This window comes from Paenibacillus sp. WLX2291, assembly GCF_046603665.1.
Classification (GTDB): Bacteria; Bacillota; Bacilli; order Paenibacillales; family Paenibacillaceae; genus Saccharibacillus.
On sequence record NZ_CP176755.1, the window covers coordinates 57,672 to 115,342 of the forward strand.

Here is a 57,671-nt window from a genome sequence, read left to right on the forward strand (position 1 = left end):
GAAGATGATTATTTGGGAAGGCTACTGCAATACCCATGATATGCTGACCGTGAAGGATGTATTCGAAATGAAAGCCAAATACCCGAATGCGCAGTTTGTCGTGCATCCCGAATGCCGTCCAGAAGTCGTAGCATTGGGTGATTTTGTAGGCAGTACGACTGCGATTATTAAATATTGCCGCGAATCAGACGTACAGGAATTCATCGTTGGTACGGAAGATGGTACCGGGTATCAGCTGCGCAAGGACAGCCCAGATAAGCAATTTTATTTTGCTAGTAAATATCTCGTTTGTCCCAATATGAAGGTGAACAATCTGAAAAAGCTGGTCAATTGTCTGGAAACAATGAAGCCGCAAATTTACGTACCGCCTGCTATTGCAGATCGTGCCCGTGTATCGCTGGAGCGGATGCTGGAAGTCTCATCCTCGTAAATTACCATTGTCTATATACTATTTGCTGTTGGCTATGTATTTGCTGTTGGGTAAGCTTCATTGGTCGTATTGCTGCAAACAGCTGCATAGATGAGTAAGTGGATACAATGATAACATGATGACAGAACCAGAAAGGCAGGCAAATAGAATCATGCAGCAGTCAAGATTCACAGTCTCTATCAATGATGATTACGACGATACTGTGTATACCGATGTACTGGTGATCGGAACGGGCATTGCCGGGTTGTTTACTGCTCTGGCAGCAAGTGAACATAAGAACGTGCTATTAATCACAAAGGATATACTGCTGGAAAGCAATACACGTTATGCACAGGGTGGCATCGCTGCGGTGATGGCACAGGATGATTCGCCTCACTTTCATCTGGAAGATACACTGCTGGCAGGAGCGGGTTTGTGCGAGCAGCATGCGGTATATGTACTGGTACAGGAAGGACCAGAGCGAGTACAGGAGCTGATGATGCTTGGAACGGCATTTGATATGTTGGACGGCAAGCTGGAGCTAACACGCGAAGGAGCGCATAGCCACCGCCGCATTTTGCATGCGAATGGCGACTCGACTGGACATGAGATTGTGCGGGCATTGTCGCGGCAAGTACAGCAGCATGACAGGATTGATGTGTGGGAGCGGCATAGTACGGTGGAGCTGCTCATGCAGGATGAGCAGTGCATCGGGGCGGTTATTCGCAAGCCGGATGGTCATGTGCTGCATGTCATCTCACAAGCGACCGTATTGTGTACGGGCGGCAGCGGACAGCTATATGAGCATACGACCAATCCAGAAGTGGCTACTGCCGATGGCATCGCGATTGCGTATCGGGCAGGTGCGCAGCTGCGAGATATGGAATTTATCCAGTTTCATCCGACAGCGCTTTGTTATCCAGGTGCGCCGCGCTTTTTGATTTCGGAGGCGGTACGCGGGGAAGGGGCGATCTTGCGCAATACACAGGGTGAAGCGTTTATGCCGAATTATCATGCGCTGGGTGATTTGGCACCACGGGATATTGTATCCCGGGCGATTGTAAGTGAGATGGAGCGGGATGGTAGTGCTTTTGTATATCTGGACATTACGCACGAATCAGAGCAGCAGCTGCGACATCGCTTTCCGACCATTTATGAAACTTGTCTGCGGTATGGACTGAATCTGGCGCAAGATTGGATTCCGGTTTCTCCGGCAGCGCATTATATGATGGGTGGTATTCGTACCGATGATAACGGGGAGAGCAGCATTGCGCGCTTATTTGCCTGTGGGGAAGTGTCGTCTACGGGCATTCATGGAGCGAATCGGCTGGCAAGCAACTCACTGTCTGAAGCGGTTGTATACGGTCGCCGAATTGCACAGCGCATTATGGAATTGCCGCTGCTGGAGATGATGAGCGATCAGACTGTATTTTCTGACCCTTTCAATGTAAATAAATTCACAACCCCATCTTCGTTATTATCTGCGCCGTCATCTGTCATGCAATCGCAATTGTTGGATGTGCGGCTTGCACTGCGGCGATGCATGACGATGTATGCAGGTATTCGCCGTACAGCTACTGGTCTGCAACAGGGGCTAGAGCAGCTGCAACATATCCAGCGTCAATATGATACGCTACCAGGCTATACGTTTACGATGGATCGGGATCATGATGAGCTGGGCAATATGCTGCTTGTCGGACGCTTGATTATGCTCGCGGCGCTTCAGCGTGAGGAGAGTCGCGGTGGGCATTATCGGGACGATTTTCCAGAGCGAGACGATGTAAACTGGCATAAGCATACGATTCAGCACCGACAATATGGGCTAAGTGAGGAGAAGATCAGTCATGTTTAACGGATATCAGGAGCAGCTGGATACATGGATCAGACACTGGCTACAGGAGGATGTAGGTGCAGGCGATGTAACGACCGCTGTGACCGTTCCGCAGGGGCATATGAGCCGGGCGGTAATCCATGCCAAGCAGGATGGCACTCTGGCGGGATTGCCGATAGCGGAGCGCGTATTTGCCGTCGTTGATTGCAGTCTTCATTTTCAGGCAGTGGCAATTGAGGGGCAATTGCTGCAAAAAGGTGATATTATAGCAGAAGTGGAAGGCAGTACCCATTCGCTGTTAACGGGCGAGCGCTTGGCGCTGAATTTGCTGCAACGGATGTCTGGCATTGCGACTGGGACAGCAGAATATGTTCAGCGCATAGCAGGGCTGCCAGTACGGCTGGTTGATACACGCAAGACGACACCCGGTCACCGGATGCTGGAAAAGTATGCCGTGCGCATCGGTGGCGGAGCGAATCATCGCTTTGGATTGTATGATGCAGTGATGATCAAGGACAATCATATCAAAGCCGCTGGTGGCATTACGGCGGCTGTACAATCGGCACGCGCTGCCATTCCGCATACGATGACGATTGAAGTGGAGACGGAATTCATCGCTCAAGTACACGAAGCACTGGACAGCGGCGCTGATATTATTATGCTGGATAATATGGACAGTACCAATATGCGCGAAGCGGTACAGCTGATACGCAGCCATAGCCCACATGTGAAGATTGAAGCATCCGGCAATGTCTCGCTGGATACGATTCGCGGACTGGCAGAGACGGGGATCGATATTATATCGGTTGGACGGCTGACGTATTCATTTCATAATCTGGATATCAGCCTTGATCTTGGAGCCAAAAAGAAGGAGTGACCCTCATTGATACTGGTGATTGATATTGGGAATACGAATATCGTATTCGGCATTTATAAAGAAAAAACATTGCTGCATCATTTTCGTATCCATACCAATCGCCAGGCGACCCCGGACGAATACGGTGTAACGGTTCATCAGTTATTTCAGATGTCTGGTATTGCGACGCAGGCGCTAGAAGGCATTATCATTTCATCGGTCGTGCCGCCGATCATGCATACGCTGGAAGAGATGTGTGCGAAGTATTTGCATCATACGCCGGTAATTGTCGGGCCGGGTATTCGTACCGGCTTGAATCTGCGGTATGAGAATCCGCGTGAGGTAGGGGCTGATCGGATCGCCAATGCGGTAGCAGCGATTGCGATTTATGGCAGTCCAGTGATCGTAGTCGATTTTGGCACGGCGACGACGTTTGATTGCATTGATAGTCAGGGGAATTATTTGGGTGGGGCGATTGTGCCGGGAATCGGCATTTCGACCGAGGCGCTGTATCAGCGTGCTTCCAAGCTGCCGAATATTGAGCTAGAGAAGCCGCGCAAGGTGATCGGACGCAATACGATTCATGCGATGCAGTCGGGTATTATTTTCGGATACGCTGGTCAAGTCGATGGCATCGTCAAACGTATTCACGAGGAGCTGGGTGAACGCGCGCGTGTTGTCGCTACCGGTGGTCAAGCGGAGCTGATTGCGAGCGAAACAGACAGCATTGACGAGGTGAATCCACTGCTGACGCTGGAAGGACTGCGTTTGATCTATGAGCGTAATCGCATCTCTGGTAAAGCAGTTGCCCGCAATGATGGATCATCTATTTTATAATTGCATACATTTCCAAGCCGACAGGCAGCACAAAACTTTTGACGTGTACGCAGCGTCACTTTAGAATATAAAGTGCTGAACCTGTGCGGCTTTTTTTGCAGCCGCCTTGTAATGACGTTACAATAATAGGGTAATGTGCAATACAATCACTACCACATCCTTAATGAACAACAGGATCAAGCGACGCATAATTGAGAGGAGTTTTATATAGATGGAACAACAACACAAGTCGGATCGCCTGATCCGCGGTATCGCTTTGGGTGGCAAAATTCGTGCATTTGCCATTCGTTCGACTGAGCTAGTAGAGGAACTGCGCCGCAGACATGACACTTGGCCAACTGCCACAGCGGCACTTGGTCGCACACTGAGCACTGCTGCGATGATGGGCGCTATGCTCAAGGGCGAAGAGAAATTAACGCTTCAGGTCAAAGGAAACGGACCGCTCGGACAGATCGTAGCGGATGCTAATGCCAAAGGCGAGGTTCGCGGGTATGTGGACAATCCACATGTGCATCTGCCAAGCAATGCGATGGGCAAACTGGATGTTGCTGGTGCAGTAGGTACCGAAGGCTTTGTCTATGTGATCAAAGATCTCGGTCTCAAGGAGCCATATCGTGGCAGTGTGCCGATTATCTCCGGCGAGCTGGGTGAAGACTTTACGTACTATTTTGCTACATCCGAGCAGACGCCATCTGCGGTCGGTGTAGGCGTGCTAGTCAATACGGATAACTCCGTAATCGTAGCGGGTGGATTCATTATTCAATTGCTGCCGGGTCTGAACGATGCCGAGATTGATGCCATTGAGAAGGCGCTATCTACATTGCCGCCAGTAACGACACTGCTGGAGCAAGGGCTGGAACTGGAAGATATGCTGCGCAAGATTTTGCCGGACGTGGAAATTATGGATCAGATGGATATCGTGTTCAACTGCGCATGCTCGCGTGAACGCGTTGAGCAAACCTTGGTCAGTCTGGGCGAGTACGAATTGACGCAACTGATCGAGGAAGACGGTCAGGCGGAAGTCGTTTGCCATTTCTGTAACGAGAAGTACCAGTTTAACCGTCAGGATCTGGAACACATTCTGACTGAAGCCAAAAGCTAAAGGAAGACAAGACATATGACGAAGGGCAGATCACCGTTATGGACAGCCGTCATGGTCTTGGTCATAGTCATTATTATGCTGCTCGGAGCCTTTTGGGTCATCCGAGCAGTTCAGCATTCTGGCGGTGACGGCGCAGCAGTAGCAGTCGTGAACAATCAGGAGATCAGCGAGGATCAGTGGGTTGCGGAGCTGAAGAAACGCTACGGTCAGGAGATTCTGACCCAGATGATGAATCGCAAGGCAGTTCAGCTGGAAGCACAGACGCTGCATATTGAGGTCAGTCAGCAAGAGATCGACGATAGCTTGCAGGAGCAGATTAGCGGCTATGATTCACCAGCTGCCTTTTACAAGGAAATGAGCAGTCAGTTCGGATTAAGTCAGCAGGATTTGCAGAACGAGGCGACGTATCAGATTCAATTGGAAAAGATCGCTACAGCCAGCATCAACGTGACCGACGCGCAGATCGATAGCTATTTGCAGCAGCATGAACAGCAGAATAGTCAGCAGCGACAGTACGAACTGGCATGGATCAAAACGGATAGCGAAGATCAGGCGAATGAAGCGGTGCAGCGGATTGAGAACGGTGAGGAATTTGGCGATGTTGCCAAGCAGCTATCCATCGATTCGTTTTCAGCTTCCAACGGTGGCGAATTGGGCTGGATCGACGATGATGATCCATTTCAACCAGCTGAGATGATGAAGGTTGTCAAAACGATGAACAAAGGCGATATCGTTGGTCCAATCAAGCTAGATGATAGCGGATACGCCGTTGTGCAGATGCTGGATATTCGGTTGCCGCAAACGTCCAAGCTAGAAATTAGCCGCGACACCGCTCGCCGCAAAATCGCGCTGGAACGCGCTCGTCCGCTGACTGAAGTCGAGCAGCAGCTACGGAAAAAGTACAATGCGTATATTTTATCCGCGAATCCGCAGGAATAAGGAACAGAACATTGACAACGATGTTCCATATTGGTACTATTAAGTCATATTAATACCTACCATTTTACTCGGATTAGCGTAGTTCACACATACAGGGTGTAACACCCATTGCTACGTTCCATTATTTGAAGGAGGGCAACACGCATGGCAAAAGTCGTAAATAACGTGACAGAATTGATTGGAGGAACTCCACTCGTTCGTTTGAACCGTTTAGTTCCGGAAGATAGCGCAGAAATCTATCTGAAGCTGGAATACCAGAACCCGGGTTCCAGTGTCAAAGACCGCATTGCGATCAGCATTGTGGAAGAAGCGGAAAAACAAGGACTGCTGAAACCGGGCGGTACGATCGTTGAAGCAACCAGCGGTAACACGGGTATCGGTCTGGCTATGGTCGCAGCAGCCAAAGGCTACAAATGCGTGATCGTGATGCCGGAAACGATGAGCTTGGAGCGTCGTAACCTGCTGCGTGCCTACGGTGCTGAACTGGTGCTGACTCCGGGATCGGAAGGTATGAACGGTGCGGTCAAAAAAGCGGAAAGTATCCTCAAAGAAAACCCGGACTACTTTATCGCAGAACAATTTAAAAACAAAGCCAATGTGAAAATTCACCGCGAAACAACCGGTCCAGAGATCGTGGAAGCGATCGACTCCATCGGCGGTTCGCTGGATGCCTTTATCGCTGGTATCGGTACAGGCGGTACGATCACAGGCGCAGGCGAAATCCTCAAAGAGCGTTTCCCTGAAGTGAAAATCTATGCAGTCGAGCCAGCGGCATCGCCGATTCTGGCAGGCGGACAACCCGGTCCTCACAAAATTCAAGGGATCGGTGCCAACTTCGTTCCAGAAATTCTCAACCGTGACATCTACGATGAGATTATCCACGTAGAGAACGAAGAAGCATTCGAAACGGCACGCCGTGTAGCCAAAGAAGAAGGCGTACTGTCTGGTATTTCTTCCGGTGCAGCTGTACATGCCGCACTGAAAGTAGCCAAAGAACTCGGCAAAGGCAAACGCATCGTCGTAATTATCCCAAGTAACGGCGAACGCTACCTGAGTACACCGCTGTACAACTTCGAATCGTAATTTTATATTGCATCCTATACTGCGGATCAGTAGGAAGGTAGTATCTTCTCTGAACGACAGTTTACAAAAGTCCTCCATCTCCGGTATCACTTGACGCGGAATGGAGGACTTTTTATATCTTCCTATGACTTCATCCGTTCTTTACCCGTCTTGCCCTTCTCAAGTCCGCCACGCTTTAGTATACTAACGACTAACTACAGATGATCAGCTTGGAGGAACTACGTTTGACCAGAGGATGTATATCGTTACAGCAATGGCAGGCATGGAGCGAAGAAGGCTACAACCAGCTGCCCTATATTTTGCGTGTTCCATTGTCGGAGCAGCTGCTGCCAGAGAGCTGGGAAGTGCTATGGAGTGAGCAGTTTCCTCATTCCGTCTTGCTGGAAAATGGCAAAAGCGGACGTTACAGCTATATTGGTGTACAGCCAGTAGAATATCTGAGCGGCGATCTGACGAAAGGGCAATCGGTGATATTGCAACAGGGCGACCAGGAAGAACGACAACGCAGTATATCTACAGCACTTGTAGAACCAGATAACGATGCAGCCTATACGCCAGCGCCAGATCAATTGACTGACGAAGGCAGTGAATATGCAGGCAAACCACTAGATGTTCTGCGACAATGGATGTCTCGTTATCACGCACCACGGGTGAAGGACGTGCCGCCGTTTACTGGTGGCATTGCCGGATTTCTCAGCTACGATGTAGCGCGCTCACTGGAACGTTTGCCCAATCGGTTATCCAATGAATTGGAATTGCCGGAATATGTATGGCTTCGCTTTGATCAAGTATGGGTCGTCGATCATCAGGAGCGGTTATTGTATTGCTGTGTGCATACTCCATTGTTACAAAAAGAAGATGCGCGTGCTGAATCTACTTCAGCGGTTGGCATGAACATCTCCGGTTCCACACATTCCAGCTCAACGGATACTACAGATTCAGAAGGGCAGCAGGATCAAACTCATGCTGCACATAACAGCAATGATGCCAGCTACACGTCAATCCATTTGGAACATGCGTATACAGAGGCAGCATCAGCCGCAGAGCAAATGGCAGCGCAGTGGCAACAATGGCTGGAGCAAGCGGCACATATTCAATCAGCGGCGTCTCGTCAATTCTTTCTGGAGCAGCATCCACCAGCAACAGCTGATTCGCGCACGGATGCGTACGGATTTACGACTGATTTTCAACAAGCGGAGTTTGAGCAGGCAGTTCGTGCCGTGCAGCATTATATCCGTCAGGGCGATGTATTTCAGGTGAATCTATCACTACGCAGCCAGCGCCAGATCAAGAGCACACCGGAAAGGATCTACGAATGGCTGCGTCTGACCAATCCGTCGCCATATATGGGCTTGCTTCGACTGCCGGGTTTCCAGCTCGTATCAGCTTCACCCGAGCTACTCGTGTCTGTGATCGACGGTTCTGTGTCTGCTCGTCCTATCGCCGGAACACGCCGCCGTGGCACAACAGAGCAGGAAGACCACGACATGGAGCAGGAGCTACTGCATACCGAAAAGGAACGCGCCGAGCATATTATGCTAGTCGATTTGCAGCGTAACGATCTGGGACGCATTGCTCGCTACGGCACCGTACGTGTACCAGAGCTGATGACGATTGAGCGCTATTCTCATGTGATGCATCTCGTCTCCGGTGTACAAGCAGAGCTGGCGGACAACAAAGATGTGTATGACGTGATCGCCGCTACATTTCCGGGTGGTACGATTACCGGCGCGCCCAAGATTCGCACGATGGAGATTATCGAAGAATTGGAACATACCCGTCGTGGCGCGTATACTGGCTCCATGGGCTGGATTGACTATAACGGCAATATGGAATTAAATATTATTATCCGAACATTAACCGTCCAAGATCGAATGACGTATATGCAAGCAGGAGCCGGAATCGTCATTGATTCGGAGCCTTATCGCGAATACCGTGAATGCTTTAATAAATCAAGAGCGCTGGCACGAGCGGTCATGCTGAGTGAACAGTATGATCAAGCCAAGCAACAAGAGGAGGATATATCATGATACTTGTAATTGATAACTATGATTCCTTTACGTACAATCTGGTGCAATATCTGGGCGAGCTAGGCGAAGAGGTTGTCGTTCGCCGTAACGATGAGATCGACATGGAAGGCATTCGTGCACTGGCACCGGATCATATACTGCTGTCGCCGGGACCGTGTACACCGAATGAAGCGGGCGTCACGATTGATGTCATCCAAACGTTCAAAGGCGAGATTCCCATCTTTGGCGTCTGTCTCGGTCATCAGGCAATTGGTCAGGCATTTGGCGGTAATGTGATCCGTGCAGAGCGTCTGATGCATGGCAAGACGTCTCCTATTTTGCATGAATCCCATTCTGTTTTCGAGAATCTGCCGTCCCCGTTCACCGCTACTCGTTACCACTCCCTGATCGTTGAGCGCGAAAGTCTGCCAGATTGTCTGGAGATTACCGCCGAGACAGCGGAAGGCGAGATCATGGGTCTGCGTCATAAGGAATATCAGGTGGAGGGCGTACAATTCCATCCAGAATCCATCGTAACCGATCATGGTCATACCATTCTGCGCAACTTCCTCAGCCGCAAAGTGGACAAGCCTGCCAGCGTATGAATAACGTCAGTATAAATGGTGTGATTACACCGACAGAGCAAGCCGTGGTTTCCGTCATGGATCACGGCTTCTTGTATGGAATGGGGCTGTTTGAGACGTTCCGTACGTATCGCGGACGTCCTTTTTTATTGGACAAGCATATGCGGCGTCTGCAAGCAGGTTGTCAGTCGTTAGGCATTCAGTGGAATGAGACAGCTGACCAGGTGTGCCAGCAGATTGCTGAGTTGATGCAGGCAAATCAGCTAGCAGAAGCGTATATCCGCTACACTGTCTCCGCAGGCGAGGACATTCTCGGTTTGCCATCCGGTCCTTATACACAGCCGACTATCGTCATCTACGCCAAGCCACTGCCGCCAGCTCTACAGGGCAATACACAAGAACGATTATCCGGCAAAAGCAAAGCATTGCGTCGCTTGCACACCGTTCGCAACACACCCGAAGGCGATATTCGGTTCAAATCGCTGCATTACATGAACAGCATTCTCGGCAAACGTGAACTATCGCTGTACAACGACCAACCCTCTACCTCCGTCGAAGGCTTGATGCTAACCGCAGAGGGACATCTGGCAGAAGGCATCGTCAGCAATTTGTTTTTCGTACAGGATGATTGTCTGTACACCCCTTCGGTCGATACTGGCATTTTGCCCGGCATTACGCGCAGCTATATTATGAAGCTGGCAGAGAAACTGGAATTGCCAGTGGAAAAGGGGCTGTATAACTGGCAGCAATTGCAGCGCGCCGACGAGATTTTTATGACCAATTCTATTCAAGAGCTGGTGCCAATCAACGTGCTGCTAGACGATGATCATGAGATCCCTGTATCCGGCGGACAACCGGGACGGTGGACGACAGCTTTATATGAAGCTTATGAAAAGGAGGCTTGCCAACCGTGAAGCAGCCTGTACGATATACCCGCCAATACGATTTTGGCGCTGCCAGTCTTACACTGGATCAGACGACCAAGATTATGGGCATTTTGAATATTACACCGGATTCCTTTTCCGATGGTGGCAGTTATACATTAGTCGACACTGCCCTGCGTCATGCTATGCAGATGGCAGAAGAAGGAGCAGATATAATCGACATCGGCGGCGAATCAACTCGTCCCGGTCACGATCCGGTATCGGCTCAAGAGGAGCTGGATCGCGTACTGCCTGTTATTGCCGCACTGCATCGTGAATTACCGCAGCTCACCTTATCAATCGATACGTACAAAGCTGAAGTCGCGCGTCAGTCACTGCAAGCCGGCGCCCATATCGTCAATGACGTCTGGGGCGGCCTGGCGGATGAGCAGATGTTTGCCGTTGTCGCAGAAGCGGGTTGCCCGTATATTCTTATGCATAATCGGTACGATATGGATTATACCGATGTAGCAGCTGACGTTTATCGTGATTTGCAGCAGCGGATTGATCTGGCGCTGCAAGCAGGTATTGACGCTAACCATATCATTCTTGATCCCGGCATCGGTTTTGCCAAACATGCACAACATAATTTGGAGCTGATGCGCCGTTTGGATGAGCTGCATGTGCTGAAGTATCCTCTGTTGTTAGGCACATCTCGTAAACGATTTATCCGTTCCGTGCTGGACGCACCTGCGAACGATGTAGTTGAAGGCACAACAGCCACAACTGCTTTTGGCATTGCGCAGGGCTGCCAGGTTATTCGCGTGCACGATGTACGCGCCAACAAGAAAATGGCAATGATGTGTGATGCCATGCTGCAATCCTGATTTCTCCCTACTATCTTCAAGGAGCTGAGCGTTATGGACAAAATGATACTGACCCGAATGGAATACTACGGCTACCACGGCGTATTTGAAGAAGAACGCAAGCTCGGTCAACGCTTCTATGTCGATCTCGAACTAGAGCTTGATCTGTCCCGCGCCGGTCAAACCGATGATCTGAACACAACGATCAATTACGCCGAGATTCATGAAAAGGTCAAAGACGTTGTCGAACAACAATCATTCCAACTGATCGAAGCACTCGCAGAATGTATTGCATCCACTTTGCTGGATGCTTATACTGGTGTACATGCACTGACCGTTGGAGTGACCAAGCCGCACCCGCCGTTTGATATTCATTTTCAGGGCGTGACCGTACAGCTGCGGCGTACACGAAAGTGAGCGTATGCAAGTGAGTAACCCATCATCTTCCTCTGATCACTCAGAGGCTTATATTGCTTTAGGCGCCAATCTTGGCGAACGTGAGCAGACATTGCATGAAGCGATTCAACGATTGCATCAGCATGATCATATCGACGTGCTGCGCTGTTCCGGTATTTACGAAACTGCGCCAGTTGGCTATGTGGATCAGCCTGCTTTTTACAATATGGTGATCGCCGTCCGCACTACTCTACAGCCGGAACAACTGCTGGATATCATGCTGGACATCGAGAACATACTCGGTCGTGTACGCGATATCCGCTGGGGTCCACGTACCGTTGATCTGGATTTGCTATGGATGAAAAACGTATCGCTGAATACGGAACGATTGCAATTGCCGCATCCACGTATGTATGAGCGAGCTTTTGTACTGGTGCCGTTGCAAGAGATTGTACAGTCAGAGCAGACACCGCAACTAGCAGAAGATATTGCCTCTGCGCTGCACCTTATTCAAGAGCAGCAGCAGGATATCCGCTACGTGCACGCCTATAACGCTGCCCTTTAGTTCAAATTTGTAATATATAATGTAGAAAATAGCAGCGAATACTTGTTTAGATCTACCACAAGCGTCGCTTCCGTCGCTTAGTCTATACACCGTGTCGTCCCGTTTAGCGCTGCCAGTAAAAGGAGTGACTCATCCGATGCTAACAATCGGTGATATTCAATTAAAAAATCGCGTCGTCCTTGCCCCGATGGCAGGCGTCTGCAACCCGGCGTTTCGTCTGATCGCCAAAGAGTTCGGCACCGGTCTCGTATGTGCCGAGATGGTCAGCGACAAAGCCATCCTACACGGCAACAAACGTACCCACGACATGCTATTCGTCGACGAGCGCGAGAAGCCGATGAGCTTGCAAATTTTCGGTGGTGACCGTCATTCCCTCGTCGAAGCCGCCAAAGTCGTCGATCAGGATAGCAATGCCGACATTATCGACATCAACATGGGCTGCCCAGCACCCAAAATCAACAAAATCGACGCTGGTGCACGCTGGCTACTTGATCCGAACAAGATCAACGAAATGGTGGCCGCTGTCGTCGCCAACGTCAGCAAGCCCGTCACTGTCAAAATGCGCATCGGCTGGGATCACGATCATATTTACGTAATCGACAACGCCAAAGCCGTTGAAGCCGCAGGTGGCAAAGCGATCAGTTTGCACGCTCGTACCCGCCAGCAGCTATACACCGGTCAGGCAGACTGGTCCTACATCAAGCAGGCAAAAGAAGCTGTGTCCATTCCCGTCATTGGTAACGGCGATGTCATGACACCCGAAGACGCCAAGCGCATGTTGGATACAACCGGCTGCGACGGCGTGATGATCGGTCGCGGTGCACTCGGCAACCCATGGATGCTGTATCGTACCGTTGAATATCTCAAAACCGGTGAACTGCTACCCGACCCAACAGCGGATGAGAAGGTTCGTATTGCCATCCTGCATATGGATCGTCTCATCAATCTCAAAGGTGAACAGGTAGCGATGAGAGAGATGCGCAAGCATCTGTCCTGGTATTTAAAAGGGCTGAAAGGCTCTGCCAAAATCAAAGATTCCATCATGGAAGAAACAAAGCGCGATGAGATGGTACGCATCCTGCACAACTTCCTTGAGAATCAGCCCAGTCTGGCAGGCTCTGCTGCTGACTACGAAGCCGTTCCGTTTGTACAGGTACAATGCGCAACCCCAGCTTCAGTCTGAGTAGTAGCAACGATTATATATGTATCACCCAAAGCGGACTTTGTTATACGACGAAGTCTGCTTTTTCATGTATCATGTGAATGAATCCATATGGAGTCCATCAGATCAAGAGAACAGGAGGCATTCAGAGCTTACGCTGCGTATAACTACACATTTTCTACTATCAAGTTCAACTGTCATCATACTTGCCAATTCAAATAAGTACATGCACAACAATAGACATCGAATCATACCGTTTATTTGCTTTACAGAAGGCAGTTTTTTGTCGGTTTTTGGGTTCTTCCGGCGGGGTCTGCCTTTTTGTTGACATTTCATTTTCATTCCAATATACTTTTGCAGTATAAATTTGCCTGAGTTAATGGTTGGATTTGATATAGCGAGTGGTTGAAAATTATTCACACGACAGGAGAATTGGTTAAGATGAGCGATAAAGAAGTCATTTTGACACAGGACGGTCTAAAGAAGCTGGAAGACGAACTCGAAAACCTCAAATCGGTCAAACGCCGTGAGGTAGCGGAACGGATCAAGATCGCCATCGGATACGGCGATATCAGTGAGAACTCCGAATATGAAGATGCCAAGAACGAACAGGCATTCATCGAAGGACGTATCATTACACTGGAGAAAATGCTGCGTAACGCACGGATTATTAACAGTGATGAGATTGATACAGATGCGGTGAGCATTGGTGCAACCGTTATCGTACAAGATCTGGAGTTTGGCGATACGATGGAATATACCATTGTAGGTAGTGCCGAATCCGATCCTTCTCAGAACAAAATCTCCAACGAAAGCCCGGTTGGTAAAGCAATCCTTGGCAAAAAGCAGGGAATCGTCGTAGACGTGAACGTACCTGCCGGCGTCATCCAGTACAAAATTTTGGAAATCAAAAAATAATAATGGTGCACACACCATGATCCATTCGTAAAAAGCTTCCCCCAGGGGAGCTTTTTTCTTGAAATCTGACTGAAATTCATGAAAATATCCCGTTTTACGGATTTCAGTTTCAGGTCAAATCAAGTAAACTATACCTATGTGCGTATATCGCCGACAACGATAAGGATCGTTTTGGATTGTACAAGCGGTTGATAATCAAATTGCAAAAGCTATTTATTGAAGGAGTTGAATTTCAGCGATGTCTGATGAAACATTGAATCCCGGTCAGAACGAAGAGACCGTTATGAGCGAAAGCGAATTGAACGAAATGCTACAGTTGCGCCGGGCGAAGCTGGATGAACTACGCGGACTGGGTATCGACCCATTCGGTAAAAAGTACGTTCGCACAACCAATGCAGCCGAAGTGGTGCATACCTACGATACACTGACCAAAGAAGAGCTGGAAGAAAAAGCAGTAACCGTAAGTCTGGCAGGTCGCATCATGACCAAACGCGGCATGGGTAAAGCCAGCTTTGCACATATTCAGGATCTAAGCGGACGCATCCAAATCTACGTACGCAAAGATACCGTAGCCGAAGCACAATACGAAGCATTCAGCATTCTGGATCTAGGCGATATCGTCGGTGTCAAAGGAACAGTCTTTAAAACCAAAACCGGCGAGATGTCCATTAAAGTCAAAGAACTGGAAGTACTGACCAAATCCCTGCTGCCATTGCCGGACAAATACCACGGCATCAAAGACGTAGAGCTGCGTTACCGTCAGCGCTATGTCGACCTGATCGTGAACCCGGAAGTGCAGCATACCTTTATCACGCGTTCCCGTATTATTCAGTCGATGCGCCGTTACCTGGATTCGCTCGGCTATCTGGAAGTGGAAACGCCAACGTTGCACAGCATCGCTGGTGGCGCGGCAGCCAAGCCGTTTATCACCCATCATAATGCGCTGGATATGCAGTTATACATGCGCATCGCGATTGAGCTGCATCTGAAACGCCTGATCGTCGGCGGTTTGGAGAAAGTATACGAGATCGGACGCGTATACCGTAACGAGGGAATCTCCACCCGTCACAATCCAGAATTTACTATGATCGAGTTGTATGAAGCATATGCCGATTACAAAGACATCATGAGCCTGACCGAAAATCTCGTTGCTCATATTGCTCAGGAAGTACTGGGCAGCACCGTCATCAACTATCAAGGTCAAGAAGTCGACCTGACTCCACAATGGCGCCGTGTATCCATGGTCGATGCCGTCAAAGAAGTCAAAGGCGTAGACTTCGGCGTGCATATGAGCAATGAAGAAGCACAAGCACTTGCCAAAGAACATGGTGTAAAAGTCGAGCCACATATGACATTCGGTCATATTTTGAATGCTTTCTTTGAAGACTTCGTAGAAGAAACACTGATCCAGCCGACATTTATTACCGGACATCCGGTAGAAATTTCCCCACTGGCGAAGAAGAACGAAGAAGATCCACGCTTCACGGATCGCTTTGAACTGTTTATCGTTGCGCGTGAACACGCCAACGCATTTACCGAGCTGAACGATCCAATCGACCAGCGTCAGCGCTTTGAGGCGCAGCTGCAAGAAAAAGAACAAGGCAACGATGAAGCTCATGAGATGGACGAAGACTTCCTGCGTGCATTGGAATACGGTATGCCACCAACCGGCGGACTCGGCATCGGTGTCGACCGCTTGATCATGCTGCTTACGAATGCTGCATCGATCCGCGACGTTCTGCTGTTCCCACACATGCGCAACCAGTCCGGAGAATAAGCATCTCAATTGAGGCTTAACACAGCATAGAGGCCATGACGCTTACCATAAATGCCATATCACTTAGCATGTATGCCAAGAGTTATGGATATTATGAATTGAGCTCTATGTCACTCACAAATTAAGCTCTATGTCACTCATAAATCGAGCTCTATACCACTCACAGATTAAACGTGATGCTACTCATAGAGTCACCTATGATCATGACAGTATATGATCCACAAAACGCCCTAACGGAAAAAGGACATGACCCATCGTCATAACCACCGTCGACTCGACTAGGCGCTCAACAAGTAAGCTTCAAGTTGTCATAGCTTCCTGAACTTTAAGTAGTCATAGCTCTATGAAGTAGACAACAAAAACATGTACGTTTCCAATGGTCACAGTCTCATCAAGTAGACAACAAAAAAGTACATTCAAAAACGGCTACTCCCCAAAGTTCTTTGGAGGAGTAGCCGTTTCGTTTGTTTTACAAACATTCCTCGTTGTAATTCATCAGATAATGGCTCTTTTGTACTTCACTTCTTCTATACTACTGCTTCTCTATCATAAATCCCTACCATCGAGTGCTATCATCAAGCAGTCATCTCAACCCTACCCCATCGATGGTGTATAGCTATACCCATTTGCGATCAAATTACAAGTAAAACTAAGTAATCTTCCCAAAGCAAACCATAACTGTTCCATATAAAGCTCATATACTATGTATGACTCCAAATTAACTTTGAAAAGATAAAAACAATTACAGCAATGATTTCTTCATATTGAATAGACGACACTACAATCTAAAACAATAAAATCAGTACCGATTAAATTTACCTTTCACCCGATAAATAAAATTTATAAAAAAGCTTGTTTACTTCTAAAGTATGTGGTATTCTATAAATCTAGCGCGGTCAAGTACACTTGTCGTTGCGGGTTATCACCTGAATATGAGCTTCTATGTCATTCAGCTCCCATCAAACGGACTGAAAACAACTTCAAAAAAAGTTGTTGACAGTAAGCTAGCGAGGTGGTAAGATATAAGAGTTGCTGCGAGAGACAATGCAGTACACGAAAGAGCTTGATCTTTGAAAACTGAACAACGAGTGAGTGAAGAACTTATATTCTTCAAACAATAGAGAACAGCAATGTTCTCGCCAGCAAGAATTGAGCAAGTCAAACACTTTTATGGAGAGTTTGATCCTGGCTCAGGACGAACGCTGGCGGCGTGCCTAATACATGCAAGTCGAGCGGAATCGATGAGAAGCTTGCTTCTTTGAGATTTAGCGGCGGACGGGTGAGTAACACGTAGGCAACCTGCCCTTTAGCCTGGGATAACTACCGGAAACGGTAGCTAATACCGGATACGTTCGATGTCCGCATGGACGACGAACGAAAGACGGAGCAATCTGTCACTGAAGGATGGGCCTGCGGCGCATTAGCTAGTTGGTGGGGTAACGGCTCACCAAGGCGACGATGCGTAGCCGACCTGAGAGGGTGATCGGCCACACTGGGACTGAGACACGGCCCAGACTCCTACGGGAGGCAGCAGTAGGGAATCTTCCGCAATGGGCGAAAGCCTGACGGAGCAACGCCGCGTGAGTGATGAAGGTTTTCGGATCGTAAAGCTCTGTTGCCAGGGAAGAACGTTTTCTAGAGTAACTGCTAGAGAAGTGACGGTACCTGAGAAGAAAGCCCCGGCTAACTACGTGCCAGCAGCCGCGGTAATACGTAGGGGGCAAGCGTTGTCCGGAATTATTGGGCGTAAAGCGCGCGCAGGCGGTCATGTAAGTCTGGTGTTTAATCCCGAAGCTCAACTTCGGGTCGCATCGGAAACTGGGTGACTTGAGTGCAGAAGAGGAGAGTGGAATTCCACGTGTAGCGGTGAAATGCGTAGAGATGTGGAGGAACACCAGTGGCGAAGGCGACTCTCTGGGCTGTAACTGACGCTGAGGCGCGAAAGCGTGGGGAGCAAACAGGATTAGATACCCTGGTAGTCCACGCCGTAAACGATGAATGCTAGGTGTTAGGGGTTTCGATACCCTTGGTGCCGAAGTTAACACATTAAGCATTCCGCCTGGGGAGTACGGTCGCAAGACTGAAACTCAAAGGAATTGACGGGGACCCGCACAAGCAGTGGAGTATGTGGTTTAATTCGAAGCAACGCGAAGAACCTTACCAGGTCTTGACATCGGAATGACCGGTACAGAGATGTACCTTTTCTTCGGAACATTCCAGACAGGTGGTGCATGGTTGTCGTCAGCTCGTGTCGTGAGATGTTGGGTTAAGTCCCGCAACGAGCGCAACCCTTATGCTTAGTTGCCAGCACATCATGGTGGGCACTCTAAGCAGACTGCCGGTGACAAACCGGAGGAAGGTGGGGATGACGTCAAATCATCATGCCCCTTATGACCTGGGCTACACACGTACTACAATGGCCGGTACAACGGGAGGCGAAGCCGCGAGGTGGAGCGAATCCTAAAAAGCCGGTCTCAGTTCGGATTGCAGGCTGCAACTCGCCTGCATGAAGTCGGAATTGCTAGTAATCGCGGATCAGCATGCCGCGGTGAATACGTTCCCGGGTCTTGTACACACCGCCCGTCACACCACGAGAGTTTGCAACACCCGAAGTCGGTGGGGTAACCGCAAGGAGCCAGCCGCCGAAGGTGGGGTAGATGATTGGGGTGAAGTCGTAACAAGGTAGCCGTATCGGAAGGTGCGGCTGGATCACCTCCTTTCTATGGAGAATCGTCTTCTGCAACGAAGACATTCAAATACGAAGCGAAATGCTTCAACCCCTCTTCGCAAGAAGAGGACAAGCCGGTCGGCTTGGAACTCACTCGTTGTCAGTTTTGAAAGAGCAACCACTCTTTCAAGTTGATCCTTGAAAACTGGATACCGAAACGAAACATCGCGTTTTAGAAGACTGTTCTTACTGGACACTGTGTAAACAGGATCGGTAACGAAGAGTAATGAATAGGTTCTTCTTTTCATAAGAAGACCACCAACTAGGTTAAGCTAGTAAGAGCACACGGTGGATGCCTAGGCGCTAGGAGCCGACGAAGGACGTGGCGAACAACGATAAGGCCTCGGGGAGCTGTAAGCAAGCTTTGATCCGGGGATGTCCGAATGGGGAAACCTCACTGGATTCATCTCCAGTGACTCACATCTGAATACATAGGATGTGCAGAGGCAGACGAGGGGAACTGAAACATCTAAGTACCCTCAGGAAGAGAAAACAAGAGTGATTCCGTCAGTAGCGGCGAGCGAACGCGGAACAGCCTAAACCAAGAAGCTTGCTTCTTGGGGTTGTGGGACGTCTCTTTGGAGTGACAAAGGAATATGGTAGATGAAGAGGTCTGGAACGGCCCGCCGTAGAAGGTGAAAGCCCTGTAGTTGAAAGCATATTCCCTCCGAGACGGATCCCGAGTAGTGCGGGGCACGTGAAACCCCGTATGAATCTGCCAGGACCATCTGGTAAGGCTAAATACTCCCTAGCGACCGATAGTGAAGCAGTACCGTGAGGGAAAGGTGAAAAGGACCCCGGAAGGGGAGTGAAATAGAACCTGAAACCGTGTGCTTACAAGAAGTCAGAGCCCGTTTTAGGGGTGATGGCGTGCCTTTTGTAGAATGAACCGGCGAGTTACGTTCCCGTGCAAGGTTAAGGTGAGAAGCCGGAGCCGCAGCGAAAGCGAGTCTGAATAGGGCGACTGTAGTACGTGGACGTAGACCCGAAACCGGGTGATCTACCCCTGTCCAGGATGAAGGTACGGTAACACGTACTGGAGGTCCGAACCCACGCACGTTGAAAAGTGCGGGGATGAGGTGGGGGTAGCGGAGAAATTCCAATCGAACCCGGAGATAGCTGGTTCTCCCCGAAATAGCTTTAGGGCTAGCCTCGGAAGATGAGTCGCGGAGGTAGAGCACTGATTGGATGCGGGGCCCGCAAGGGTTACCAAGTTCAGTCAAACTCCGAATGCCGCAGACTTTATTCCGGGAGTCAGACAGTGGGTGCTAAGGTCCATTGTCGAAAGGGAAACAGCCCAGACCATCAGCTAAGGTCCCGAAGTGTGTGTTAAGTGGGAAAGGATGTGGAGTTGCCCAGACAACCAGGATGTTGGCTTAGAAGCAGCCACCATTGAAAGAGTGCGTAATAGCTCACTGGTCGAGTGACTCTGCGCCGAAAATGTAACGGGGCTAAACACACCACCGAAGCTATGGCTTGATGCATCGCATCAGGGGTAGGGGAGCGTTGAATGAGGATTGAAGGTGTACCGCAAGGAGCGCTGGACATCATTCAAGTGAGAATGCCGGTATGAGTAACGAAAAGATCAGTGAGAATCTGATCCGCCGAAAACCTAAGGGTTCCTGAGGAAGGCTCGTCCTCTCAGGGTAAGTCGGGACCTAAGGCGAGGCCGAAAGGCGTAGTCGACGGACAACAGGTTGAAATTCCTGTACCACCGAAAGCCGCTATGAGCAACGGGGTGACGCAGGAGGGTAGTGACGCAGGCTGATGGATGCCTGTCTAAGCAGTGAGACTTGTGTGTAGGTAAATCCGCACACTCCAAGGTCAAGCTGTGATGGGGAGCGAAATGTACAGTAGCGAAGGTCATGATCTCACACTGCCAAGAAAAGCCTCTAGCCAGGAAGCAGGTGCCCGTACCGTAAACCGACACAGGTAGGTGAGAAGAGAATTCTAAGGCGCGCGGAAGAACTCTCGTTAAGGAACTCGGCAAAATGACCCCGTAACTTCGGGAGAAGGGGTGCCCCGGTAGTGTGAATAGCACGAGGGGGCCGCAGTGAAAAGGCCCAAGCGACTGTTTAGCAAAAACACAGGTCTGTGCGAAGCCGCAAGGCGAAGTATACGGGCTGACGCCTGCCCGGTGCTGGAAGGTTAAGGGGAGTGGTTAGTCTTCGGGCGAAGCTATGAACCGAAGCCCCAGTAAACGGCGGCCGTAACTATAACGGTCCTAAGGTAGCGAAATTCCTTGTCAGGTAAATTCTGACCCGCACGAATGGCGTAACGATTTGGGCGCTGTCTCAACGAGAGATCCGGTGAAATTTTAATACCTGTGAAGATGCAGGTTACCCGCGACAAGACGGAAAGACCCCATGGAGCTTTACTGCAGCTTGATATTGAACTGGGGTGCGATTTGTACAGGATAGGTGGGAGCCTAGGAAGAGGGAGCGCAAGCTTCCTTGGAGGCGCCGTTGGGATACCACCCTGATCGCATCTGAGTTCTAACCTAGTACCGTGATCCGGTACGGGGACCGTGTCAGGTGGGCAGTTTGACTGGGGCGGTCGCCTCCTAAAATGTAACGGAGGCGCCCTAAGGTTCCCTCAGAATGGTTGGAAATCATTCGAAGAGTGCAAAGGCAAAAGGGAGCTTGACTGCGAGACCTACACGTCGAGCAGGGACGAAAGTCGGGCTTAGTGATCCGGTGGTACCGCATGGAAGGGCCATCGCTCAACGGATAAAAGCTACCCTGGGGATAACAGGCTTATCTCCCCCAAGAGTCCACATCGACGGGGAGGTTTGGCACCTCGATGTCGGCTCATCGCATCCTGGGGCTGAAGTAGGTCCCAAGGGTTGGGCTGTTCGCCCATTAAAGCGGTACGCGAGCTGGGTTCAGAACGTCGTGAGACAGTTCGGTCCCTATCTGTCGTGGGCGTAGGAAATTTGAGAGGAGCTGTCCTTAGTACGAGAGGACCGGGATGGACGCACCGCTGGTGTACCAGTTGTTCCGCCAGGAGCATCGCTGGGTAGCTACGTGCGGACGGGATAAGCGCTGAAAGCATCTAAGCGTGAAGCCCCCCTCAAGATGAGATTTCCCAAGTTAGTAAGACCCCTTGAAGACGACGAGGTTGATAGGTTGGGGGTGGAAGTGCAGCAATGCATGGAGCTGACCAATACTAATCGGTCGAGGGCTTATCCAAGATTCTAGACACGCGATGAATCGTTTCGGATTCAGTTTTCAGGTGATGAACACATCTGCACGTTTGGTGATGATGGCGGAGGGGTTCCACACGTACCCATCCCGAACACGACCGTTAAGCCCTCCAGCGCCGATGGTACTTGGACCGCAGGGTCCTGGGAGAGTAGGACGTTGCCAAGCGAAATAGCAAGACAGAGAAGAAAGACGTTGTCCCACGGGATGACGTCTTTTTTGTTGTCTCGTACTTGGGGGGGATCTATTGTAGGTGAGTATGATTGTTATATAACAGAGCGGAGTAGTACATAATAAGCAGTAGCTTTGAACCAGTTCGACATAAATTGTAAATCAAATAAAACAGACCGATATCCGTTATTAGACGAAGTATCGGTCTGTTTGACTGGATGATTTTCATTATGATTCGATAGAATCGATACGATGTGCTTAGAGTATACTTATATACCTTGATTGAAGGAGTGAAATGTTAATGGAATGATGTCAGTAACTAGTACTGGTATTACTATACGTATTGCTTGTTGCGCTATCAGATGTATCATTACCAATAGCAGACGTATCTGTTGCAGGATCATACGAATTATCAGTACTGCTAATGCCAGTACTATCAGAGCTGCTCGTTGTACTGTCACTTGTGCTACTAGCTCCATACGTATTGCCAGTTGCTGTTGTGAATTGAATAGTACCACTTGTAGGGTTGTATTTTACATCTGCACCAAGCAAGTCGGCTGTAGCGCGTACCGGAAGATACGTAGTTCCATCATATGTGAGTGGTGTAACTTTGGTGCCGTCTGACGATTTGAGAGTCGCTGCACTACCATCGACCTCAACTTTTACTTGGTCGTTTAAGTAGGCTGTAACCTTTTCTAAATTTGTGGCAGCCAGGGCACCTGTACCTGTTCCTACCAGTAAAGCAGATCCAATCAGCAAAGAGGTAATTCCTTTTTTCATCATTAATCTCCTTTCGATGTGTAAGATGGTTTGACTACCATAATAACCATTCTGATTTGATTTATCCAGTTTTTCTGGTAAAGATTTGGGATTTTTTTGGTTGTTGAATAGCTTGAGTGCAGTCATAGCTTAGGATGAGCAAAGGTTAATTTTTTGAATTTTTTTGTGTTACTTTGAGTGATTTGTAGAATATTTGAAGTAAGAAGTAAGAAGTAAGAAGTAAGAAGTAAGAAGCAAGAAGCAAGAAGCAAGAAGCAAGAAGCAAGAAGTGGTGGGTGGAGTATTGAGTATTGACGTTTACGAATAGCGATCTATGTTACTTAGGAATTATATTCTCATGAGTTAAAACCCGTGGTACTAGTTAATATAAAATACCTATTATTTCATAACAAATAAATCGAACTAATTTAGAAACTGAATCTATTACATGAAACTAAGAACCAATTAGAAACTAAACCTATGCTTAGCATTCTTAAGCATGAAATAAACAGATCGTCAGGTTTTTCCTTCTCTTTTGTTGTACATTTCATGAATGATACGGTTATTGAAATCAACTAGCACTACGAGTAAGTTGAAATATATGATTTGTAATGAGCATAAGTAAAGATGTTTTGAGCAAAAGTTGAGCTTTATGATGAGTGAATATGAAAGCGCAGAGTAATTTAAAGTTAATGAACAACAAAAGAGAATGATTGAGAAATAATGTTAGATTAATAATCAATACTGGGTCTGAGCTTGGGTCTGAACGTTTGGCAGGGGAAACAGTTCAACTGGGTTTCTGAGAGAGGGTTATTCAACAGGTATGTTTGACTTGAATAATCATGCACATATATTAATCATTATACGAATGCTTGTCTTTTTGCTATGTTTACATGCCTTATTTGCAAAACGACTAGATAAAATACAACGATAGCCGATAAATAGGATGAAAGTGTTCTTTATTCCTGTTTTGTCCTTAGAGAGAGGACAGGCGTATGCAAGGGGAAGGCAAATTTTTGTTGTCTGGATTACTTCATGTGATTCTGTTGTAACGTTCTTGACAGCCTATAACCCCTTTGCTAAGATGGCAATAATATATTTTCAGAAACTTATTTTCAAGGTCGTTTTTCCTTGATTATCGGGGCTTTTAATACAATGAGTCGCTTATAAATATTCGCTTTTAAGAAGATGCCGTGAGTGTCGGAAATGATCGGATGGCAGTTTGATTTTTCCCGTTTGGGACAGCGGATTGAAACGGATGAGTTTGTAAGCCAGATTTCAAAACAGATTAAGGGAGGAACATCTTCGTGTGGGAAACAAAGTTTGCTAAAGAGGGACTGACATTTGACGATGTGTTGTTAGTGCCGCGTAAATCCGAAGTATTGCCGAAGGAAGTAGATGTATCGACTGTATTGAGCAACAATGTAAAGCTGAATGTACCTTTGATCAGCGCAGGTATGGATACGGTAACGGAAGCGGCAATGGCTATCGCTATGGCGCGTGAAGGCGGTATCGGTATTATTCATAAAAATATGTCTCTGGAGCAACAAGCAGAAGAAGTGGATCGTGTCAAACGTTCCGAAAGTGGTGTTATTACGAACCCATTCTCGCTGACTCCAGACAAAATGGTATCCGATGCAGAGGCTGTGATGGCGAAATATCGCATTTCTGGCGTACCTGTAGTGGACGAGCATCATAAACTGGTTGGTATTATTACGAACCGCGATTTGCGCTTTATTCACGACTTTAACATCCCAATCAGTGATGTGATGACTAGCGAAAATCTGGTGACCGCTCCTGTAGGTACAACACTGCAAGAAGCTGAAGGCATTTTGCAAAAACACAAAATCGAAAAATTGCCATTGGTGGATGAGAACAATATCCTCAAAGGCTTGATCACGATCAAAGATATCGAAAAAGCGATTCAGTTCCCGAATGCAGCAAAAGATCCACAAGGTCGTCTGCTTGTTGGTGCTGCTATTGGCGTATCGCAAGATTCGTTTGCACGTGCTGAAGCACTCGTTAACGCAGGTGTTGATCTGCTGGTTGTCGATTCTGCACACGGTCATCATATTAACATTTTGGATGCTGTTCGTAAGCTGCGTAGCATGTTCCCTGAGCTGACTATTATTGCAGGTAACGTAGCAACCGGTGAAGCTACACGCGATCTTATTCAAGCTGGTGCTTCTATCGTGAAAGTCGGTATCGGTCCAGGCTCCATCTGTACCACCCGCGTTATCGCTGGTATCGGTGTACCGCAAATTACCGCTATCTACGATTGCGCGACTGTAGCTCGTGAATATGGCGTACCGATCATCGCTGATGGCGGTATCAAATATTCCGGTGAAATTACGAAAGCTCTGGCAGCAGGCGCTTCTGCGGTTATGCTGGGCAGTATGTTTGCAGGTACAGAAGAAAGCCCGGGCGAATCGGAAATCTATCAAGGTCGTCGTTTCAAAGTGTATCGCGGTATGGGTTCTATGGCTGCCATGAAACAAGGCAGTAAAGATCGTTATTTCCAAGATGACGATAAGAAACTTGTTCCCGAAGGTATTGAAGGACGTGTAGCTTACAAAGGTCCTTTGTCCGAGACTATTCATCAGTTGATCGGCGGTCTGCGTTCCGGTATGGGTTATTGTGGTACAGGTAATCTGGATGAGCTGCGCAATGATACGCAATTCATTCGTATCACTGGTGCAGGTCTACGCGAAAGCCATCCGCACGATATTCAAATTACAAAAGAAGCACCTAACTACTCGCTGTAATAGGTCGCTGTCAGATAATATCATAAATAACTGCTCGAAATGAATGATCTAACTATATACTTCTGACCGCATATAGTAATGTTCCACATGTAACAATTCATAAACAGGGTGTATAGCGAATTGAAGTTGAATTGCGATCATCTATGTGTATGAAACTTCTATTCGGTTGTTAGTTAATTTGCAGTTGACGTTTGAACAAGCCTGTGATTTTGCGCAGGCTTGTCTTTTTTTGCATGCTACCATGTGCTAAAATGAGAAAGTCATTGTAATATCAGGCTTTTTTCGCATTCGTTTGGAACTACATAATGCCGCGTATTGCATGAAATAACATAAGTGAAGACTTGAGGGGAGCATTAATACATTGGAACGCAAGTGGTTAACGCAAAAAGGAAAGAAGTCGAAACGTCAACTTATTAAAAAGAGTGTAGCATCGCTGATGCTTGTAAATATGCTTTGTTTATCCACGATTATTCCAACCGCAGCTATGGCGGCATCTTCCAGCAGTACATCCACATCCACTGATCAAAAGTCGACTGAAGCGACATCGACCAGCAGTAAGTCTATTCCATCAGTTGATTCACTTGGTTTGCAAGTGAAATCAGCGATTCTGATGGAAGCATCCACAGGTAAAATTTTACTTTCTATTAATAGCGATGAAGCTTTGCCGCCGGCAAGTATGTCAAAAATGATGACCGAATACATCGTTTCCGATTATGTGAAACAAGGTAAGATCAAATGGGATGATCAAGTTACTGTATCGGCTAATGCTGCTGCACAAATCGGTTCGCGCGTGTTCTTAGCGGAAGGCGATAAGCATACTGTATTGGATCTATACAAAGCAATGGCGATTGGTTCTGCCAACGATGCTACGGTAGCATTGGCAGAGTATATTGCTAATGGATCAGAAAAAGATTTTGTGAAAATCATGAATGAGAAAGCAAAAGAGTTTGGTATGAAAACCGCATACTTTGCTAACTCGACTGGTCTCAGTATTGCTGACATGCCGCAAGCAACACGTCCAGATTCGGATCAAGAAACAATCATGTCTGCGATGGATACTGCCATTTTGGCGCGTCATATTGTAGAAGATCATCCGGATTTTAATGAAGTAACAAGTATCCAATCGTTTAAATTTCGCTCTACAGATAAAGACCCAGTTGTAAACTGGAACTGGATGTTGGAATCTAATTCATCTATCACCAATTTTAAAGCATATGCTTATCCAGGTCTGGATGGTTTGAAGACCGGACACACAAGTGCAGCGAAACAATGTTTTACTGGTACCGCTGAACGTAATGGCATGCGTTTGATTAGTGTTGTCATGGGGGCAGAGACAGAAGCCGAACGCTTCATTCAAACGAAGAAAGTACTGGACTACGGTTTTGATAACTTTGAAGTTAAACAAATTGTAGGTGCGAAATCGGCAGTATCTGGTCTGGCTAGTATTCCGGTTGTCAAAGGTGCTGCAACTGAAGTACCAGTTGTAACTGAGTCTGCTGTAAATGTTGTCGTTCCGAAAGGGACAAACCCGCAAAACGTAACCTATACAGTAGCTCAAGCTGATGAAACAGCACGTACAGCTCCGATCGAAGCAGGAAAAGCACTAGGAACGATCACGTATACGTACAAAAACGACAGCATCCCACAGGATCAGGTGACAACAGTTAATCTGATTGCATCCGAGCCAGTGGAAAAAGGCGGCTGGTTGCGCATGTTCTTCCGCTCCATCGGTGATTTGTTCGGCGATTTGTTCAACTCTGTTAAAAACTTGTTCTAACAGTAAAATAGGTGCAAATGATTACGTTTCTATGATTGTATATGTGTATCCATACGCGATCATATCCAGCAAATTCATTCACTAAAAGCGAATCATCTTCTATATGTAATCACATCCTCGTCTACACCATGTACCCGCCAGGCTTAGCCTGGCGGTCATACTGTCATATACGTGAATATTCTATTGTATAATGCATAGGTGTCATGTAAAATTATGAGTTAGATTCTGTCCTCTGTTTGCTTGAATAATAGGGCAACAGCGGCATATTGGGCCGTGAGCAGAACCACATTTTACAGTAATCTCCATCATCATAGAAATTAGGGGATTTACCGAAAGAATTCAGGAGGCATGGACATGGAAACTGGTACATCGAGAGTCAAAAGAGGTATGGCGGAAATGCAAAAAGGCGGCGTCATCATGGACGTCATGAATGCAGAGCAAGCGAAAGTTGCTGAAGCAGCCGGTGCAACGGCGGTTATGGCTCTGGAGCGCGTGCCTTCTGATATTCGTGCAGCTGGTGGCGTAGCCCGTATGGCTGACCCGACGATTGTTGAGGAAGTGATGAAAGTCGTTTCCATCCCGGTTATGGCAAAAGCCCGTATCGGTCACTATGTAGAAGCAAAAGTACTGGAATCCCTCGGTGTAGACTATCTGGATGAGAGTGAAGTTCTGACACCTGCGGATGAAGTTTTCCATATCAATAAAAGTGAATTCACTGTACCGTTCGTATGTGGCGCCAAAGACCTTGGTGAAGCATTACGTCGGATCGGTGAAGGTGCAGCAATGATCCGTACCAAAGGCGAGCCGGGAACTGGTAATATCGTAGAAGCGGTACGTCATATGCGCCTGATTAACAGCCAGATTCGCAAAGTACAAAGCATGTCTACAGACGAATTGTACGCTGAAGCGAAAATTCTGGGTGTATCGTACGAACTGCTGTTGGGCGTACACGAAAATGGTAAATTGCCAGTTGTTAACTTTGCCGCAGGCGGTGTAGCTACACCTGCTGATGCAGCTCTGATGATGCATCTGGGCGCAGACGGTGTGTTTGTAGGTTCTGGTATTTTCAAATCGGAAAGTCCAGAGAAATTCGCACGTGCGATTGTGGAAGCAACAACGCACTACACGGACTACAAACTGATCGCTGAAGTATCCAAAAATCTGGGTGCGCCAATGAAAGGTATCGAAATCTCCAAATTGACTGCGGACGAGCGCATGCAGGATCGCGGCTGGTAAGAAAGAAGGATGAATCCATGAAGATCGGTGTACTGGCACTGCAAGGTGCCGTAGCAGAGCATATTCGCAGTCTGAAGCTTGCCGGAGCGGAAGCGGTTATTGTGAAACGAGTAGACGAGCTGGATGAACTGGACGGATTGGTCATTCCGGGTGGCGAAAGTACCACGATTGGCAAGCTGATGCGCAAGTATGATTTTATCGATGCGCTGCAACAGTTTTCCGCTCAGGGCAAGCCGTTGTTCGGTACATGCGCAGGTCTGATCGTACTGGCGGAGCGTATTGCCGGGCAGGAAGAGGCACATCTGTCGCTGATGGATATGACGGTATGCCGCAATGCATTTGGACGGCAAAAAGAAAGCTTTGAAACCGATCTGGATGTCACAGGTATTGATGAGCCGATTCGTGCAGTGTTTATCCGCGCGCCGTTGATCGAACAGGTGGGCGAAGGTGTAGATGTACTGTCCGTCTACAAGGACGAGATTGTCACGGCACGTCAGGGGCATCTGCTGGCTTGTTCGTTCCATCCTGAGCTGACCGATGATTATCGACTGCATCAGTATTTTGTAGATATGGTCAAGGAATCACTGGCAGCGCGTGCGTAACCCGAGATGACTTATCTATCGTATGAGCTTGTCGTTCAACCGTAGTAATAATGATTGAAATATAGACCTTAACTCTTGGCAGCTTCCGTGAGCGAGTATATTGTCTTTCGGAGTGCGGCAAGTTCTCGCTTGCCCGGTACAGTGCCTGGCTTGACGAAAATAGACGATCTGGTTGGAAATGACCAATAGCGCGTCTGATTCGTCAGCTGGTCTGTCGGCGACTAAGAGAGCTGAGAGTTAAGGTTATTTTTATAAGGAGGGGTTCTTAATGTTGGATGTCAAAATCTTGCGTAATGATTATGAGAGCGTAGCCCAAGCACTGGAAAATCGCAACAAATCTCTGGATTTGATCGCTGCTTTCCCTGAGCTGGATGCGAAACGCCGCGAGCTGCTGCAAGAAACCGAGCAATTGAAAAACCGCCGTAATACGGTATCTGGTGAGGTAGCGCAGCGCAAAAAGAATAAAGAAGATGCTGAAGAACTCATTCTGGAGATGCGTCAGGTATCAGATCGCATCAAAGCGTTGGATGAGGAAATTCGTACGCTGGAAACAGAAATCGATGCGCTGACACTGGCGATTCCGAATTTGCCAGACAGCAGTGTACCGATTGGTGCTTCTGAGGAAGACAATGTGGAAATTCGCCGCAATGGTGAACCGCGCGAGTTCTCCTTTACACCGAAAGCACACTGGGATATCGCGCAGGAGCTGGGTATTCTGGACTTTGAAGCAGGCGCCAAAGTAACAGGTTCACGCTTTACCTTTTACAAAGGTTTGGGTGCGCGTCTGGAACGTGCGCTGATTAACTTTATGATGGATGTACACAGTAGCGATCACGGGTATGAAGAGATTCTGCCGCCGTATATCGTGAACCGCGACAGTCTGGTCGGTACAGGTCAATTGCCGAAGTTTGAAGAGGATCTGTTCAAGCTGACCGATACAGATTATTATCTGATCCCGACAGCAGAAGTACCGGTAACGAACTACCATCGCGAAGAGATTCTGTCGAAGGAAGATCTGCCGAAGCACTATGTAGCCTATAGCTCTTGTTTCCGTTCCGAAGCAGGTGCTGCTGGTCGCGATACACGCGGTCTGATTCGTCAGCATCAATTTAACAAAGTCGAGCTGATCAAGCTGGTCGAGCCAGAAACGTCCTACGAAGAGCTGGAGAAAATGACAGCCAATGCAGAACGTATTCTGCAACTGCTCGGTCTGCCGTATCGTGTACTGGCATTGTGCACAGGCGATATGGGCTTTAGCGCAGCGAAAACATACGATCTGGAAGTATGGTTACCGGAAAGCGATATGTACCGTGAGATCTCCTCTTGTTCCAATGTTGAGGACTTCCAGGCGCGCCGTGCCAGCATCCGTTATCGCAAAGATAACAAGAGCAAGCCGGAATTTGTGCATACACTGAACGGATCTGGTCTAGCAGTCGGTCGTACGGTGGCTGCAATTCTGGAAAATTATCAGCAGGAAGATGGTAGTGTCATTGTACCGGAAGCACTGCGTCCCTATATGCGCGGAGTCGAGGTTATCGGTAAACAAGAAAAATAAATATTGTACTGCTATCGCAGATATGATATATTAATTATGTTGTGCAATATTCAATCGAATATTGTATAACATAATGTTTGGAGAGGTACCGAAGCGGTCATAACGGGGCGGTCTTGAAAACCGTTAGGGGGCAACTCCACGTGGGTTCGAATCCCACCCTCTCCGCCATATATTTTCGATCCAAGTCGTTCCGAAAGGGACGGCTTTTTTGTTGCATCCATATATGGTTACAGTAAGATAGGTCCGTATTGAAGTACATCCATATTCAAGAAAATTTGCTGCTTGATCGGTTTCTTATAGGAGATGAAGGGAATTTATGTAATAATAACAATATAAATATATTGCTAATTGACAAAAAATTGTCACCTTTTTGAAAGTTACCACGTACATAAGAAAAGGAGGCTAGGCCATGGCATTGCACCAACCTCCCGATATGGCCGCGTTCACCCCTGTGGAACACGGCAAACGTTCTCTACGAAGCACGCTAATTCGTACGATGTTGATCGTACTGGGCGCCGTTCTGGTGGCGATCGCACTGGAGCTGTTCCTTGTACCGAACAATGTAACGGATGGCGGCATTACAGGGATTTCGATCATCATGTCCTTTTTGACCGGTTGGAAATTAGGGATCTTTCTGTTTCTGATCAACATTCCGTTTCTAGTAATCGGGTACAAGCAGATCGGCAAAACGTTTGCGCTATCCACGCTGCTCGGCATCTCCGTGATGTCGGTTGGCACTCTGTTGCTGCATCCGGTTGCCGCCTTTGTGAATGAAACGGTATTGGCCGTTGTATTTGGCGGTATGTTTCTAGGACTGGGCACTGGCTTGGTGCTACGCTCCGGTGGTTCGCTGGATGGGACAGAGATTATTGCGATTTTGCTATCGCGGCGTACGATCTTTTCCGTCGGTGAGATTGTCATGATTATCAATTTGTTTATTTTGACGGGTGCTGGCTTTGTATTTGGCTGGGATCGGGCAATGTATTCGATTATTGCGTATTATATCGCGACCAAGGTCATCGACATTACAATCGATGGTCTGGATCAGTCCAAGTCGGTCTGGATTATTAGCGACCGTATTCATGATATCGGAGATGCGATTATTAGCCGATTGGGACGAACCGTTACTTATTTATCCGGGGAAGGCGGGTTTTCCGGTGAAGACAAGAAAGTGATCTTTTGCGTCATTACGCGCCTGGAAGAAGCCAAGCTCAAGGAGATCGTGAATCATTTTGACGAAAATGCCTTTATGGCGGTCGGCAATATTCATGATGTCAAAGGTGGACGCTTCAGAAAACGGGATATTCATTAAACGGACCCGTGTACATGTTTGGTACAATAGTTAGGATAGAAACAACAGTACAACGCATACCTGCATGGATGTGCAAAAGTAGGACTCTAGCAAATGGCAGAACAGCTCTATTTGATTCTCATTGATAGAATCAGCAGGTTATATTGACCTGCAATGTTAAGAATTTATAACTAATTTTGGATGTGTCATTTAAAATATTGCCAAAATGGGTTATCATGGATGCGGAGTCTATTTTCTTGCTTGATTCAACGATCATTAGAATATTTTATGCTTGCACACAGAAAGGGGTAACACAATGAACAAGAAGATGACCGGGAGCTTGCTGGCACTATTGCTGGTATTCACCCTCACACTGGTTGGCTGTACGAAAACAGCTGAACCGAAAGAAGCGGTAAAAACAGCGACAGCAAATGCTGCCAAAATGACCTCCTACACAATGACAAGCCAGTTTAAAATCAACGATCTGGCAATCACTTCGGCTGATGGCGCAGCATCGTCCGAAAGCGCTCAAATTGCCAATACGCTGAAAAATGCGGAATTGACACTGAATGGTGTGTATCAGGCTGATCCGATGCAAACCGAAATGACGATGAACCTGAAACTGGCTGGCGGTTCTATGAACTTTGAAGTGCCGATCGTGCTGACTCAGGAAACTATGTATATTAAGATCCCGCAAATCCCGATGCTGCCACTGTCGCAAAACGTAGTCGGCAAATTCTTGAAGCTGGATCTGAAAGAACTGGCACAAATGCAAGGTGAAGAGTATACACCAATCAGTGCGGATACTAGCCAGAAGCTGGCACAAGAGCTATCCGGTGCTGTATTGGATAAATACGATCAATCCAAATATTTCAAAGATATCAAACCTGCGGATGCAGGACTGCCAGATGGCGTAGATGCGAAGCAAGTGGTTCAATTCGCTGTAACGAATGACAATGCCAAAGAAGCAGTAACGATCTTTGTAAAACAGGCGTTGCCTGCGGTACTGGATGTATTGTCCAAAGAAGAATATCGTTCTGCATTGAACCTGACACAAGAAGATATTGACCAGGCGAAAAAGGAAATTCAATCCGAAGATTCCCAAAGCGAGTTCTCCAAAACGGTGAATGAGCTGGATAAATATCTGACACTGAATCAATTCAACATCAATACAGCGATCAACGATAAAGACTTCCCTGTTTATCAAAAAATGGTGATGGACGCTGTATTCTCTAATCCAGATACAAAAGAAAATGTGAAGCTGGCACTTGAAGGTAGCGGTCAGTATTCCAAAATCAACGAAAAACAAACCTTTGCAATCGGTATCCCTGCTGACGCTGATGTGATCACAATGGATCAACTGCAACAGGAAATGGGATCGTCGTACTAATTGCGAATGATAACCAATCAAACGTATGATTCGCTGTAGATTGATTATAGCTTGAATCCTTATAAGTAAGATGACTCATATCATAGAAAATGACAACCTGTACAATCTGTGCATCAGTCAAGGCTGAGTTTTGCAAATATCACGCAAATAACCCCCGTAATCGCTTATGTAGCGTAAACGGGGGTTATTTTTATGTGAATATGGATAGTGAACAGCGAGGCAAGGTAGTAGTCGTTTCGCTTATCAATCAAGTGTGTTCTATAGGACTATCGTTAGCAAGTAAAGCGTACATCTGATGATCTTCCCATTGACCGTTGATCTTCACCAGTTGACGAGCAATTCCTTCCTTTTGAAAGCCACATTTCTCCAACACACGTCTAGATGCCGTATTATGGGGAATTACGCCTGCTTGAATGCGATGCAGATTCAGCGAGCGAAACGCATACTCTACTACGAGTCGTACGCTGGCAGTCATGTAGCCTGCGCCTTTGTATGCAGCGCTTAGAGAATAGCCCAGATCGGCAAATTGACCAACTCCACGCACGATATGACTAACAGAGATCGTACCTGCGAGTACATCATCCTCGTCACAAAAAATACCAAACAGATAACCACGATCTTCAGCGGCTTCCTGCTTACGACGATAGATCAGATCCAGCTGGCTGGCAAAGGTGAAAAATTCATCCGGGTACTGCGGCTCATACGGTTGATTATCTTCACGACTCGAAAGCCGCAATTGTAGTAATTGCTCCGCATCATCCGGCTGCAACAGGCGGACATAAATACCTTTGTCCTGGTCGTGCAATTGCATATGCATGATAGTATCTCTCCTTGCTATAGCAGCTATGTGTAATCCGTTTGTACGTCTGTCTGACGTTCTAGCCGTGCTTGCTTCAGCTTCACCCGCAAGTCGCGGAAAAAGTCAGTCAGTAGGGCAGCGCATTCTTCCTGCATAATTCCTTCTAATACTTCGGTACGATGATTAAAGCGCGGTTCTTGCAGCAGATTCATTAATGTGCCTGCACAGCCTGCCTTGGGATCCGTTGTACCGTATACAACGGTTGGCACACGGCTTTGAACGATAGCACCGGCACACATCGGGCATGGCTCCAGTGTAACGTATAGCGTACAGTCTAGCAGCCGCCATGAGCCGAGCGTTTCACTAGCTTCGCGAATGGCGATGATCTCAGCATGGGCGGTAGCGTCATGAGTTGTTTCACGCAGATTGTAGCCGCGTCCGATGATTTCGTTATTTTTGACAATAACGGCACCGATAGGGACTTCACCTAGCGCTTCGGCTTTGCGCGCTTCTAGGATCGCCTCTTTCATCCAGTGCTGATAGGAGGTATTCGAAATGGTAAACCCTTCTTTCTATTGTGGATACATATGGCACTTGTCCATCGAACAAATATTCGTTGTTAACAGCTTGTGGACAAAACTGTGGATAACTATGTTTTGTTGTGGAAAACTTACTTTTTAATCGTTTTTGTGAATAACTTTTATAGGAATGAAGATAGCGAGAGAGCAGGCACCGTATAGGCTGGCGCGATTTGGACAGCTATGGGACTTTTTCTGCACGTAGCAAATGTTTTCCACAGGCTTTCGTCTCAATTTTAGGCAATCTAGGCGCTAATTTCAATTATAATCCACAGGCAAAAAAACGGATACCGAGTATATCGGCATCCGTTATAACGAGAACATAGCGTTCCCATTTCATATATACGATTAGTTACTTGTGTCGCTTCCATTACCGACAATGGATTGAAGAGTCGGATTCACATCGCTATCTACATATTTACGAACGATTGCAACCTCAACGCGGCGGTTTTTGGCACGTCCGACATTGGTTGAGTTGTCGGCAATCGGATGATACTGACCATAGCCGATTGCACTGAATTTACGTGGGTCGAGTTTCTGGTTGAGCAATAGAATTTGCATAAAGTTCAGTGCACGGTCCGAACTCAGATTCCAGTTGGAAGTATATCTGGAGTTGGAGATCGGTACGTTATCTGTGTGACCGGAGACGATAATATCATAATCGGGAATCGCTTGTAAAATAGAGGATAAGGATTTGGCTAGCATACGAGAATCGGTTTTGACCGTTGCCTGACCGGAAGCGAACAGCGTATTATCGCTAATTGTTACTTTCAGTTCAGACTGGTTCAGCTTGGTCGTTAACTGAGAGCTGAGTCCGTTTTCTTTGATATACTGATCCAGTTTGCGTTTGAGATTCTCCAGATCTTGTTGTTCCTGCTTTTGCAGTGCTGCGCGCAACTTTTGCTGAGAAGACTTTTGTTCGGAATTATCAGCTGCGGCTGCGGTATTGTCTTGTTGATTTTTGCTCGGAACTTCACCTTCTGTTGGAGCCATCGCATTCTCATCCAGTACACCACTACCGCCGGTAAAGGCAGCGCTCATTGCTTTGGCCATCTGTTGGAACTTGGCAGCATCCAGCGAGCTCATGGAGAACAGGGTAATAAAGAGTGCTAACAGCAGGGTCATCAAGTCGGAATAGGGGAGCAACCAGCTCTCATCGGCATGCTCCTCATGGGGTTCATGTCGTTTACCCTTCTTGCTCACCGCCGCCGCCTCCTTCCTGTTGTCCCTCTAGCTCAATTTTTTCCGTTGGAGTCAGGAACACTGCCAGTTTTTGACTGATTGCCATGGTCGATACGCCGGATTGAATCGATAGCAAACCTTCGACCATCATCAGCTTAATCTCCACTTCTGCTTTGGACAGACGCTTCAATTTATTGGCCATCGGATGCCACAATACATAACCGGTAAAGATACCGAGAACCGTTGCGATAAACGCACCAGCGATCGCGTGGGAGAGCTTTTCCATATCACTCAAATCGGCAAGGGCGGCGATCAGACCGACAACCGCACCGAGTACCCCGAGTGTAGGAGCATACATACCCGCCTGTGAGAAGATCAACGCGCCAGAGCGGTGACGTTCCTCGGTAGCATTAATATCTTCCATCAGTACATCCTGCACAAACTCCTGATCATTACCATCAATGATCATCCGCATTCCATTGCGGAGAAAGGAATTGTCGATTTCTTCAACTTTGGACTCCAGCGCCAGCAAACCTTCGCGGCGAGTAATCGAAGCCCAATCCATGAATGTACGAACCAGTTCCTTTTTGTCGAGCAGGGTCTGGTTTTTGAAAATGATCCCGAACAGCTTCGGAACACGTTTGACTTCGGGCATCGGGAAAGCCATAAAGATCGTTGCGGCTGTACCTACGAGGATGATAACATAAGCAGCCGGGTTATTAACCAGACTGACCAGGGGAGCACCCTTGAGGATCATACCGACAACTAGAGAGAGAACCCCGAGTACCAGACCAAGAATTGTTGAAATTTGCATAATACACCTCGTCCATGAGTATATGTTGTATTGCCTGCATCATTCTCTTCCATGGAATGATGGCATTGCTTCATTCGCTGATACTTTTGTTATCGACAGAATATGATGCTTTATGAAGAGTTTTTTGAGTTATAATGGAAAGAAGTTGGCAATTGTAACAATATTGACAGATGGACTGGAGGTTCGTTATGGGCGTTAAGCATGGACGCGAGTATGAGGATATACTGACAGATTTGACGACAGCACTGGACTTGATTCCCGATTGTTATCTGTTTTTTCAGATGCCGCCGGAAGAATGGGCAGGACTGCAACCGGATGAGCGTCGGGAAGTACAGGAAGCGCTAGCAGAGGATCTTTTTTATGCGCTGGGTTCTGAACCTTCCATTCAGGTTGGTAGCGGAGTAGTCATTTATGCAGCAGATACGCATCGAATCGATATTTTGATTGGAGAAACGGAAATGACCTTTGTTCCGCTCATCTGATGAAGACCGTGATATGAATATAAATGGGTAAATCAAAAAGACCAGATTGTGGGAGATAGCTGCATGCTTCTCTAAGCGATCTGGTCTTTTGGCATTAGGAAGGGAACGAGAATCATAATGTCGTTACCGATATTCGATATACAGAGTTTCTTGATAGAGGTTACAGATTACGCTGTATCTTCACCTTGCTCATACACCATACAGTAAAATGGCTTCATGCCATCTGGTGTGCGGCGGTCATACGTATCGGTAATATGAAAATCAGCCTTTTGGTATGTGCGAATAGCGCGCTGATTCCAGGTGAGGACTTCCAAATCAATCTCTGCTTCAGGTTGACGTGTGATTGCTTCCTGAGTAATAACGCGGACAAAATGTTCACCGTATCCGTTACCACACAGATCAGGTCGCATGCCAACCCCCAATCTGATCGTACCTTCTAGCGGGAAAAATTGAGCAAAGCCACATAACACACCATCGGCGTCCATTACAGAAGCATATTGCTGACAACGTAGCTGCGGATCGCCAAACTCGACCTCCAGTTGCTTCATTTGCTCCCACGGCATCCAGCCATAAATATCGTACGGCGCCTCATATACCCATGTACAAATATCAGCCGCATGAGCTTCCGTCATTGGCGTGACTGCAAAGGGTGGGGTCAGGGAAACGGGCATAAGAGATTGCTCCTTTAACATATGATTTAACAACGCAAAACACGGGTATAAATTAAAAAATAATTCAAATAAATAATGGAAAACGTGTTTACCATAATTACGAGATGTTTAATAAATAGTAGACATAATTATAGATGTTGTTCCAAAATCTTATTTAACTTTTTAATGAAAAAGTGTAACTAATCCAATATTTTCTTCGTTTATATAGTATAGAACAAAATAAAAAAACCGCAAAAGATTCTGGCGGGAATCTCTTACGGTTAGTAAATAAAAATGATCAAACAGATAAAAGTCGTATATTAATTGTCGGTTGCAAACGTGTCAAAGCTGTAGTTGCTCATTACGCGTTTTGCGCCGACATAACGTTCTGCATAGTAGTCCATGCTCAGGTTGTCGATGCGTACGCCTCTGGATGTAGAAGCATGTGCAAATTGCGTGCTGCTTACCATGACTCCAACATGTGAAACTCCTGCTCCAGTCGTGTTGAAGAAGACGAGGTCTCCAGCTTGCAGATTGTCTCTGCTTACTGCGTCGCCTACTTGGAATTGCGATGTGGATTGACGCGGTAGATCGATGTTCATTTTACCGAATACATATTGAGTGAATCCGGAGCAATCGAAACCGTTAAATGAAGTTCCCCCGATGCGGTACGGTGTTCCCATTGCTGGATCAATGATCTGGTCCATTTTAGAATCAGCATGTGCACTGCTATTCCCCATAACAGTAAATGCAATTGCGAATCCCATAAGTGCGGCGGTTAGTTTCTTTTTCATGTTCAAAATCATTTGTCCCCTTCCAATGCCTACGAGGTTAGCTTAAGGATTCGGTAGAAGGCTTCCCCTATGATCCCTCTCTTGCAAGATCAATTCACCCAAAACGGTTCCCCCGTTTCCCGGTGCCACGGAATTTGGCTTTACGCTTGATTAATGCACCGTATGACGTATGACGATATCCAACTTTTTCGACAAAATTCAGCTTTTCTGGTAAAAGTTACAAGATAACCTTCTAAAGTTTACAAAGTTGTTACTAAAAACTCGCTGGGTTTATTCTAACAGAGCTTTTTTACTTTGGCAACGTTTGATAACTGTTTTTCTATGAAAATTATTGTCATCTTTATGACATGGCATGGTGAAAACCGCGCCAATAAAGGGATTACATTTATTAAAAAAAATTCATTTTTAAGCGTAAAGTGATGATTGTTTACGCGCAAACTGGATGATTCGTGATTACTTTCCTTTTTTTCGGTCATTTTTTTGTAAACTTTAGACTTTTGCCGATATTTGTTTTAATTTTTTGATACTTTATATGACATAAGCGGCGTAGAATTGGCTTTTTGACCCCAAACCGCTACAATCATGGTAAAATCAATCATATGAAGATATCGGTTCATACTTGAACAGAAAAGGAGTTATTTTTATCATGGATCAAAATCAACAACCTGAACAACAACCTGCCAAAAAATCAATGTCTTTAAATATTATTAGCAGTAGCGCCAAGAGTACGAAACACAAAGGTTTTGGTGCTGGTTCTATCAATCTCAACAATGTTTCTCCTATTATTATTGACCGCGGCGAAGCCAGTATTGATATTGGCGCGATGCATGCGAAAAGTAAAGTAGAGCGTGGGATCAAATTCAGCGCCAATCGCGAAGACGTAGTAGATGGACGTCAAGTATGGGTCGTTTGGGTAGCGGTAGACAAGCAGCCGGAAGGCGGCAGTTATGCTGGAGCAACCGCATGTGAAATGTGGATTAATGAAGAAGACAAAAAAGGCTGGAAAATTCTCGCCGATCACGTCAACAAATTGGACTATGCGATTAAACGCCGTATTATGCTGAGTGAACTAGGTAGCGAAGACAAAGCAGCTTTGAAAAAGCTCTTGTCTACGCATAATGAAGACTGGTGGAACCGTTCGCCAGAGGAATTAAAAGAAGCGCTAGAAGGCTGACATTCGATGACTCGCCAAATGTGAATACGAATGAGATCCTGAATGTCAGGACTATCTGATGAAGTAACACATGGTAATGACCATTTGGCACGCACAAAATCGGTATTATCGTACGCCAATACTATATTGCCCACAAACGATGTACACAACATGAGGCTGGAGATCAACTGATTTCCAGTCTTTTTGCATAAATATTCATTATTATTCAATAAAATTTGAAGTAATTAACGCTACTCCCTGTATTTTCTGTACAAATTTATTCAAATTATGAAAAACGACCATGATAAACTGGAAAAAAAGGGTATAAATGATTAAATGCTTTTGACTCGTTATAAAAATGGGAAATTCCTTTCTTCAAGGTGCCTTACGTTGTTATAATTGCTGTACAGTCATCTTCGTAGGAAAAGCTAACCCTTGCGTGACTAAACTATGCTACAGATGGAGGGAGCAATATATGAACAACACTAGTGCTATTCATACGGGTATACCAGGACTGGATGATATTCTGTACGGAGGTATACCGCCGGGATCTGTCGTGATTTTGGAAGGCGAACCAGGAACCGGCAAGACGACGGTAGGCATACAATTTCTAGTGGAAGGTGCGGTTTCGTTTAACGAGCCTGGTATCTATATTACGTTTGAAGAATTGCCCGAACAAATTTACGAAGATGTAAAGGGGTTTGGATGGGATTTGCGTCAGCTGGAAAGAGAGAATAAGCTGCGCGTTATTTGTATGGAGCCAGATATTTTGCTGGATCAAATGTTACAGCCGGGCGGTATTTTTGAAAGTGTAGTCAGTGAGATCGGTTGTAAACGCGTAGTGATCGATAGTATCAGTCTATTCCGTCTCGTGAGTAGCGGCGATCAGGTGCGAAACAATGTGTATACGATTCGTAATATTATGCGTAAACACTCGCTGACTTCGCTCTTTATCCGTGAATATTCGGAGATTGGTGAATCCAATGTGCCGTTTGAGAATTACATTTGTGATGGTATTATCCGTCTGTCGCTGAAGCCGCTAATGGAGAAGTACCGCAAGCGTACAATCGAAGTGCTGAAGATGCGTGGTACTCGTATTATGGAAGGCGAGCATACGTATAAGTTTCTAAATCAGGGTGTGTATATCGTACCGTCACTGTCGATGGCAGAAGACAAGATTCTGATCAACGAGAGCGATGTACTGTCTACGGGTATTAAGACATTGGATGAGATGTTGGGTGGCGGCATTCCGCGCAGTAGTGTATATATGATTGATACGAACAGCAAAGCCAATTATCGCTATCTCTTATCGTCGATTTATGCACAGCGTATCAAAGATGGTGACTGTACCGTGACGATGATGTCTGGCAATACGTCGCTAGATACATTTGCCGATACGATTGAACTGTTTGGCGTTTCTCTTCGAGAGGCGGCAGAGCATAATAAGGCATTCTTTATCGAGCATTACCGAAGGGCTGTCGACGCCAATTTGGAAAAGGCAATGATTCGCGTAGACAAAGTGGACAATGAAGATTATGCGCAGGTGTTGAATGATCGCCTTGCACCGATTTTTGAATGTGAGGATCATTGTGATCGTCGTTGGTTTGTGTATTATGACCTGAACACGATCATCTCGGAACGCGGACGCGATTTCCTGCTACGTTACTTTGCTGAGGAGATGTCGATGTGGCGTGCACTTGGTATTACGATTGTAGTACATTGCAATTTTGCGGAGATTGGACAGGAAACGGCATCCTTCCTGGAACGGACCTGTAATGGTGTCATCCGTACCTGGGTCGATGGGAATTATCAGTATCTACAGGTTACCAAGTCCCCGAGTGGTCGCGTATCCGCGCCGCACATTATTGCGAACGCAGACAAAGAGCCATTTGTACAGCTGATCTAAGGAGGGATAGGAACCGTATGGTAGCAGAAAGTGATGTAATTACTTTGCAGATGGAATGCACGCTGTTTTTTGAGAACAACCCATATGCGATTGAAACGAGTAGCGGCCTGTCCAAAAGGCTGGGACGTAGTCAACAGGTTACCGAGCGAGCATTGAATCGTCTGGCGGAGATGGCTATCCTGGAGAAAAATGGGGATGGTGTACGTGCCATTTACCGTTACAAGGCTCCTTATATTCAGACAGAAGTGGATTTGAGCGCCTATGATTGAAACATACATGATCAATGACATTCGGGATATATGCCAAGAGCTTCAGGATACTTACGCTCAATTGACTGAATTGCTTATTTTTATAACGGATCATGAAGGTCGCATTATTACGGCGCCATCGCATTTGCGGAGTAGTTCGGTGTTTGAACAATATGCGGGTGAACTGAACGAGATGTTCCGGCAGGAGATTGAGAATCTGCGCGGGGTGAAGCATACGATTTTGTCAGATCAGTGGATACCGGGAGTACGGTGGTTGATCTCGCCGATTGCATTTGACCAGCCGTTGTCCGGTCTATTCGTATGGGCAGGGATTCTGATTCAAGCGGGTACACGTCAGGGCATCATATCACATCCGAATTTTGTGCAGCCAACCAGTGATATACCAGCAGGATTTTTTGAGGCGATTCAGGACTGGATTCGCAGTGTGCCGGAAACGACGCCGGAGCAGGAGCTATTCAAGCGTGAGAAGATTACGAAGCTTGCCCACGCTCTGTCGTTGATCCTCAAGTCTAGCTATAAGGAGAAGAGGCTAACCGATCGATTGGTAGCGCTGAATGATACGCTGTCTGCTGATCAGAATGCGTCACATCCGATTGAGGAGATTACGCGTGCAGTATTATCGACGAGTGATCTGGCGGATGTATTCGGTTTTGCACTTCGTACAGGTCCAGGCAAGTATACGATTGTGAACAGTATTGGTCCTTCGTCTGCCGAACTGAATGGAGCTGTATTCCATGAAGGCGAAGGTTTCCTCGGACAGGCAGTACTCAGTGCACAGCCAACGCGCTGGAACAATGTGGATCGTGATCCGCGCAGTAACTTTTTCCTGCAAAAAGGGGTACCGCAAGTCCATGAAGTGCAAGGGTTCCCGATTCGGTATGATGACGAAGTGTATGGATTGCTGTTTGGAGTGAGCTTCAAGGAGCGTTCGGTGCCGGGTCTGCATTTCCAGTTTGAGGAGACCATGATCTCACTGATGGGCTGGTACATCGCTAACCATTTGACGTATGAAAAGATGGAAAAGCAGTTGCAGCGCTTCAAGCCGCTCATCGAACTGTCCCGTCTGATCGTATCGGTGCAGGATGCGCAGCGCGTCATGTTTATGCTGGTCGATATGAGTCTGAATCTGGTATGGAATCCGTCGGCATCCATCGTTGTACATCGTACATCCGATGATGGCAAGATTCAGATGGTGGCGCGCGGTATGCAAAGTCCCAATGGGGAAACATATGCCAAGGATATTGCTCGCCGTTATCTGGAAGCAGGCGATAATCCATCTGCCAACTATTACATTAACAACAATACGCCGTTCTCGCTGATGCTGGAATATCCGATCGTTTATGGTAATCGTGTTCGCGCTGTACTGGCGGTAGCGGTTAGCGATGAACAGGAAGGCGAAGAGTGTCGCGAGATTCTGTCCGCGCTGGCAATGATGGGTAGCGTCGTTATGAAATCGGTTTACGACCGTCAGCAGTATATGTCCAACAGCAACCGATTTGCGCAGATTCTGCATGAATCGATTCGCGAATGGAATATGGCACTGTATCAGTTGACTGCCGATTCGCGTAAAATTGTGCAGGAATTCGCTGTCTGGGGCGGTGTGACGAAGGAAGAAGCAGATGTCATCGGTCGGGCTTGTGTAATGTCGTATTCCGATCCGAACATGCTGCGCAGCTTCCCACATCTGTTCCAGCAGGAAGCAGAGATGATCGAAGATTACAAGCGCATTCAAGATGACCAATCCGTTCCTTCTGGCAGTACGTATTCCAAGGGGGGACAGATTATGTCGCTGGCATTTGCGATTGCGGCGGCGGGCGATCATGATATGCGCGTCGTTAACGATCTGCCAGTCAGTGGGATTGATCAGGGACTGGTTAGCCAATTCCGCCTCTTTGTATTGAGTCGTCATACGCTGGAAACCGAGATCAATCTAGTTGAGGAAAAGCCAGCCGCTGCTCAACCGACTGCTCGATCATCGGCAGAAGGTGCAGAAGGACGCGGTCTGGAAGCGATCGTCAAGCAGTTTGGTTTATCGCCGCGTGAAAAAGAAGTACTGGAGCTGGTTGTCAAAGCATCTAGTAACAAAGAGATTGCCGCGACTCTATTCATCAGTGAACATACAGTCAAGAACCATTTGACCAATATTTTCAACAAAATGGGTGTCAGTGACCGTGCGCAGGCGATTGCCGCTGTATTTAACAAAAGTATTGGTTAATAAGAATCATATAATATTACTTTATTCACAGAGAGATCAGTTTGTTACAAATCAAGCATGGTCTTGAAAATAGGCGTAAAAGAGCGTAAATGGGCTGATAAGTTGTTTTTTTGTTGCTTTTTTGCGTCTATTTTCGTTGGTATTTAGAAAATTAGCAAAAGATCACCTTATTTTATATAAATAAGGTGATCTTTTTTTGCTTAAATGACGAAATATGGAATTAAGGAGGTATTATATGACAATAATCCTAAAATAGGAAAATATGGCTATTAATTAAATTGATAATTTAAGAGACAATAGTAAGGTGTCTTTCCCAGATGTTTCCAATCAGTCAACCCGTCGACCCAGTCACAATCACCCACTACTACCATTCTTCAAAGGGGCGAAAGAGATGAGAAAAAAGGGGTATTCGTTATTCATCGCAGTTTTAATCTTCAGTCTGGTGATGGTAAACTTCCCTGGACATGCGAGTGCAGCAGGTGCACTTAGGATTACGTCGCAGAATGGCCAGAATGTCACAGGTCAGACGACGACCTTAAATATTGCCTATGAACCAGGTATTCAGTTAAGTTTAATCGGGAGTGTCGTATTTGAACTTCCTACAGGCATAACGGCTACAGCTGGTGACGAATTTAACGGTACAGCCATTCCGGCTAGCATGATTACGAACAATGGTAGAACCCTCACTTTAAGTGGCACCCTTATACTTAACCTGCTTGCCAGCGACACATTGACGCTGAAAAACAAAACCCTTCCGGCGGCAGGCACCTATACAATTACAGCATATACCAAAAGCGCTCTGAACGTAACGATTGGCGAATCGACCCAGCAGAATACATTCACTGTTCTGTCTGCTACACCAGCGCCAACCAGTTCACAAGTTAGCGTCTCCAATCAAATCTCCGGCACATCTACAATCACCGTGACCGGTCAGAATCCTACAGATGTTATTACCGCATACAATGCCAGCAGTCAGGTACTTGGCACGGCAACTGTTGATGCCGCAGGTACAGCTGTTGTTTCTGCTGCGCTCACACCGACTGGCGGCACGATTAGTGTTAGCGCCAAACGCGGTACAGCAGAAAGCGCACGTACAAATGTTACGTATAGCGCTGCAATCTTGAGTGCAGTTCCTTCCACTAGCATTAACGTTCAAAATAACTACGGCACCAGCGATACGATTACCGTTTCTGATATCAGTGCAGGTGATCTGGTGACTGTATATGTATCTGGTACATCGATTGGTACAGCAACAGCCAATAGTAGCGGAATCGCCAAGGTTACTGCACCGCTGACCGCCACAGGCGGCACGATCAATGTTACCCGTACACGCAGTGGTGTGGAGAGTGCTTCCACATCCGTTACGTATGGAGCGGAAACCGTTCCTCCTGTAGCAGCAGCTAATGTTTCTATCAATAATTCGTATGGTGGTACGTCTACTGTGACGATCGGTAGTCTGCAAGTCGGTTCGATCGTAACCGTATCTGCGGGCAGTACTGTTCTGGCTACAGGTACAGCAACATCGGCAACTCTAGTCTTGCCGATCGTCCTGAATGCTACAGGCGGTAGTCTGAATATCAGTGTCAAAGAAGGTCTGTTGCAGAGCGCAACGACTACGGTAACGTATCCTTCGATTACCGTTCCAGCTATCGTTTCTGGCAATATCCAGATCACGAACAATTCCGGTAATGCGGATACTGTAGCCGTGACAGGTCAGATCGAAGGTGATCTGGTGACTGTGTATGATGGCAACGGTGTACTAGGTACAGGTACTGTCAATGCGCAAGGTTCCGTTAGTGTACCTGTGACGTTGGTGCCGCTTGGTGGCACAATCAATGTTAGTGTGAAGCATAACGGCGTAGAAAGTCCCGCAACAGCGATTGCTTATTTGGCAGAAGTGGTCACACCATTAGCCAGCAACCAGATTTCGCTGGGCAATATCGTGAATGGTCAGATCGTAGTGACTGTGAATGGGCTGACGTCAGGCGATCTGATCCAAGTGTACGGAACAGGTGAAGTGCTAGGAACAGCGACGGCAACCACTACTGGTTCCGTTTCAATTCCGGTCAGAGCCAATGCACAGGGTGGCAGTCTGAATGTAAGTTTGACTCGCAATGGGATTGAGAGCGTAGCAACCTCGGTAACGTACGGTTCGGTTGTTGTGCCTCCAGTATCCAGTAGCAATGTAACAATTACCAACAATGCAGGTGATAGCGATACAGTCGTAGTTACCAATCAGACGGCTGGCGATCTGATCACCGTCTATGCAGGTGGTACAGTTCTCGGTACTGGTACGGTTGCCAGCAATGGAACCGCCACCGTTGCTGTGAAATTAAATCCGCTTGGCGGTAGTGTAAGTGTCAGCATTACCAATCAGGGTGTGGAAAGCACGGTTGTGCCTATTCCGTATGGAGCAGAAGTCGTGCCTCCATTGACCGCAGCCAGCATTAATGTAACGAACAACTCCGGCAATAACGATACGGTTGCTGTTAGTGGTTTGACGAGTGGAGATATTATCCATGTATATGGCAACGCAACATTGCTGGGTACTGGAACAGTAGCAGCAAGTGCTACCAGTGTTAGCATTCCAGTAACGTTGATTCCAGTTGGTGGCAATGTGACTGTAACGTTAACGCGTAATGGTGTAGAGAGTGTCCCTACGCTTGTTACGTATACAGCAGAAGTGGTAAATGCGATTCCGGCGGAACGCATTACCGTGACGACTGCGATCGGTGTAGCAGCCAGTATTACTGTCAATCAATTGCAAGAAGGCGACATTGTTCATGTGTATGCGGATGGCACATTGCTCAGTACAGGTACAGCCGATGCACAGGGCGTAGTGCAGGTAGATGCTGCCCTTTCTGCCAATGGCGGTGCGATTAGTGTAACGCTTGTTCGCAATGGGATTGAAAGTATCCCAACACTTGTTAATTATAATGCATTACTTATTCCATCTATTTCAGCACAAAATGTAAACCCGCAAAATAACTACGGCGATACAGATACGGTAACGGTATCCGATGTGAACGAAGGTATGGAAGTTATCATTTATGGAAATGACAATACTGTTCTCGGTACAGCGACTGTTCCAGCTTCACGTCAGGTATCCATTTCGGCTACTCTGATTCCGACGGGTGGTACAATTTATGTATCGCAACGATATCTCGGTATTGAGAGTGATACAGTGGCGGTTAACTATGCGGCAGAAGTGGTACCACCAATTCCTGCTAATTTGATTACGATCAATAATATTTCAGGTACACAGGATACCGTTAGCTTTACATCGTTGGTAGCAAGCGATCTGATTACGATTTATGAGAATGGTGTTGTATTGGATACCGGTACAGTGGCGTCCAATGGTTCTGTGTCGATCGCTGTGACATTGAAACCGCAAGGCGGAACTTTGTCGGTTACGCGTACGCACAATACGATTGAAAGTGCAGCAACTGCTGTGAACTATGATGCGGAACCAGGTCCGGTATTGAACATCAACAGCATCAATTTGATCAACAATACGGGCAATAACGATAGTGCGACGGTTACTGGTCTGCGACCAGGGGATACGATTCGTATTCTGGCAACTGACGGCACCGTTCTTGGTACTGCCGTTGCTGATGGGAATGGTACGGCAAGCTTCCAGCTGCAATTGCTGCCTGCGGGCGGAACAGCTTCGGTAATTCTGATTCGCGATCAGCTGGAAAGTACACCGGTACAGGTTACTTATCCAGCAGAACCACAGGCACCGGTAGATTCACCGCAAGCCGTCGTTGATCGTATTCAAGGTGATCAAGGTACGATTACTGTGACAGGTATGCAGGCGGGTGTGGATGCCAGAGTATACGATCAGGACGATGCATTGCTCGGCACCGCTACTTCAGATAGCGGCGGCAAAGCAGTCATTACATTTAAATTCCTAAAAGCACAGGGCAAATTGTTCATCCGTGTACTGGTCAATGGTGTGGAAACCACGATCAGCACATTTGATTATCAAAATGTAGACGTAGAACCGACACCGGACAATACGAAGGCTGAATTGACCGATATCGACGGTGATCAAGGTACGGTTACGATTACCGGGGCGCAACCAGGCGATGTTCTAAAAGTGTACGGACCGAACGGCAATGTGTTGGGTACAGCTGTAGCCAATGGTAGTGGCGACGCGTTAATAACCTTTACATTCCCAACTGCTGACGGTCAACTGGTCGTTACATCGACACGTAACGGCGGCAATGGTGAAGTTCCAGTCACTACGCTCGATTACAGCGGCGTGGATATTCCAGCAACTCCGCAACCAGCAGCAGCGCTGAGTAATATTAATGGTGATCAAGGTACGGTTACGATCACCGATGTACAACCGGGCAATACGGTTACCGTATATGGTCCGAACAATGAGGTGCTTGGAACCGGCGTTGCAGATGGCAATGGCCAGGCGATTATTACCTTTGTTTTCCCAACGGAAACTGGTTCATTGACCGTGACTACTACTGGTAACGGTACAGAAACAACGATCACTACCTTGCCATACAGCGGCATCCAGATTCCGGCGACGCCTTCACCACAGGCGGCTTTGAGTAACATTAACGGGAATCAAGGCGTGGTGACCGTAACAGACGTAGTTGCAGGACAGGTTGTACGTGTATATGGAGATAACAATGTACAGCTGGCAGAAGGAACAGCTGACGGCAACGGCTCAGCCGTACTGCCATTTGTATTCCCGACGACAGATGGCACGTTATCTGTACGCACGGTTAGCAATGGTAACGAAACCGAAATTGGTATTTTGCCATATAGCGGTGTCGATCTGCCAAGCGCCAATCCAACAGCGACCATCAGCGATATTGATGGAGCGACGGGCACAGTAACCGTAACCGATGCACAACCGGGCGATATCGTCAAAGTGTATGGTCCCAACAATGAAGTATTAGGTACAGCAACCGCCAATGGTAACGGGGAAGCGATTATCAGCTTTACCTTTACAACGACGGACGGCACATTAACTGTGACGTATACTCGTGGCGGTAGTGAGACACCGATTACGACGCTTCCATACAGCGGCGTCGATATTCCAGCGACTCCACAACCGACGGCGGCATTGACGAATATTAATGGCGATCAAGGTACAGTAACAGCTAAAGATCTGACAGAAGGTCAGGTTGTGACTGTGTATGGTGATAATAATGTCGCACTGGCTACTGGTACAGTGGGTGCGAATGGCGAGGTTATCATTGCCTTTACGTTCCCGACGGCCGACGGAACATTGACAGTCGTAGCGACTAGTAACGGAACAGATATTACGATTGCGACGCTGCCATACAGTGGCATCGATATTCCGGCGACGCCATCGCCAGAAGCAGCATTAAGCGGTATTAATGGGAATCAAGGCGTGGTAACCGTGACTGGCGTAACTGCTGGACAGACCGTACGCGTCTACAGTGACAGCAATGTGCAATTGGCAGAAGGTATTGCAGATGGTAACGGTTCAGCGGTGTTGCCTGTGACGTTGCCGGGAAGTAGTGGCGAACTGTCCGTACGGATCGTAATTAACGGTACAGAGAATGAAATTGCCCTCTTGCCATACAGCGGTATCAATCCGCCAACCACTCCACCAGCAGCAGTCATCAGTGATATTAATGGTGCAGAGGGAACGGTAACCGTAACCGATCTTCAAGCAGGCGATATTGTCAAAGTATACGGTCCAAACAATCAGGTACTGGGTACAGCAACTGCTAACGGAACTGGTGAAGCAGTGATTGATTTTACATTTACAACAGCAGATGGAACGCTGCGAGTCACTTATACACGCGGCGGAACAGAAACAGATATTGATAATTTGCCATACAGTGGCGTGGATATTCCAGCTACACCACAACCGATCGCTGCATTGACAAATATTAGCGGCGATCAAGGTACAGTAACTGCCAGCAATCTGGCAGCAGGACAAACTGTCACCGTGTATGACGATAACAATGTCGCACTCGGTACAGCAACAGCAGGAGCGAACGGCGAAGCGATCATTGCCTTTACGTTCCCGACAACAGACGGAACATTGACGGTCGTAGCGACCAGTAACGGAACAGATACTACGATTGCGACATTGCCATACAGTGGAATTGATATTCCGGCGACGCCATCACCGGAAGCGGCATTAAGTGGTATTACTGGGAATCAGGGCGTGGTAACGGTAACTGGCGTAACTGCCGGACAGACCGTACGCGTCTACAGCGATAACAATGTTCAACTGGTAGAAGGAGTTGCAGATGGTAATGGCTCAGCCGTTCTATCGGTTACGCTGCCAGGAACTAATGGTGAATTGTCCGTTCGTACGGTTGTTAATGGAATCGAAACGGAAATTGCGCTCTTGCCATATAGCGGAATCACTCCACCAGTAACGAATCCTTCCGCTGTAATCAGCGACATTGACGGAGCTACTGGAACTGTGACGATCACGGATGCGCAAGCAGGCGACATTATCACAGTGTATGGTCCGAACAATCAAGTACTGGGCACAGCAACAGTAAATAGTAATGGCAAAGCAGTGATCGACTTCACCTTTACGACAAGTGATGGCACGCTGACAGTGACGTATACCCGAGGTGGAAATGAAACAGAGATCACCACATTGCCATACAGTGGTGTCGATATTCCAGCGACTCCATCACCGGAAGCTGTACTCAGCAGCATCAATGGGGATCAGGGTGTTGTGACAGTGACTGGTGTAACTGCTGGACAAACGGTACGTGTATATGGAGATAACAATGTGCAGCTGGCGGAAGTCGTTACAGATAGCAACGGTTCAGCAGTATTGCCGTTCTCCTTCCCTACTGCGGATGGCACATTGTCTGTCCGTACCGTAAGCAATGGAACGGAAACAGAGATTACAACGCTGCCGTATAGTGGCGTAGACATTCCGACTACACCTATACCGACACCAACCGCTGATCTGACCGATATTAATGGAGCAGATGGTGTTGTGACGGTAACCGATGCACAGCCGGGTGACGTGATCAATGTCTATGGTCCGAATAATACAATTCTTGGTACTGCAACAGCAGGTAATAGTGGAACGGTGGCAGTCACCTTTACGTTTACGACATCTGATGGCAACTTGCGTGTAACGTATACCCGCGGTGGCACCGAAACCGATATTGACAACCTGCCATACAGTGGCGTGGATATTCCAGCAACACCTACACCACAGGCAGATCTGACAAATGTAACGAACGATCAGGGAACCGTTACTGTCACTGGTGTGACTGCTGGACAAACGGTACGCGTGTACAGTGATTCCAATGTACAGCTAGCAGAAGGTGTGGCCGATGCCAATGGTAATGTGACGCTGACCTTTACCTTCCCATCTTCGGATGGCGCATTGTCCGTCCGTGCAGTAAGCAATGGAACGGAAACTGAGATTGAGAATCTGCCATACAGCGGTGTCGTTGTACCAGGCACTCCAGAACCGCAAGTGGAACTGACCAATAGTAGCAATGGTCAGGGTACAGTAACGGTAACTGGTTTGGCAGCACAGCAAATCGCACGCGTGTATAGCGATACCAATACTCAGCTGGCAGAAAATGCAGCCAACACTCAGGGTACAGCTGTACTGACTTTTGCCTTCCCATCTTCGAGCGGAACCTTATCCGTACGCAGTGTGACGAATGGCGTGGAAACGGAATTGGATACTCTGTCTTACAGTGGTGTTGTCGTACCGGGTAATCCGGGCAATCCAGATAATCCACAGGCAGCATTGGTTAATGTACAGGGAAGCCAAGGTACTGTTCGCGTGAATGGAGTATTAACTGGTGATACCGTTACTGTCCAAAGTTCCGTATACGGACAAGGAACGGTTCAGCTGGGCAATGTTACTGTTAGTGCAGATGGCTTCGTTGATATCAGCGTACAATTCCCTGAATCTTCGGGTCAGCTGGTCATCACTCTGAATCGTGGCGGCAATACGACGACCGTTGCGACAATCAACTATAGTGCTGGCGGCGGTGGCGGTAATACAGGTGGCAGTGATGATGATTCGACACCTGCTAACCGTACACCAGGTCAACTGGGCTGGCCGTATGGCACCGACACAACAGGTGCGGCAGCTGGAACAGGAGCAGCCACGCCAGCAGAGGAAAATAATACTGAAACAACACCGCCGGCAGAAACGACGACACCAGCAAGTAATGATGTCGAAGCCGCCAGCACAGGTGGCACGGAAGCTGTAGAAGAACTTCCTTCCGGTATCAATCTCACTGATAGCGATATTGCTGACTTTAACGATACTGCTGGACATTGGGCGCAAGCCGATATCGCCCGTCTGCATCGTCTGGGCATATTGGAAGGTGTCGGTGGTAACCGCTATGCACCGAATGCAACGCTGACACGTGCTCAGTTTGCCCAGATGGTTAGCAATCTGCTGCAATTGAACGCTAGTGGCGAAGCTGCCGGATATTCCGATGTACGTGATGCTGCTTGGTACAAAGATGCCGTTCAAGCTGCAACAGCAGCAGGTGTCACTAATGGCTACACCGACGGTTCCTATAAACCGAACCAAACGATCTCGCGTGAAGAAATGACGCATATCGTTAGCAATACGCTTCGTTATATCGATTCACAGAAATCTTACGATACTGATACAGACAAAGTGCTGTCTCCTTACAGTGACCGCGCCAAAGTCGGCAACTGGGCACGTAATGATCTAGCACTGACGGTTGATCAGGGATTAGTCAAAGGTAGACCAAGTGGAACAATCGATCCGAAAGCGAGCACGACCCGTGGCGAAGCTGCGACCATCCTGTCTCGTTTGCTGGATCAAGCAAGTGATAACTTCAACATCAAATCTGAATGATTTGCTTTAAACAATTAGTCGGATGAGTAGAGTCATTGCACGATTAAAAGACGGCCGTCATGCTACCCGCAGCGGTCGTTTTTTAATTTTTTTATTAGTTAACATCATCTATTACGAAACAAACTGCATAAACCGTTGTAATATAGAGAGACGATGATTTAGAGACTTAGCAAGAAATGCAATCTATAACTTCATTTATATACTTGAACGTCTGATACAAGGAGGATGCCATGGAACAGATGCATCTTAATTACAACGGCTGGATTATCGGGCTATCCATCCTGATTTCCATCGTCGCTTCCTATATTGCCCTGAATCTGGCAAGCAAAGTATCCCATACCCATGGAAGAAGCAAAGTCGTATGGCTGTGCCTTAGCTCTTTTGTGATGGGCAGTGGGATCTGGTCTATGCACTTTGTGGGAATGCTTGCTTTTCATTTTGATATGCCTGTGAACTACGATATCATATTGACCATGCTGTCAGCACTAGCGAGCATTGTTGCTTCATTTGTTGCTTTTACCGTCAAGCTTAATCCGGCAAAAAAAGTATGGAAGCCGCTCATTGCTGGTATCATTATGGGCAGTGGTATTGTTGCCATGCATTATATCGGTATGGAAGCGATGCGCATGGATGCGATGATCAGCTATACGCCATCTTATGTGATTCTATCGATCTTAATTGCGCTGCTAGCTTCCTACGGTGCGTTATTTCTGTTTCACAAATTCCGCGATAAACCGGATTATAGTCATTGGAAGCTGATGAGCGCCGTTATTATGGGCTTCGCCATTTCTGGTATGCATTATGCGGGTATGGCTGCGACGAATTTTCATGCTATGCCGCATCTTGGTAGAGAAATGCCGATGATGTCGTCGTTGTCTGCCAGTCAGGTACTGCTGATTACAGGCGTATCGATCGTCACATTCACTATTTTGTCCGTATCGTGGGCGGCGGTGTTTGTGGAGCGGCATTTGCTGGAACGAATGGCATATAGCGATCCGCTGACTGCGCTTCCGAATCGTCACGGCTTGCAGAATTATTTTGAAAAAGTATTCGATGATCATACCGAAGGTGCTGTACTATTTCTTGATCTGGATCGCTTCAAATCGATCAATGACACGTTAGGTCACGATATAGGGGATGAGCTACTGATTGAGGTGGCAAGGCGATTGCGTGAATGTATTCTCAATGAGAAAAGTGCTGGCAACGAGCAGGTATTCCGTCTGGGCGGAGATGAATTTCTGATTGCGGCGAGCAGTATGAGTCCGTCGCAGGCGATTGCGCTGGCAGAGCGTATTTTGCAGTCGATCAAGCAGCCGTATCATTTATCAGGCAATCAATTATTTGTCACGGGTGGTAGTATTGGCATAGCACTGGCACCGCAGCATGGGTATGATCGCACATCGCTGATGCGTGCCGCGGATACCGCCATGTATGTATCCAAAAATTCTGGTAAAAACCGATACAGCATCTTTAATGAAGATATGAACAAGCGGCAAATCCGCCGCATGGGTTTGGAGAATGATCTGCGTCAGGCGCAGGATAACAATCAGCTATTTATCGTGTATCAGCCCAAATGGGATTCCCAGCACAATCAATTGGTTGGTATGGAAGCACTATTGCGCTGGCAACATCATGAGCTAGGACTGGTATCGCCGGGCGAGTTTATTCCCATTGCCGAGGAGACCGGGCTGATCATTCCGATGACATATTGGATGATCGGGCAAGTATGCGAGCAGAATCTGCGCTGGCAACGGGAAATGAATGTTGCCGTACCAATCTCGGTGAATATGTCAGCACGTATGTTTGAGAATCCGCTATTTGCTGGTAGGGTCGAACGAATTGTGCAGCAGAGCGGCTTGCCGCCGCATTATCTGGAACTGGAGATCACCGAATCGATTGCGATGAACAGCATGGAAGGTACGGTAGAGCAGCTCAAGCATATTCAATCGCTGGGCATACGAGTATCCTTGGACGATTTTGGCACCGGTTACTCGTCACTTGGACGCTTGGATGAGATGCCGGTCGATATTATTAAAATGGATCAGATCTTTGTTCGCAAAAGCGACCAGACGTCCAAGCAAGCGATTGTCAGTACGATCATCGCTATCGCGCGCAATCTGGAACTGGAGCTAGTGGCGGAAGGCGTGGAAACCGCCGAACAACTTGCCTTTTTGCAATCCAGAGGTTGTTATCTTATGCAGGGATTTTATTTTGGCAGACCGATGACAGTGACCCAGATGAACGAATGGTTAAAAGAACGCGTACTCAACATGCCGCTGGCAGAGTGAATTCACTTTGTACAGCGGTTTTTATGTGTCAGCATCGATTGGGTTATGCGGTAGAGTGAATGCTTGCGGCGTTTTATTTTTCACCGATAGATACGTATGATCCTTAATGTAAAAGCGCCACGGATGCGCCGCATATTCTTCGGCGTAGTCGATATTGATGCGTGGTCCGCATTCGATAACCAATTGCTCCAACTCCTGCTCATCTGCCTGCTCCAATCGCAATGGAGCACCGCTGGCGAGCAGATGGATGCCATTTAGCGATTTGTCGATATCCAGAGCGCGGCACAGCTTACCCGGACCGTTACAGAGCGTCTTGAGCTTACCGGACGGGATCTGGCGGAGTAGCAGCATCAATTGCTCGTCCCGACTTGTCAACGGCTCCACCGCGCGAATCAGTACTGCCTGTGGATCGTCTTCCGGTCCAGTCACAACATTCAGACAATGATACATGCCATAGATCAGATAAATGTAACAGGTGCCACCCTGCCGAAACATCATCTCTGTACGATTGGTGCGTCGATTGCCGTAAGCATGGCTGCCTTTGTCTTCAGCACCACCATAGCTCTCGGTTTCTACAATTCGGCAACGGATCTCCCCAGCAGGCGTAATGCGGCTAATAATCTGTCCCAACAATCGGGGGGCTGCTTCCAACGCGGGTAATTGAACGATTTGCTGAATATTCATGTCAGTCTCCTTTGTATGCTGGATGTAGATATCTTCTGAATGGCTCATACATGGATAGTTACTCAGATGGTGTGAATGCCGCTCAGGGAACAGCTGGTATCACGGTCAGTATCTCTTTTGCAGTGGGTGTACGGATGTCGTATAATGCGAAAGGAACGCAGTGTAGCTATTAACGTAATTTAACTTTTGAATACAACTATACACAAATGAAAAGAGGGACTTTCTATGGAACTGTGGTACACGGAAAAACAGACGCCCGTATTCGGCATTACCGCCAAAATCCGCGAAACGCTAGTCACTGAGCAAACCGACTTTCAGGATCTGGCGATGATCGATACCGAACAATTCGGTCGCATGCTCGTACTGGACGGCATGGTCATGACGACAGTGAAGGACGAGTTTGTTTATCATGAAATGGTCGCCCATCCAGCCCTCAACACCCATCCAAATCCAAGACATGTACTTGTTGTCGGCGGCGGTGACGGCGGCGTGATCCGCGAAGTACTCAAGCATCCAGAAGTGGAGAAAGCGGTACTGGTCGAGATCGACGGCAAAGTAATCGAATACTCCAAACAGTACCTGCCTGAGATTGCTGGCGAACTGGACAACCCGCGCGTCGAAGTACGGATTGCCGATGGCTATATGCATATTATTGAAAATAAAAACGCCTACGACGTCATCATGGTCGATTCGACCGAACCGGTTGGTCCAGCCGCTCCCTTGTTTGAAAAAGGCTTTTATCAGGGGATTTATGAAACGCTACGCGAGGACGGTATTTTCGTCGCCCAGACGGATAACCCGTGGTTCAAAGCCGATCTGATTCAGCAGGTGAACCGTGATGTCAAAGAAATCTTCCCGATCGTGCGTGTCTACGGTGCCAACATCCCGACGTATCCGAGCGGGTTGTGGACGTTCACCATGGGTAGCAAAAAGTATGATCCGCTGGAAGTGGATGAATCCTCCATTCCCGAGCTGGATAGTAATAAATATTATACCCCGCGTCTGCACAAGGCTGCATTCGTACTACCCAAATTTGTCGAAGACCTGTGCAAATAAGCGGAACCACTTGTCCCCAAACTTCTCCCAAACAAACGCTATCTTCCTCATCATAGAATGACCTGTTGATGATCAACAGCCTATATCCTGCCTGTAATTAACAGACAGCAAGCTCTTAGCCAGTAGCCATCCGTGCCACGCACATGCCTGCTGGCTTTTGCCTTTTATGACATCCTTATCACTTCCATAGGGAACCCGCAACTTTTTCAACGAAAATGCGGCTTTCCTGTTCATAAAATGGTACAATAAAAAGGAGTGCGCTTATTGAATTTGCTATGAATATGTTCT

Annotated in this window: 39 protein-coding genes, 1 tRNA gene, 3 rRNA genes and 1 riboswitch (1 of these 44 only partly in view); of the genes, 35 read left to right on the forward strand and 8 right to left on the reverse strand. The window is 47.4% G+C overall.

The annotated features are described in order from the left end of the window. The 19 genes from nadA to rrf all read left to right on the forward strand — a co-directional run. Nucleotides 1–430, forward strand: the 3' end of a protein-coding gene (nadA, locus tag ACDE64_RS00250) for a quinolinate synthase NadA (protein WP_411350195.1). The gene continues 515 nt to the left of window position 1, outside the view; 430 of the gene's 945 nt are visible here — the last part of the coding sequence; the start codon falls outside the window, past its left edge; it ends in the stop codon at nt 428–430. Nucleotides 431–581: 151 nt separating this feature from the next. Then, nucleotides 582–2,261 carry an L-aspartate oxidase gene (nadB, locus tag ACDE64_RS00255; protein ID WP_411348620.1) on the forward strand — a complete coding sequence of 560 codons (1,680 nt, stop codon included), beginning with the start codon at nt 582–584 and terminating at the stop codon, nt 2,259–2,261. After that, on the forward strand, nt 2,254–3,117 hold the full coding sequence (gene nadC, locus ACDE64_RS00260; protein ID WP_411348621.1) for a carboxylating nicotinate-nucleotide diphosphorylase: 864 nt from the start codon (nt 2,254–2,256) through the stop codon (nt 3,115–3,117). Before nadB ends, nadC begins: the two co-directional genes overlap by 8 nt. A 6-nt stretch (nt 3,118–3,123) precedes the next feature. Beyond that, nucleotides 3,124–3,933 (forward strand): type III pantothenate kinase, encoded by an 810-nt coding sequence (locus ACDE64_RS00265; RefSeq protein ID WP_411344587.1) that lies wholly within the window; start codon nt 3,124–3,126, stop codon nt 3,931–3,933. A 211-nt stretch (nt 3,934–4,144) separates the two neighbouring features. Continuing rightward, nucleotides 4,145–5,035, forward strand: coding sequence for an Hsp33 family molecular chaperone HslO (gene hslO / locus ACDE64_RS00270; RefSeq protein WP_411344588.1), 891 nt, complete (start codon nt 4,145–4,147; stop codon nt 5,033–5,035). A gap of 15 nt (nt 5,036–5,050) precedes the next feature. Further along, entirely contained in the window at nt 5,051–5,974 is a 924-nt protein-coding gene (locus ACDE64_RS00275; RefSeq protein WP_411348622.1) for a peptidylprolyl isomerase, read from the forward strand. A 144-nt stretch (nt 5,975–6,118) separates the two neighbouring features. Next, nucleotides 6,119–7,057 carry a cysteine synthase A gene (cysK, locus tag ACDE64_RS00280; protein ID WP_411344590.1) on the forward strand — a complete coding sequence of 313 codons (939 nt, stop codon included), beginning with the start codon at nt 6,119–6,121 and terminating at the stop codon, nt 7,055–7,057. A gap of 224 nt (nt 7,058–7,281) precedes the next feature. Then, complete coding sequence (locus ACDE64_RS00285) at nt 7,282–9,087, forward strand: anthranilate synthase component I family protein (RefSeq protein ID WP_411348623.1); 1,806 nt, start codon at nt 7,282–7,284, stop codon at nt 9,085–9,087. Further along, on the forward strand, nt 9,084–9,671 hold the full coding sequence (gene pabA / locus ACDE64_RS00290) for an aminodeoxychorismate/anthranilate synthase component II (RefSeq protein ID WP_367064466.1): 588 nt from the start codon (nt 9,084–9,086) through the stop codon (nt 9,669–9,671). The genes ACDE64_RS00285 and pabA overlap by 4 nt, the downstream gene beginning before the upstream one ends. Further along, a complete protein-coding gene (gene pabC / locus ACDE64_RS00295) occupies nt 9,668–10,564 on the forward strand; it encodes an aminodeoxychorismate lyase (RefSeq protein WP_411348624.1) in 897 nt (298 codons plus the stop codon). Before pabA ends, pabC begins: the two co-directional genes overlap by 4 nt. Beyond that, nucleotides 10,561–11,400 (forward strand): dihydropteroate synthase, encoded by an 840-nt coding sequence (gene folP / locus ACDE64_RS00300; RefSeq protein ID WP_411348625.1) that lies wholly within the window; start codon nt 10,561–10,563, stop codon nt 11,398–11,400. Before pabC ends, folP begins: the two co-directional genes overlap by 4 nt. A gap of 33 nt (nt 11,401–11,433) precedes the next feature. Then, nucleotides 11,434–11,796, forward strand: a complete 363-nt coding sequence (gene folB / locus ACDE64_RS00305) for a dihydroneopterin aldolase (RefSeq protein ID WP_411348626.1) — start codon at nt 11,434–11,436, stop codon at nt 11,794–11,796. A 10-nt stretch (nt 11,797–11,806) separates the two neighbouring features. Then, nucleotides 11,807–12,340, forward strand: coding sequence for a 2-amino-4-hydroxy-6-hydroxymethyldihydropteridine diphosphokinase (folK, locus tag ACDE64_RS00310; protein WP_411344595.1), 534 nt, complete (start codon nt 11,807–11,809; stop codon nt 12,338–12,340). 136 nt (nt 12,341–12,476) lie between these two features. Then, on the forward strand, nt 12,477–13,523 hold the full coding sequence (dusB, locus tag ACDE64_RS00315; RefSeq protein WP_411348627.1) for a tRNA dihydrouridine synthase DusB: 1,047 nt from the start codon (nt 12,477–12,479) through the stop codon (nt 13,521–13,523). Nucleotides 13,524–13,943: 420 nt separating this feature from the next. Continuing rightward, nucleotides 13,944–14,420 carry a transcription elongation factor GreA gene (gene greA, locus ACDE64_RS00320; RefSeq protein WP_411344597.1) on the forward strand — a complete coding sequence of 159 codons (477 nt, stop codon included), beginning with the start codon at nt 13,944–13,946 and terminating at the stop codon, nt 14,418–14,420. A gap of 238 nt (nt 14,421–14,658) precedes the next feature. Next, nucleotides 14,659–16,197, forward strand: coding sequence for a lysine--tRNA ligase (gene lysS / locus ACDE64_RS00325; protein WP_411344598.1), 1,539 nt, complete (start codon nt 14,659–14,661; stop codon nt 16,195–16,197). 1,167 nt (nt 16,198–17,364) lie between these two features. Beyond that, nucleotides 17,365–18,917: ribosomal RNA gene (locus tag ACDE64_RS00330) — 16S ribosomal RNA — on the forward strand. A 273-nt stretch (nt 18,918–19,190) separates the two neighbouring features. After that, nucleotides 19,191–22,117, forward strand: a 23S ribosomal RNA gene (locus ACDE64_RS00335). Between the two features lie 62 nt (nt 22,118–22,179). Next, nucleotides 22,180–22,296: ribosomal RNA gene (gene rrf, locus ACDE64_RS00340) — 5S ribosomal RNA — on the forward strand. Together the 16S, 23S and 5S rRNA genes form the textbook arrangement of a ribosomal RNA operon. A 315-nt stretch (nt 22,297–22,611) precedes the next feature. On the opposite strand, the gene ACDE64_RS00345 is transcribed toward rrf, so the two are convergent. Further along, nucleotides 22,612–23,082 (reverse strand): stalk domain-containing protein, encoded by a 471-nt coding sequence (locus ACDE64_RS00345; protein ID WP_411348628.1) that lies wholly within the window; start codon nt 23,080–23,082, stop codon nt 22,612–22,614. A 1,283-nt stretch (nt 23,083–24,365) separates the two neighbouring features. On the opposite strand from ACDE64_RS00345, the gene guaB reads away from it, so the two are divergent. The 8 genes from guaB to ACDE64_RS00385 all read left to right on the forward strand — a co-directional run bounded on the left by guaB (nt 24,366) and on the right by ACDE64_RS00385 (nt 33,674). Further along, nucleotides 24,366–25,823 (forward strand): IMP dehydrogenase, encoded by a 1,458-nt coding sequence (gene guaB / locus ACDE64_RS00350; RefSeq protein WP_411344600.1) that lies wholly within the window; start codon nt 24,366–24,368, stop codon nt 25,821–25,823. Between the two features lie 436 nt (nt 25,824–26,259). Next, the gene (locus ACDE64_RS00355; RefSeq protein ID WP_411346650.1) at nt 26,260–27,600 is read left to right on the forward strand and encodes a D-alanyl-D-alanine carboxypeptidase family protein; all 1,341 of its coding nucleotides are present in this window, start codon (nt 26,260–26,262) and stop codon (nt 27,598–27,600) included. A 354-nt stretch (nt 27,601–27,954) separates the two neighbouring features. After that, a complete protein-coding gene (pdxS, locus tag ACDE64_RS00360) occupies nt 27,955–28,836 on the forward strand; it encodes a pyridoxal 5'-phosphate synthase lyase subunit PdxS (RefSeq protein WP_411344601.1) in 882 nt (293 codons plus the stop codon). Between the two features lie 17 nt (nt 28,837–28,853). Beyond that, the gene (pdxT, locus tag ACDE64_RS00365) at nt 28,854–29,438 is read left to right on the forward strand and encodes a pyridoxal 5'-phosphate synthase glutaminase subunit PdxT (protein ID WP_411348629.1); all 585 of its coding nucleotides are present in this window, start codon (nt 28,854–28,856) and stop codon (nt 29,436–29,438) included. Nucleotides 29,439–29,706: 268 nt separating this feature from the next. Next, nucleotides 29,707–30,993, forward strand: coding sequence for a serine--tRNA ligase (serS, locus tag ACDE64_RS00370; protein ID WP_411348630.1), 1,287 nt, complete (start codon nt 29,707–29,709; stop codon nt 30,991–30,993). A gap of 79 nt (nt 30,994–31,072) precedes the next feature. Continuing rightward, nucleotides 31,073–31,161, forward strand: a tRNA-Ser gene (locus tag ACDE64_RS00375). Nucleotides 31,162–31,402: 241 nt separating this feature from the next. Next, a complete protein-coding gene (locus tag ACDE64_RS00380) occupies nt 31,403–32,305 on the forward strand; it encodes a YitT family protein (RefSeq protein WP_411344604.1) in 903 nt (300 codons plus the stop codon). 295 nt (nt 32,306–32,600) lie between these two features. Next, nucleotides 32,601–33,674: a hypothetical protein gene (locus ACDE64_RS00385; protein ID WP_411348631.1), complete on the forward strand. Its 1,074-nt coding sequence runs from the start codon at nt 32,601–32,603 to the stop codon at nt 33,672–33,674. A gap of 247 nt (nt 33,675–33,921) precedes the next feature. Here the strand turns inward: ACDE64_RS00385 and ACDE64_RS00390 are convergent, their stop codons facing one another. From ACDE64_RS00390 to motA, 4 genes are all read right to left on the reverse strand, one after another. Then, on the reverse strand, nt 33,922–34,491 hold the full coding sequence (locus tag ACDE64_RS00390) for a GNAT family N-acetyltransferase (protein WP_411348632.1): 570 nt from the start codon (nt 34,489–34,491) through the stop codon (nt 33,922–33,924). 26 nt (nt 34,492–34,517) lie between these two features. Beyond that, nucleotides 34,518–35,030 carry a tRNA adenosine(34) deaminase TadA gene (gene tadA / locus ACDE64_RS00395; RefSeq protein WP_411350196.1) on the reverse strand — a complete coding sequence of 171 codons (513 nt, stop codon included), beginning with the start codon at nt 35,028–35,030 and terminating at the stop codon, nt 34,518–34,520. A gap of 369 nt (nt 35,031–35,399) precedes the next feature. Further along, nucleotides 35,400–36,254: a flagellar motor protein MotB gene (gene motB / locus ACDE64_RS00400; RefSeq protein ID WP_411344607.1), complete on the reverse strand. Its 855-nt coding sequence runs from the start codon at nt 36,252–36,254 to the stop codon at nt 35,400–35,402. Continuing rightward, nucleotides 36,238–37,047, reverse strand: a complete 810-nt coding sequence (gene motA, locus ACDE64_RS00405; protein WP_411344608.1) for a flagellar motor stator protein MotA — start codon at nt 37,045–37,047, stop codon at nt 36,238–36,240. The genes motB and motA overlap by 17 nt, the downstream gene beginning before the upstream one ends. A 188-nt stretch (nt 37,048–37,235) precedes the next feature. Here motA and ACDE64_RS00410 point away from each other — a divergent pair, with 188 nt between their 5' ends. Next, on the forward strand, nt 37,236–37,529 hold the full coding sequence (locus ACDE64_RS00410) for a hypothetical protein (RefSeq protein ID WP_411344609.1): 294 nt from the start codon (nt 37,236–37,238) through the stop codon (nt 37,527–37,529). A 167-nt stretch (nt 37,530–37,696) separates the two neighbouring features. On the opposite strand, the gene ACDE64_RS00415 is transcribed toward ACDE64_RS00410, so the two are convergent. Together ACDE64_RS00415 and ACDE64_RS00420 are read right to left on the reverse strand one after the other, a co-directional pair. Continuing rightward, nucleotides 37,697–38,200, reverse strand: a complete 504-nt coding sequence (locus ACDE64_RS00415) for a GNAT family N-acetyltransferase (RefSeq protein WP_411348633.1) — start codon at nt 38,198–38,200, stop codon at nt 37,697–37,699. A gap of 299 nt (nt 38,201–38,499) precedes the next feature. After that, nucleotides 38,500–38,973: a C40 family peptidase gene (locus ACDE64_RS00420; protein WP_411346652.1), complete on the reverse strand. Its 474-nt coding sequence runs from the start codon at nt 38,971–38,973 to the stop codon at nt 38,500–38,502. Nucleotides 38,974–38,984: 11 nt separating this feature from the next. After that, a riboswitch (cyclic di-AMP (ydaO/yuaA leader) is annotated at nt 38,985–39,123 on the reverse strand. A gap of 496 nt (nt 39,124–39,619) precedes the next feature. Here ACDE64_RS00420 and ACDE64_RS00425 point away from each other — a divergent pair. The 6 genes from ACDE64_RS00425 (at nt 39,620) to ACDE64_RS00450 (ending at nt 55,643) form a co-directional block, all read left to right on the forward strand. Continuing rightward, nucleotides 39,620–40,147, forward strand: coding sequence for a YwhD family protein (locus ACDE64_RS00425; RefSeq protein WP_411348634.1), 528 nt, complete (start codon nt 39,620–39,622; stop codon nt 40,145–40,147). 454 nt (nt 40,148–40,601) lie between these two features. Beyond that, nucleotides 40,602–42,032: an ATPase domain-containing protein gene (locus ACDE64_RS00430; RefSeq protein WP_411344612.1), complete on the forward strand. Its 1,431-nt coding sequence runs from the start codon at nt 40,602–40,604 to the stop codon at nt 42,030–42,032. Between the two features lie 17 nt (nt 42,033–42,049). Then, a complete protein-coding gene (locus ACDE64_RS00435) occupies nt 42,050–42,301 on the forward strand; it encodes a hypothetical protein (protein ID WP_411344613.1) in 252 nt (83 codons plus the stop codon). Beyond that, nucleotides 42,294–44,516, forward strand: a complete 2,223-nt coding sequence (locus tag ACDE64_RS00440) for a LuxR C-terminal-related transcriptional regulator (RefSeq protein ID WP_411344614.1) — start codon at nt 42,294–42,296, stop codon at nt 44,514–44,516. The genes ACDE64_RS00435 and ACDE64_RS00440 overlap by 8 nt, the downstream gene beginning before the upstream one ends. A 391-nt stretch (nt 44,517–44,907) precedes the next feature. Then, nucleotides 44,908–53,355: an S-layer homology domain-containing protein gene (locus tag ACDE64_RS00445; RefSeq protein WP_411348635.1), complete on the forward strand. Its 8,448-nt coding sequence runs from the start codon at nt 44,908–44,910 to the stop codon at nt 53,353–53,355. A 230-nt stretch (nt 53,356–53,585) separates the two neighbouring features. After that, on the forward strand, nt 53,586–55,643 hold the full coding sequence (locus tag ACDE64_RS00450) for an EAL domain-containing protein (RefSeq protein ID WP_411348636.1): 2,058 nt from the start codon (nt 53,586–53,588) through the stop codon (nt 55,641–55,643). Between the two features lie 21 nt (nt 55,644–55,664). On the opposite strand, the gene ACDE64_RS00455 is transcribed toward ACDE64_RS00450, so the two are convergent. Further along, nucleotides 55,665–56,327, reverse strand: coding sequence for a DNA-3-methyladenine glycosylase (locus ACDE64_RS00455; RefSeq protein WP_411348637.1), 663 nt, complete (start codon nt 56,325–56,327; stop codon nt 55,665–55,667). Between the two features lie 225 nt (nt 56,328–56,552). Between ACDE64_RS00455 and speE the strand changes: the two genes are divergently transcribed. Next, the gene (gene speE / locus ACDE64_RS00460) at nt 56,553–57,383 is read left to right on the forward strand and encodes a polyamine aminopropyltransferase (RefSeq protein ID WP_411348638.1); all 831 of its coding nucleotides are present in this window, start codon (nt 56,553–56,555) and stop codon (nt 57,381–57,383) included. Nucleotides 57,384–57,671 lie beyond the last annotated feature (288 nt).

Coding starts and splice junctions, on each gene's coding strand:
- ACDE64_RS00420 (WP_411346652.1), bottom strand. CDS start 38,973: ATGAAAAAGAAACTAACCGCCGCACTTATGGGATTCGCAATTGCATTT.
- ACDE64_RS00445 (WP_411348635.1), top strand. CDS start 44,908: ATGAGAAAAAAGGGGTATTCGTTATTCATCGCAGTTTTAATCTTCAGT.
- ACDE64_RS00450 (WP_411348636.1), top strand. CDS start 53,586: ATGGAACAGATGCATCTTAATTACAACGGCTGGATTATCGGGCTATCC.
- folB (WP_411348626.1), top strand. CDS start 11,434: ATGGACAAAATGATACTGACCCGAATGGAATACTACGGCTACCACGGC.
- ACDE64_RS00275 (WP_411348622.1), top strand. CDS start 5,051: ATGACGAAGGGCAGATCACCGTTATGGACAGCCGTCATGGTCTTGGTC.
- nadC (WP_411348621.1), top strand. CDS start 2,254: ATGTTTAACGGATATCAGGAGCAGCTGGATACATGGATCAGACACTGG.
- pdxT (WP_411348629.1), top strand. CDS start 28,854: ATGAAGATCGGTGTACTGGCACTGCAAGGTGCCGTAGCAGAGCATATT.
- ACDE64_RS00425 (WP_411348634.1), top strand. CDS start 39,620: ATGGATCAAAATCAACAACCTGAACAACAACCTGCCAAAAAATCAATG.
- ACDE64_RS00410 (WP_411344609.1), top strand. CDS start 37,236: ATGGGCGTTAAGCATGGACGCGAGTATGAGGATATACTGACAGATTTG.
- ACDE64_RS00390 (WP_411348632.1), bottom strand. CDS start 34,491: ATGCATATGCAATTGCACGACCAGGACAAAGGTATTTATGTCCGCCTG.
- pabC (WP_411348624.1), top strand. CDS start 9,668: ATGAATAACGTCAGTATAAATGGTGTGATTACACCGACAGAGCAAGCC.
- ACDE64_RS00380 (WP_411344604.1), top strand. CDS start 31,403: ATGGCATTGCACCAACCTCCCGATATGGCCGCGTTCACCCCTGTGGAA.
- lysS (WP_411344598.1), top strand. CDS start 14,659: ATGTCTGATGAAACATTGAATCCCGGTCAGAACGAAGAGACCGTTATG.
- ACDE64_RS00345 (WP_411348628.1), bottom strand. CDS start 23,082: ATGATGAAAAAAGGAATTACCTCTTTGCTGATTGGATCTGCTTTACTG.
- ACDE64_RS00415 (WP_411348633.1), bottom strand. CDS start 38,200: ATGCCCGTTTCCCTGACCCCACCCTTTGCAGTCACGCCAATGACGGAA.
- ACDE64_RS00355 (WP_411346650.1), top strand. CDS start 26,260: ATGCTTGTAAATATGCTTTGTTTATCCACGATTATTCCAACCGCAGCT.
- ACDE64_RS00440 (WP_411344614.1), top strand. CDS start 42,294: ATGATTGAAACATACATGATCAATGACATTCGGGATATATGCCAAGAG.
- serS (WP_411348630.1), top strand. CDS start 29,707: ATGTTGGATGTCAAAATCTTGCGTAATGATTATGAGAGCGTAGCCCAA.
- ACDE64_RS00455 (WP_411348637.1), bottom strand. CDS start 56,327: ATGAATATTCAGCAAATCGTTCAATTACCCGCGTTGGAAGCAGCCCCC.
- pabA (WP_367064466.1), top strand. CDS start 9,084: ATGATACTTGTAATTGATAACTATGATTCCTTTACGTACAATCTGGTG.
- greA (WP_411344597.1), top strand. CDS start 13,944: ATGAGCGATAAAGAAGTCATTTTGACACAGGACGGTCTAAAGAAGCTG.
- pdxS (WP_411344601.1), top strand. CDS start 27,955: ATGGAAACTGGTACATCGAGAGTCAAAAGAGGTATGGCGGAAATGCAA.
- nadB (WP_411348620.1), top strand. CDS start 582: ATGCAGCAGTCAAGATTCACAGTCTCTATCAATGATGATTACGACGAT.
- cysK (WP_411344590.1), top strand. CDS start 6,119: ATGGCAAAAGTCGTAAATAACGTGACAGAATTGATTGGAGGAACTCCA.
- speE (WP_411348638.1), top strand. CDS start 56,553: ATGGAACTGTGGTACACGGAAAAACAGACGCCCGTATTCGGCATTACC.
- hslO (WP_411344588.1), top strand. CDS start 4,145: ATGGAACAACAACACAAGTCGGATCGCCTGATCCGCGGTATCGCTTTG.
- ACDE64_RS00385 (WP_411348631.1), top strand. CDS start 32,601: ATGAACAAGAAGATGACCGGGAGCTTGCTGGCACTATTGCTGGTATTC.
- motA (WP_411344608.1), bottom strand. CDS start 37,047: ATGCAAATTTCAACAATTCTTGGTCTGGTACTCGGGGTTCTCTCTCTA.
- ACDE64_RS00435 (WP_411344613.1), top strand. CDS start 42,050: ATGGTAGCAGAAAGTGATGTAATTACTTTGCAGATGGAATGCACGCTG.
- dusB (WP_411348627.1), top strand. CDS start 12,477: ATGCTAACAATCGGTGATATTCAATTAAAAAATCGCGTCGTCCTTGCC.
- ACDE64_RS00430 (WP_411344612.1), top strand. CDS start 40,602: ATGAACAACACTAGTGCTATTCATACGGGTATACCAGGACTGGATGAT.